The organism is Pradoshia sp. Z4_20, from assembly GCF_058216035.1.
Window position 1 is genome coordinate 115,344 of sequence record NZ_JBZAJD010000007.1, and the last position, 57,671, is coordinate 173,014.

Sequence of the window (57,671 nt, forward strand, 5' to 3'; positions counted from 1 at the left end):
AAGCCTTGTTTACGTTGATATTTTAAGTAATCTTGAACGCATCGGCGATCACGCTAAAAACATTGCCGAAACTATTATCGGTGAACAAGAATAAACAGAAAATAGACTCTCCTCGGAGAGTCTATTTTCTTCCCTTCATTCATTATTTCAATATTATAAAATGCCCTAAACACACTCTCTCCCCATTAACTATTTTAGATTTACACATATTTATCATCCTCAAAAATCCTCCTGTTTTCATTATTTATAAATCAAAATTACAACGGTAACTATTGATGAATGAAATATTTCACTATCAATATAGTGTAAATAGTATTCTTTTTGCTATGAAAGCGCTTTTTTCGAGCAAAAAGTTTTGTGAATTTATACACAAGGAGTATGCTTAAAGTAGAGGATTTATGGTTATATAAATATAACTAATTTAATTTTTCGCTATAACAAACAGAAATGGGGTATTTGCTATGTCAGACACAATGAAACAGCAATCAGAGACACAATCCTCTCCGGTTGCTTCACAAGAAGAATTGTTAAAACAATTATCAAAACCAGAGGTTCAGGAATCATTAGTTACACTATTAAATCAATTACCACAATTAACTGAAGTTGTAACAGCACTGAACAAATCATATGAATTCGCTCAATCCGTCGCTACTGATAAAGTATTAGTAAACGATTTTGCCAATACAGCGAAGGAATTTGCAGAGCCTGTTACGAAAACAGCCAAACATATAGCTGTCAATGCAATGGAAGCAAAGGAAAGAGCTGAACAAAGCAAAGAAGTGATCAGTGTGTTCGGTTTGATGAAAATGCTAAAAGATCCTCAAATCCAAAAGGTTCTTCGCTTTGCCAGCGCTTATCTTCAAGTAAGCAACGAACGTTCCAAATAAAAGCTTATTCATTTATACAAAAAGCACTTATTAAATGATTTTAATAAAATACTAGATTAAAAATATTACAAACAAGGGTGGAACATATCATGGCACAAGAAATTGTTATTTTAGGAGCAGGGTATGGCGGTCTTCTTTCAGCATTATCAGCACGTCAGCATTTAACATCTGAAGAAGCTACTATTACAGTTGTTAACCAATATCCGACACATCAAATCATTACTGAACTGCATCGTTTGGCAGCAGGCAATATTAGCGAAGGCAGAATTGCTATGCCATTAGATCGTTTGTTTAAAGGAAAAGATATTAATCTAATCATCTCTAAAGTTGAATCTATATCAGCAGATGAAAGAAAGGTAACCCTTTCAAGCGGAAAAATCTTAACCTATGATAAATTAGTCGTTGGATTAGGCAGCCAAACTGCTTATTTTGGCATTCCTGGACTTGAAGAAAATAGTATGGTCTTAAAATCAGCAGAGGATGCTAATAAAATTAACAAGCATATCGAAGATCGAATTAAAGAATATGCACAAACTAAAAATCCAGCCGATGCAACCATTGTAATCGGTGGCGGCGGACTAACCGGTGTTGAATTAGTTGGAGAAATTGCAGATACAACCCCTAAAGTAGCTAAAAAATATATGGTTGATCCTTCTGAGCTTAAATTTATCTTAGTTGAAGCAGGTCCAAAAATTTTACCTATGCTTCCTGATCATTTAATTGAACGTTCAATGACAAGCTTAGAGAATCGTGGAGTTCAATTCTTGACTGGACTTCCTGTCACAGGTGTAAACGGAAATGTGATTGAATTAAAAGATGGCCAACAAATTATCGCCAACACATTTGTATGGACTGGCGGTGTACAAGGCCTTCCTGTTATCGGCGAATCTGGTTTAGCAGTAGATCGTAACCGTGCTACTGTTAATGAATATCTACAATCTACTTCACATCCTGATGTTTATATTGCTGGTGACAGTGCAGTTGTCTTCCCTGCTCCTGGTGCGAGACCATACCCGCCAACTGCACAAATGGCTTGGCAAATGGGTGAATTGATTGGTTATAATATTGCGGCATCCATTAAGGGTACTCTTCCTGAAGTATTTGCTCCAGTAAACTCAGGAACATTAGCAAGTCTTGGACGTAAAGATGGCGTAGCCATTATTGGCGGGAACTCAACACCATTAAAAGGCTTACCGGCTACAATAATGAAAGAAGCAAGTAATATCCGTTATCTTTCACACATTAAAGGTTTATTCAGCATAGCCTATTAATAAATGTTAAATCCTGTCCGCTAAACCAGCGGACAGGATTTTTTATTGGCTTTATACACCTCTCTCTTGTCCTATTAACCTTTTCCATGGATAAGTAGCTGGCGGACCAATCAACTACTTGCGGCCAAAGATTATTTCTACAGATTGCCCTCTATCTCTAAAACCTAATGTCAGATAATATTAGAAGTTTCTGATATTTCCCCTTGGTAGGATGACAAAAAGGGTATATGCTTTATATAGACACGTCATCTTAGAAGGGAGCCATATTAGTCATGAACATATTGATTGCTTATGCTTCAAAAAGCGGAACTACAGAAACATGCGTACATATCCTTGAACAAGACTTTAATGGGCATGCAAAATTAGTTGATCTTACGCACACTGATCCTTCGCTGGATGCCTATGATACTGTTTTGATTGGCGGTCCCATCCGTTATGGGAAACTTCATTCGTCGGTTAAAAAATTCGTAAAAAACCATCTTAAAGATTTTAAACAGAAAGAGGTCGGTCTATTTATTTGCTGCGCTGATGTCGGAAATGCTGAAAAATACTTTCAAACCAACTTTCCAGATGAGTTACTTGAGCAAGCAACAGCAATTGACTGCTTCGGTGGAGAAATTCGTTCTCACGCATTGGGAATTTTCGAGAAATTCATTGCCAAAATAGCATTAAAATCGTACCCGGCAGACCAACAGCCTTCTATTCTTAAAGATAATATTCATATATTTGCAGATCGAGTGGAAGCTACCTGACTATAATAAAAAGCCTTGAACCTGTTTAGAACACACGTTCAAGGCTTTTACTTTGTTTATTTCAGTACACCATATTTAATAAAATGAAATTGACGCTCCATGTCTTTTCTTTTTTGGCTTACAGTCGAAAGATCATTTAACGCCAGGATAATTTGATTGAATGTGATAGTTCTCAATATCTCAATAACTTGAAACAATTCCTCTTTTATTTCAACCTTTAGTAAATGAGTGTCAGTAACTAGATTCAGAAACTTCTCTTGTTTCTCTTCCATTTCACGTACATCCGTAAAGCTCATTAAATGTTCAGCTAGCTTACTATCCGTCCGCGTAAATACATTGACCAAAAACTTGGAATGAGCAGGATCCATCGCTTTCTTAGTTATATAATCAAATAGCAGAAAGTGAATTGAAAAGAGGTTTACCCCGGCGTTAATCTTGCTGTTAATCTGATCCAAGAGGTCACTTTTATATTCATTTAATAAATACAGAAACAGATCTTCTTTATTTTCAAAGTAACGATAGAAGCTTCCCCGAGGAATTTGCGCTTCTTTAATAATTCGATTAATTGATGCATCATAGAAGGAATATTGGCTAAATTCCTCCTTAGCAGCCTGAATAATCCTGATTCTCTTTTCCGCTGGTAAATTCACAAATGTTTGACTCGGCATATACTTTCCTACTCTCTGCGTAAAGAGTCAACTGGATCCAATTTAGCCGCTTTATTGGCGGGCATAAGTCCAGAAAGCATGCTAATAATGATGCTAGCAGCAACACCGAAAACAAGATATGCTGGGGTTATTTGTACAATTTCAAAATCAATTAATTTAGTTGAAAGGCTATTAGCTACAAAGGTTAATAAAGAGGCTGCCAGAACACCGATAATTCCACTCGATAATCCAATCAGGAATGCTTCAGATACAAAAATTCTTCTAATATCCATGCGTCTTGCACCAATCGCTTTTAGGACCCCGATTTCCTTCGTACGCTCAACAACACTAATATGGAGAACAACCAAAATCATGATTGCTGAAACAAAAAGTGAAATGCCTGAAATCCCGGTTAATACATATGTCAAAACATCCAGCATTTCGTTCATCATAGCTGTCATTGTTTCTTGCGATGAACCATTGTAGCCCATATCCTTGATTTTTGCTTTTATATCTTCCGTAAACTCTTCATTATCTGCAACTAAATAGATACTTGTAGGATCCAATGTCTGACCGTTATCCTCTGCAAGCTGTACCAGATCCTCATAATTGGCATAGATTAAATCCATCGCTGCAAATTGACTGCCTAATGAAATAATTCCACTAACCGTATAGGTTTTTTCATATAACTGTTCATTAAGCATTAGCGTTACGTTAACATCTTTACCGATCATATCTACGCCTAATTTTTCAGCGGTACCCTCCGCAAGGAGAATTTCTTGTTTTCCAGGTAAAGTGCCTTCCTTAATACTCGTATCTGTTATGTTAGATGAAATGGTTGTAATCATCATCAAATCAACCTTTTTGTCTCCATATTTAACCGCATTGGAGCCAAATGAGATGAGATTAAATCCCTTTTCCACTGAAGAAACATGCTCGATTTCGGATAATTTCTCGATATCCTTTTCCTCAAATGGTGTCTGTTCTCCCATCATCGATAGCATCATTGCCTGATTTTCATCCACTGATGGCGGAAGTTCCTCTTCCTCAGAAGGCATATTAACTTCTACGACAAGCGGATTCACCATACTGTTCATAGAGTCATTCATATAGGTCTTCACACCATTTCCTAATGAAAGGAAAAAGATGACACTCATGATTCCTATGCTTGCTCCTAATGAAACCCAAACATTTCTACCAAGCTTCTCTTTCATATTCAGAAATGCAAGTTTCACGGCCGCCACAAAGCTAAGGTTTTCACCACCCTTCTTTTCCACTTGATTGGATTGAGGTTCCATTTGTTCTAGAGGTTCTCCTCTGTCATCACGGATAATTTTCCCATCTGCAATTTGGATTACCCTTGAGGAATGGTTCGCTACTCGCTCAGAGTGAGTAACCATAATAACCAGCTTACCTTGCTTAGCAATATCTTTTATGATCGCCAATACTTGTTCCGTTGTTTCAGAATCAAGTGCTCCGGTTGGTTCATCGGCAATGATGATTTCAGGATCATTAATTAATGCACGCGCAATCGCAACCCTTTGCTTTTGACCGCCGGATAATTGATTTGGCTTTTTATAAATATGATTTTTCAAACCAACCTGAGTTAGAATCTCCTCCGCTCTTTTAATGCGTTCCTCTTTCCCTACATTCGATAAAGTCATCGCAATCGTGACATTATCGAGGACAGACAAATGCGGAATCAGATTAAAGCTTTGAAAAATAAAGCCTATTTTATTTTTTCGATATTCATCCATTTCTTTTTCATTAAACTCACCAATATTCTTCCCTTCAAACTGAACGGAACCGGTAAAATCAGAATCCAACCCGCCAATCAGATTCATTAGAGTGGATTTACCACTTCCTGATTCACCAATGATGGAGACCAATTCTCCCTTCTCAAAGGAAACATTAACATCTTTAAGAGCAGGGAAGTATTGACCATCTGCAATCGGGTATTGTTTGTTCACATGATGCAACTCAAGTACTTTCATATACGTTTGATGACACCCTTTACTTATTAGTCTCTTGATGTAATTAGTCTGGTCAGTTTCATGACAGTTTATCAAGTAAGACTACTATAAGTGACAACCTGTCACCTGTCAATTAATTATATTAAAATAATATTTATTAACTGAATATATTTTATTTAAAGTGATTATGTGAAATTTTGTTATTTAAATATATATTTTCTTATTCAAAAGAAAAGCAGCTTGTCCCTCTAAATCAGAGAAACAAGCTGCCTAATTGTAATCAATTATTTAATATTTATTAGAATGCTGAAGTCCAACCACCATCAACTACTAAAACTGTACCATTTACAAAGCTGGAATCCTCAGAAGCAAGGAATAAGGCAGCTGCTGCAATTTCTTCCGGCTGTCCCACTTTAGGAATCGCAGCTTGTGCTAATCTAGAACGTCCCATTCCAAATTCATTAACTTTTCCCATCGATGCAGAAATATTGGTCTCAACCGCACCTGGTGCGATTGCATTACAGCGAATGCCTTCTTTTGCATACATAAAGGCTGTGTTCTTAGTAAGACCAACCACCGCATGCTTGGAAGCACCATAGGCTGCACCTGCATGAGCACCGTTTAATCCACCAGTAGAAGCAATATTTATAATTATGCCTTGGCCTTTTTCCTGGAATAATGGAACGACCTTACGCATGGAACGCATAACACCTTTTGTATTTACATCAAAAATTAAATCCCATCTTTCATCTTGTATATCCGCAACAGGTTCGAAACCATCCATAATGCCTGCATTGTTAACAAGTATATCTAATGTACCAAATTCACTAACAGCTGTATCAATCATTCCCTCGATATCTTCAAGCTTTGCAACGTTTACTTGCAATGCTTTCGCTGTACCACCATTGTTTGTAATCCCTTCGACTACATTTTCGGCACCCTCAAGGTTAAGATCTGTTACAAGGACTTTAGCTCCTTCTTTTGCATAAAGCTCTGCAATCGCTTTCCCCATTCCGGATGCTGCACCTGTTACAACCGCTACTTTTCCCTCTAATTTCATTTTGAACTACCTCCTCATTAAAGTATAGGCTCTGTTTATCCATACGGATTTTAAAATTTATACTTGGATTTGTCTGTGACACTTCGTATTAATCCAGCATAAAAGCGAGACATACCCAATGTCCTCAGATCCATTTCAAGTAAAACCTGCTTAGCCAACATAACGGACTTTAACATAGCCTAATTTTGCCTAGACATAAAAGAAAGTAAGTTTACCCGAAAAAAATGATATTCTTGCTTCAGGAATATTTTAACTTATATTTAAATTTAAATAAAACTAAAACACCTAACCTACTAGATCAAAAGTTGGACACAATGTGACAATTAGTAGTTAAAGAGAAAAAAGAGTGAAAGTATATTAAGACTTTGTCGAATTAAACTTCCATCCCCCACTTTTTCTGTTCAGCTTCCTTCATCTGTTTTTCTGTTTGCTCTGGATAAACTGTACGGAATTTATGGTGTTCTGCCGGGATAATTTCTATCATTTTTTCAATCATATCCTCTGGATCCATTTGATTTTTCAATCCCTCTTCCATTGCTTTCATATCTTCTTTACGGGTAAAGTGTTCTTCCTCATTAAACCATTTCCATTTTTCTTCTACAGCCCGATCGTTGAAACCCGTATCAAATGAACCCGGGTTAATAGTCGCCACCTGTATGCCAAACTCTTTTAATTCATCCTTTAATGTCAAAGCCATTGCTTCAATGGCATGCTTGGTCGCTGCGTATGGACCTGCATAAGGAGTTGTCATAATGCCTGCCATTGAACTTAAGAAAACAATTTTGCCCATACCTTTGTTAACCAGCTTTCTTGCAGCGATTTGAGCTGTCTCAAGCGTGGCAAAAACGTTCACTTCAAAGATAGCGCGGAACCGTTCCATTGGTATTTCAGCGAGCGGTCCACCTTCATTAATCGCGGCATTCGCCACAAAAATATCAAAATCATATTTATCAATTTCTCTTAAATCAATAGGATTGGTAATATCGAGCTTAAAAACTTCCATATTTATTCCCAAGTCTCTCGTTTCCCGCATAAGCGCTGTTTTCTGAGATGTCGTCTCAGTCGTCGCTATGACATGATGACCTTTTTTCGCCAGACCAATAGCCGATCCTTTGCCGAGTCCGCTCCCTGCTCCAGTAATAAAAATTGTTTTTTCCATTTTATATTTCCTCCTTTCCCCTTCTATCACTTCTTTTTTCTTCTTCCCGATGGCAATTAGCATAAACATTCATCCATTGGCTGAAAATTATTACTTGAGATCTGCTATATTGGTAAACCATGTATTAATTTTAAAAATATTTCATTAAATATCCGTAAAATTCATAGAACAATAGAACGAAATTGGGCAGGACCACATGATTAAAAAATTTAAATCTAGTAAAATAAGAAGAGCTCGTTTACGACTACATTTAGAAGTAAATAGAATAAGGAAGTACATAAATTATTAAGGAGAAGTGAATACATGATCAAAAAGGGGATTGCAATCATAATCGCACTGTTCGTGATTCTTTCAGGTCTTCCCGTGGAAAATAACGTTCAAGCTGCATCATCCAAATATGTAACGGCCAGTACACTAAATGTACGAAGTGGTCCAGGAACTACATACAAAGTTGTTACAACTGTTAAAAAGAATACCTCAGTCAAAGTAGCTCAAACGAAAGGCTCATGGGAAAAAGTAACGGTTGGAAGCAAGACTGGCTGGGTTTCCAGCAAATATTTAACATCTAAAAAACCTGTTGCAGAAGTAACTTCTAAAACGATGTATGTCACAGCAAGTACATTAAATATTCGCAGTGGAGCCGGAACTAAGTACAAAGTAGTTACAACTGTTAAAAAGAACAGCTCAGTTAAAGTAACTCAAACGAAAGGCTCTTGGAGCAAAGTAATCATTGGCAGCAAAACCGGTTGGGCTTCCAGTAACTATTTAACTTCCAAAAAGCCCGCAGCTCCGAAAAATTTAGCTGAAGGCTTAAAGACAGTCGAAAGCAACAAGCAACTCATTCTCGTTACTTCAAGTGGATATAATACATCGAAAGCTGAAATCCGCACATTCGAGAGGAACTCTAAAGGAAAATGGGTACCTGTATTAATAACCAAAGGTTATATTGGGAAGTATGGATTTGCAAAGGAAAAGGACATGAAAGAAAGTGGCAAGAGGTCTCCGATTGGGAAGTATACAATCGGTACAGCTTTTGGCCGAAAAGCAAATCCCGGAACAAAGCTGAATTATCGTAAAATCACAGCGGATGACGTATGGGTTGATGATCCGAAATCGAAACTATACAACACTTGGCAGTCCAAAAAGAAAACCAAGGGTCAATGGAAAAGTGCAGAAAATATGAATATATCAGCCTACACATATGGGTTTGTAATCAACTACAATACGAAGCGAACACCTTATAAGGGAAGCGCAATCTTCTTCCACATTGGCAACAGCTATACTTTAGGCTGCACCGCAACATCTGAAGCAAACGTGAAAAAGATTTTGAAATGGTTAGACCCTAAAAAGAAACCAGTCATTATTCAGACTCCAATTAATGAACTTAATACGTACTAATAAAACAACCCTGCATCGGTAAGTCTAGTGCAGGGTTGTTTCTACTGTTCATAAAATAAAGATAGGGCAACCCGCTTAGTATAGTGAGTTGCCCTTATTTATAATTAAGCTATGCTTAGTTACAGATCATTTCTTTTGTACAAAGTCCCAGTGTTTCTGTAGTTGATTGATTAATTTCTTTGAAAAGATCAGGATTTTCCATTAAAGATAGACCATAAGATGGAATCATTTCTTTTATTTTAGGTTCCCACTCCTTCATATTTTGAGGGAAACATTTATCCAATACTTTAAGCATAACGTGAACAGCAGTAGAGGCTCCAGGAGAGGCTCCGAGCAATGCAGCAACCGAACCATCTTCAGCACTGACCACTTCTGTACCAAATTGAAGTGTTCCCTTTCCTTTTTCTGTATCTTTGATTACTTGCACACGTTGGCCTGCCACAACTGTATGCCAATCTTCGCTGTTGGCGTTTGGAATAAATTCACGTAATTCCTCCATACGCTTCTCATTCGATAGCATGACTTGCTGAACCAAATATTTAGTCAATGCCATTTCTTTAACTCCCGCCGCCAGCATCGTAATAACATTATTCGGTTTTACGGACCCAAATAAATCAAAGTTGGAACCAGTTTTTAAGAACTTGGGCGAAAAACCGGCAAATGGCCCAAATAATAACGTTTTCTTATTATCGATATATCGTGTATCTAAATGAGGAACAGACATTGGTGGTGCACCAACCTTAGCCTTTCCGTATACTTTTGCATGATGCTTTTCAGCGATTTCCGGATTGTTACAAACCATAAACAGTCCGCTTACAGGGAAACCTCCGATATGCTTGGACTCCGGAATGCCTGTTTTTTGAAGTAAAGGGAGACTTCCGCCTCCTCCACCGATAAAGACGAAATGTGCCGTATGGTACTCAAGTTTACCATCTTCTAAATCATGCACCTTCACCTGCCATAGACCATCAGTGGTACGTTTAATATCTTCTACACTATGACTATAATTGACTTCTACACCGCTACTATGTAAATGTTCAAACAGCATACGTGTTAACGCACCGAAGTTAACATCGGTTCCTGAATCAATTTTTGTGGCTGCAATCGGTTCATCCGTTGAGCGTCCCTCCATTATAAGAGGAATCCATTCTTCTAGTTTCTCTGGATTCTCTGTAAATTCCATTCCTTCAAACAAAGGATTTTTAGAAAGCGCTTTAAAACGCTTTTTCAAAAAAGTTATATTATCCTCTCCCTGCACTAAACTTATATGAGGAATTGGCATGATAAAATCCTGTGGATTTTGAATCAAATTGCTGTTAACCAAATATGACCAAAACTGCTTCGATTGCTGAAACTGCTCATTAATATTGATAGCCTTGCTAATATCTAAAGATCCATCAGCTTTTTCAGATGTATAGTTAAGCTCACACAGTGCAGAATGACCCGTCCCTGCATTATTCCATTCATTTGAGCTTTCTTCCCCTGCACTTGCAAGCTTTTCAAATACTTTGATGTTCCATTCAGGTGCTAACTCTTTAAGTATTGACCCCAATGTCGCGCTCATAATCCCGGCACCAATTAAGATAACGTCTGTTTTCTTCTGCATGTTGCTCATTATAACCATCCTCATCCCCTAATTTGTAAAAAAGAGCAAGCTCTCCTGTTTAAAAAAAGCAAAAAGAAAGGCTCTGCTTAGGAAACCCTTTCATCTCATTTTTTACCATATCTCATACCATTATAATGATTCTTCGACTAAAATATCTACTATTTACAGATAATTATAAACTATTTGTCGATTTTATTGAAGATGGAAGCTTTTATTCAAAAGAAGGCAGACAAAACACCTTATACCCTTATTCAGATTGGTTAAGGGTTTTGCCTCTTATAATGAAATTAGCTTCTTGCTTCCTACCTAGGAAATCTATTTTCTTGAAGTTTTAACAATCTACCCCTTAATTCCGGATCATGTGCATATAAGTACAGGCCGTGTATGCCCCTCTTCATCAGTATGTTAAGTGAATTCAAAATAATTCTTTCCATAATTTCTTCACTGTTTTTATACTCATTCCTTCCCCTGAAGGCCTCTGTATCTTTATAGTTTTCAGGAATGATTTTTAACATTTCAGTTTCTTTATCATAGCCGATTGATGGGCCTAGAATAACTCCAACATAATTTAAGTCAAAGCCTTGAATTGTATAAATCGATCCAACTTCCTTTATGGTATTTGCCTCTTCTGCCCATGTATGATTTCCATAATCATTATTCCATGGAAGTTTAAAACCATCCTCTTCCACGTAATAGGTTTGTCCATCTTTCTTATGTATATAATCGAAGGTGGACACAATTCTCGCCAAACCAAATTTGTTATTCTGCTCTTGGATTACGTTATACATTTCTGCTGCCGATCCGAAAATCCGAAAATCATATGCATCTTCAATCGGCATCGGAGTAATTTTCTTCTCTACAAAATTATTAATCCAATTGACCATATTATCAGAGGCACGCATTCGAAATTGATTCGTCAAAACATAATTTCCTGTATTACAGCCCTTTGTGATTGAATAAAGCTTTTCTTCGTCCCAGTAGCTTTTCATTTTTAAGACTTGCTTGTCATCATAGACAATAATGGCTACCTTGCTGTGTCTAATAATCTCTTCTAATTGATTTTCTTCGTTGAAATTATTGTAGCTATCAAGTTTTGTTAACAATAAATGAGCTTCATCTACTAAAACGATATCAACCTTTTTCCCTAATTTCTTTCGCTTGTTGATAAATGTTGTCGGCTTTTCAAAATTCTTTTTAGAAAGGACTTTAACATTTCCAGCTATTTTTCTATAGGTCTTTAACATCTCAGAATGATTGACTAATAAATAGTTTTCAGTTTTGAATAATTCGTTATCTTTTTCCTTGGAGAGCTCTTGAATTTTATTGAAAACCGAACTTAAGACAACACTCTTTCCGACGCCCGCTTCCCCTTTAATAAGAAAAACAAACGGTTTTTCATCCTGAATATGTTCCTTGCATACCTTTATGATTTCCTGCTGCAGCTCTAACTGTTCAGTCGTCATTTCCTTAAAGGGTCTTTATTCTCAATTGCTTGTGCGGAATGATCAACAATTTTTCTTTTTAAAAGTTCAGTCCAAATTTCATCAAAAACTTGTTCATCATAGTACTGTTTTTCATAATAGTTATGCATTACATTCTTTGCAGTTTGACTCTTGTTCTGCAGCTTATAACGTTCATCCGCCAAGAAATAATTGATTAGCTTCGTTTCAATATTATATGTAGCCGAGCGATTAAATTTATTATGGATAATCAAGGACATCTTACTTAATGATTTTCGTTCATGGTTATTCAGATGGTCCCTCATCCGATTTTGACTGCCACTGTTTCGCCTATATAGACGGTAGTTTCGTTGTTCAGAAAATACACGACAGGATAATCAACATAATAGCCGCTCAGGCGATTTATTGATGCCTTGTTAAAAGGCAGTGTCTCAATTTCTACTGTACTTGTAGTCATCCCGCACCTCCACATCACACATGATTGTAAGCTGAATATGATTATTTCTTTGCCGGAGCAGGGTATTTTATGGCGTTCTTCTTCAGTTTCTTGAGTGCTTCCTCTTCCAGATCGATATCCAATTTATCCGCTAACTGCAAGAGATAGATAAATACATCGGCCATTTCTTCTTTTATATTGTCGATTGAATCAGCCACTGCCTCTTCGCTATCTCTCCACTGGAAATTTCCCAATAGTTCATTCGCTTCCAATGAAACCGAAATCGCTGAATCTTTCTCATTATGATATTGTCCCCAATTCCGCTCATCCCTGAACTCTAAAACCTTTTGCATCACTTTTTCCATTATAAAACCACCTAGTTTTTATTCTATATACTCTACTTTATCATTTTTATCAGAAAATATTAAAAGGACCTACCTATTATTGATCTGCAAAAAGTTGAATGAGCTCAGAGGATTGATTGGTAATTTGGCTTTACAATATATCCGGATCGTCATCTTATTTACCTTTTATTTACTCAAACGAGTAGAGCGCTGAAAACTAATATTATTGCTACTTATTTATAAAATACAACTATCAAAAAAACCCTAACTCTTAAATGAGAAGGGCTGTTCATTTCAATAATAATCTGTATAAAGAAAGTAATCTCTAACGGTCACCTAAAAACTGATTGATTTACTTATTTTCCATAAATAATTTTCTCCAGACCGTAGTGACTCATATTTTCAATCAGATTGGCAATCTCTGAGGGAGACTCCTTGTAATCATTTTGAATCCATTCATTCAGGATACCTATTGTCCCAGCAGTTATGAACGTTGATAAATACCCAACCTGTTCCTGCGGTACATTTTTCCCGTATCGATTCCACTTCTCTATACATTTCATATGGGCAATATCTAACACATCATCAAGAAAGTCTTTCCCATTCTTCAAAGAAAAGAGAATTCTGCTCAGTTCCTTATTTCTTAGAATTACCTCTAGAATTTCACTTGTAAATCCCGAAATCGTGTAGTCGTCCTTTGAAATAGAGATCGCTGCCTTCAGTTCAGCTACGTACTGACTCTTTAGCTTCTCCATCAAATCATATACATCCTCATAGTACCGATAAAAGGTAGCCCGATTGATTTCAGACTGTGTACATAGCTCGGTTACGGTAATTTTATTGATAGGCTTCTTTTCTAACAATTCGATAAATGTGTCTTTAATTACTTTTTTGGTATATCTTATTCTGCGATCTTCCATCCATTCTGACTCCTATTCTTAAACAAATCGTCCCATTCTGTTTAATAACTTTCAATCTGATTAAAATTGATGATTGATGCTTCCGGGGCATCATTATACAATGATAACAAATTTTATACAACACAGTGTTTAATAACTAACGGAGGTTTTCATGAAGAATATATCAATTATTACCGATGGAAGTTGCGATATCCCTATAGAGGTAATCGAAAAATATGGAATAAAATTAATCCCTCTTCATTTTCAGTTTGAGGATCAAGTAGAGTACGGTTCCGAACGTAAGATGGAACTTGGGGAGTTTTATAAAAGATTAGCAAACGGCGAGGTTGCCAAGACAAGTGCCAGCTCTCCTTCCGCCGCAATTCAAGTATTAAAAGAAGAATTGGAAAAAGGGAACGATATTATTTGTGCAACTCTTTCCAGTGCATTAAGCTGCACGTTTAATAATATTAGATTAGCAAGTCTGGAATTACTAGATTCATATCCGGATAGCCGCATCACCGTAATCGATTCCTTAACTGGTTCGATGGCTATGGGAATGTTAGTGGTCAAAGCTTGCATGATGAGAGATGAGAAGTATTCCTACGATCAAATTGTCGAATACCTGGAAGAAAACAAACAATCCTTTCACGTGGAATTTTACGTGAATGACTTACAATATCTAGCCAGAGGCGGCAGACTTAATCCGGCTATTGCGAAGATTGGAGGACTAATCGGAATCAAGCCAATCCTTTCTGTTACAGATAATGGAGTCATTGAATCTGTCTGCAAAGCTCGCAAAACATCCGGTGCAACCAAGCAAATCAAAGAAAGATTCCTAGCTTCAAATGTTGAGAGAGAAATGATTTGTATTTTACACTCTAATAATCTTGATCATGCATTATCTTTAAAAGCTGATCTTGAATTAGAACAATCCTTCGCGCAAATATTCATCACCGAAATCGGTCCATCCATTGGCAGCCATACAGGCCCAGGTTGTTTAGGACTTGCTTATATAAAACAATAAATGAGAATAGAAGGGATATCTCCGATTGGGCGACAGGAGATTATCACCTAACTAAACTCAATGAGCCAATTAGAGTATCAAACATTGATATTATTGCCTCAATAAGAGACAAAAAGAGATTGGGACAAAAGGTCTCCAGCATCTATAAAAGCCGAACTATTATATAATGCAGTGTTAACATCAATTATTAATAATAGTTCGGCTTTTTCTATTTAGATTAATAAAAATCAAATACATCATTCGGTTTTAGACATAGTAAATTTAGTTATGTCCCAGCCTCTTTTTAATGTAGAAATTTCCTACTCTGGATCGCTAATAGTTTATATATGCACATAAAAAATCCCTTAAACTCATCGTCTAAGGGAGCAAATAAATATAAACTAACCTTCCTTCAAGTCATCTGGATGAATTAATAGATTCCCACCGCATCAAAACCAGATTGTACGGCCGCCTCTTCCTCGCTGCCTTCACCATACAAATCAATAGCAGACTGCACAATTGCGTTCCGAGCATCGCTAAAATTGGAATTAGAGGTTAAATAAACCGTCAAAGCTCGATAGTAGATTTCCCCCAATTTCTCTCTTCCAAGTTCTTGACCAATCAGGTATGCAGCATGGTTTGTAATAGAGGAATTAACATGTACACCACCGCCATCTACGGAAGTCGGCATATGATAGAACTCATCCATATGGTCTGGATAGACACCACCATTTGTACTATATTCTCTTCTTTGCTCGCTGCTGACAATTACACTGTTAGGATTACTTAAACTGCGCAATACCGTCACCCCTTCAGCTTTAGCAGCTGGTGCCATAATATCCTCTCCCATTTCCCAGTCACCATCATCAACTAGTACACCAAACACGTCAGCAAAAGACTCGTTTAGTGCTCCTGATTGATTCCGGTAAACCAGATTAGCTGAGTGAGAAATTACACCATGGGTCATTTCATGAGCAGCCACATCAAGACCTGCTGCCAGAGAAATCATAAACTCTCCATCTCCATCACCGTAGGTCATCCAACGTCCGTTCCAGGAAGCATTATTATAATTGGTGCCATAGTGGACTTTAGATATAATCGCCATTCCCTCTCCATCTAGAGAATTACGGCCATGCTCGTTTAGAAAATACTCGTATACTTTTTCGGAATTATAGTGCGCATCGACAGCTGCACGATCGTAATCTTTGATAAATGAAGCTGAATTCCCTACATATAGCGTATCATTACTGGAAGTGTTATCGTTTTTGGCATCGTACGTTTCAATTCCACCAAGGTTAGCATGAGCATAATCCGCTAAAGAAAACTTAGTACCAGAATTTGCTTCCTTTACACGGGTAATGTGTAATTCCCTGCGTTCTCCATGTACACCGATTCCTGTACCCTTTTGCGTTTTTCTTTCAGCGGCATGCATGAGAGCGTTATACTGATCAATTATCTCACCCGTTTGCGCATCTACAAAAACAAACCAGTTTCCAGGTTCCACACCCATAAAGTTAACATTTACTTTATAGGCTGTATGGTTTTCTTCTTTAAAAGGATAGACAACCAGTTCAGCAGTAGGTTCATATGTGAGCTCTTCAGGGGCTTTAACAGAGGATAAGGCTGCTTTTACTGCGCTATCAACACTTAAGGAAACAGCTGTATTCACTTTTGATTCACTAAGTGTCTGATTCATCCTGCCATTAACGGATTCAACCTCATTATCCTTATTAAAATGAACGATAATGTCTGAACCTTCAACATTTACTCCATTTACCGTCTGATTAAAACGAATATGGGTCATGCCCAGTTCATCCTTTTGTACATCTTTCACCTTCAAGTTTTTCTCCGGATTACTGATTCCAGTCTTCCCTTGCCTATTTTTCAAATAATCCAAAGCATTGGAAGAGGTACTAGAAGAGTATTTTTCAGCAAACCGCTCCTTCACGAATAAAGGAACGCTAGCCCTCTCATTCCACTCCTTACTAACTGCTTTCGAATTAACTGGCTGCGCAAAGACACTTCCAGCCGGAATCGAGCCTACTAATATAGCGGATGTTAGAAGCACTGGTACTATCAATTTTTTCTTCAATATATTCCCTCCACTAAACTCTATTTTATTCATTATATAGCGGATGGAGAATAATATCATGAATAATTTGAATTATTAAAATATTTAAATCGATAGATAGTTAATCCTACAATACTAGAAACAGCAATAGATTATTTCAAAGGAAAAACCCTTAGACATGCGGAAATCGCGCAGTTCTAAGGGTTTATATAGGAATAGGCTTAATTCATAAATTGAACGTACATACAGACTTGAAATCCGTTCTACTATAGAGAAGTAGAAACAATTTTCTCATACGAATGCTTCTTACTTTTCGTCCATCCCATTAAGCTCTTCAAATTTATCGATCAATGCACGCGCCTCATCTGAGGACTTCGTATTCATCAACTCATTTCTTAATTCACCAGCCCCATGGAATCCACGGACATAGATTTTAAAGAAACGATGAAGATGTGTATACTTGCGAGCTACTACTTCTAAATATTTATCATGGAGATCTAAATGCAGCCTCAAGAGATCCAGCAATTCCTTACTGCTATGTTCCTTTGGTTCAAGCTCAAAGGCAAATGGATTTTTGAAAATACCACGCCCAATCATAATTCCATCTACACCGTATTGTTCAGCCAGTTTCAATCCCATTTCACGGTCAAGGATATCTCCATTGATCGTTAAAAGTGTATCGGGTGCAACCTGATCACGAAGTTTCTTAATCTCTGGAATAAGCTCCCAATGAGCATCTACTTTACTCATTTCATCTCTTGTACGCAAATGAATAGAAAGATTAGCAATGTCTTGCTTCAATATATGTGTCAGCCAATCACGCCATTCGTCTATATCCGCGAAACCAAGCCGTGTCTTCACACTTACCGGCAATCCCCCTGCTTTTGCCGCTTGTATTAAATCGGCTGCAACTTCGGGACGGCAGATCAGACCACTTCCCTTCCCATTGTCAGCTACATTGGGTACGGGACATCCCATATTGATATCTATACCTTTAAACCCTAACTCCGCCATACCAATACTCATTTTCCGGAAGTTTTCAGGCCTGTCCCCCCAAATATGGGCTACCAACGGTTGTTCATCCTCTGTATAGGCTAAACGTCCACGTACACTCTCTTTTCCCTGAGGGTGACAATAGCTTTCTGAATTTGTAAACTCTGTAAAAAACACATCAGGTCTCCCAGCTTCACTCACGACATGGCGAAAAACAACATCCGTCACATCTTCCATTGGTGCCAGTACAAAAAAAGGTCGTGGTAGATCACGCCAAAAATTTTCTTTCATATCCAAATTCCAATCCTCTCATTAAATGGGATTTCATATATAACACAATCCCAAAACTAAACAGAAATAATCTTCTTTTACACTTATAGCATGCTTGGGCACTTTTTATCAAACTATAGAAATTTTGAACATATTATTCCTTATTATGAACAAAAAGTACAAAGAAAACCAGGAAAATTAGGTCCAATATGGTCACTGGTAAAGTACATTATCCATGTTCATATTTATTACTTACTTATTCCTCATTTATTTTACTAAGATATTGAATTGCCAATCTGAATAATTCCCAGTAAGGAAACCAATATATTAAATGGAATGAAAAAGAGCAAGAAATAAATAAACGATATTTCACTTGATTGTCTTCCTCATCAGTCTCAGCCTATAGATGTTATAATTATTTTTATATAATATATCACTAACTATAAAGAGGAAAAGAAATGAAGGAGGGAAACCCAATGACGGAAAAAAGGATAGATTCATCTAAGCATCAAAAGATGCCTGAAGTCGAAAAGGCACTATATACGCCAAATACGTGGTTCGGAAATGCCATCCTGCATCGAGCAATTCTCTTTGCAACGAAAGCACATCAAGGACAGACTCGTAAAGGAACCGATATTCCGTATATTTCTCATCCATTCGAGGTTGCCCAGATTCTAACCTCTGCCGGCTGTAATACTGCGCTGATTATTGCAGGCCTGCTACATGACGTTCTGGAAGATACAGACGAGACTTCTGATGCAATTGAAAACGAGTTTGGGCCTTTAGTTTTATCCCTTATTCAGTCAAACAGCGAGGACAAGTCACGCAGCTGGGAAGAGCGAAAGCAGCATACCATCGACTACATGACAGAGTCAGCTAGCTTTGAAGAGCTCTTACTTGCCTGCGCGGACAAACTATCCAATCTCCGCAGTATTAAAGCAGACTATATTGAATGCGGAGACGAACTCTGGACCAGGTTCAACCGTGGAAAAGAGCAGCAGAGCTGGTATTACAGTAGGCTAATTGATGCATTTGCACCCCTGCATGAATATGATATGTATTGGGAAATTTCCAATCTGTATACGGATATTTTCGTAACCTATTATCGTGAATTTAACGAAGGTGCAGAAATTATTTATCAGACCAATGGTCAGGAGACTTACTTCTACCATGAGGACAATTGCCAATGGATACCCATTATGCTCGATGAGTGGGAAAAAATTCAACCGACACTGACTGCCATTTCGAAAAGAGAAGCTCTTGAGATGGAAAATAGACTTCGTGAAGACTATCCGTCTCCGATGTGCTTGTTACGTCATCAACGCGATCCGAATATGATAGTCTTATACGCCAAAAAGCTACTGCGTGAAGGTCATAGTCCTAGACTATTCGCTGATCTGTGGAATAATATGGGCGGCGGAATTCCAGCCCATACTTTGCGCGCAATAGAATGTGCATTTCTGGCTCTCTACGAGCAAAAAGATCAATAAGATATGTGAGGCTGGTTAGCATCACATACAACTGTGTTTTCCTAAAAAAGTGGACAGCCCTCAATACCATGCATAGTGTGCCGTATTGGGGGCTGTCTCTATCATTTAATTTTATTTTATTTTAAATTCTTAATGCCAGTTTCTAATATTTCCATTTGCAGCAGTGTCTGTTCATCTGTAATAGTTTTATCTTTACCATTCATAATGGCTTCATATAAATCATCATACACTAACCCATAATCACCATTGATGGATTTCACTTTTTCTTCATGGATGGTACCTTCTTCATCAACATATGTCAGTACACCATAATGTTCTAGCGTATCTACTCCAAAATCCTTGTTATCCGGCATGTAAAATAATTTTAGGTGTTCTTCCTGGCGGTCCTTCGTTGCTTTCACAAAGCATCCCTTTTTACCGTAAACTACAAAGCTAGGCCTTTCTTTAATTCTAAAATAACTGGATTTTACAGTAACCTTCAATTCAGCATAATATAGATCTAAATCAAAATAATCATTCATTTTGCCTTGCCCCAATAATTGCCTAACATCATAGTGGATGTGATCCGGCTTGCCGAAATAGCTGATAACCTGATCCAATGTATGGCATGCATGTCCATATAAAAATGACATAGCAGGATCGAAAGTAGTAGTGGATTCTGGTACTTCGGGGCGGAAATAGTCAAAATGCATTTCTACTTCCAGCAGTTCTCCTAGCTTCCCTTCTTCGATAACCTTTTGAACAGTTAAAAAATCACTATCAAAGCGTCTGTTTTGGTAAGCTTGAACAATTAGTCCCTTCTCACGCGCGATTGCAAATATTTCTTTTGCCTGCTCGGAGGTTTCCATAAAAGGCTTCTCAACTAAACAATGTTTATTATGTTCTAATACCAATTTGGCGTATTCATAATGACTGTCATGTTTTGTACAAACTACAATGAGTTGTATATCTTTATCATTTAACAGTTGATCTAAGTCAGATGTATAAGTGACCCCTGGAATCCGATCCCAGCTTTCATGTTTAGGATTCCTTTGATAAATTGTCTTTACCTTTATATTCTTTCTTTGCAGGACGAACGGTAAATGGTATCTGTTCGTGCTTTTCCCATTTCCAATATAGCCAATTGTAAGCATGGCAGCCTCCTAAAATATAAATTTATACTTAATATCTTCTATTAAGCAATAGTTTAATTCAAAATGGTTTCCATTGATATGTATATAGTAGTAATGATCAAGTTTCTGGCGGTATATAAAGAGCACCCCCTGAAAATGATTCGCTCAATTTCAGGAGGTGCTTCCCTATTTGTTTAACAGTCTTATAATCTATCTTTGTATAAGTCTGAACAAGCTTTATAAATTTATTTTTACATGATGCCTAATACATGGAAGACAACACCAACGACGAACAATCCAAGGATCATTACGATTGGTGATACTTTCTTCCTAAGCAGCCACATACAAAGAAGTGTTAATAGCAATCCAGATAAGCCTGGGATTAAACTATCTAAATTTTGTTGTAGAGTTGTTACTTTAACATCACTTAATGATAGACCAGCAGCTTGTTGTTCCAACGCTGTTTTAATTCCCTCTGCTCCTGCAGGTAACTTATCCCAATCAATATAGGCACCTTCATCAAGCTGAACGGAAGATACAGTTGGCGTAAACTTAACAGAAACCCAACGGTTAACTAATGCACCAAGGATAAACATCCCGAGTATCGATGCACCTTTAGTAATATCTCGAAGTAACCCGCCAGATAAGTCATCTGTAATTTTAGATCCTGCTTTGTAACCAAATTCCTGTGTATACCAAGTGAATCCCATACGAATAAGATTCCATAAAACGAAGTAAAGAATCGGTCCAAGTATATTACCAGTCATGGCAAGAGAAGCTGCTAACGCACCAAGGATTGGCTTAACCGTGAACCAGAAAACTGGATCTCCGATACCCGCTAAAGGTCCCATCATACCAACTTTAACACCTTGAATAGCTACGTCATCAACCGGTGCACCATTTGCACGTTCTTCCTCAAGCGCTAAAGTTACCCCGAGTATAGGTGAAGCTACATATGGATGAGTGTTAAAGAACTCTAAGTGACGTTTTAGTGCAGCAGAGCGGTCTTCTTTTGTTTTATATAATCTTTTAATAGCTGGAATCATTGCATACGCCCAACCACCGTTTTGCATTCGTTCATAGTTCCAAGAACCTTGAATGAAGGTTGAACGCCACCAAACAGAAATACGATCTTTTTTCGATAATCTCAATTCTTTTTCCACTTTCTGTCCTCCTCCTTCTTAGTAATTATCAATAATAGCGCCTATTGGATCACCTGTATTACCATTTCCGCCATTACCTGAACCGCCTTGTTTAGAAAGAGCTAAATAGATGAGTGCTAGAGCCACACCGATAGCACCTAAACCAATAAGTGTAATTTCTGTAACAGTTGCTAATACGAATCCAATTGCAAAGAATGGCCATACTTCTTTTGTAGCCATCATATTAATAACCATTGCATAACCAACAGCTACAACCATTCCACCACCGATAGCTAATCCATTTGTCAGCCACATTGGCATAGATTCAAGCAAGCTACGAACCGGACCTGCACCAATGGCTAAAATTAATCCAGCTGGGATTGCAATACGTAATCCTTGCATACAGATTGCAGCAATGTGCCAAAATTCTACTACTCTGATATTTCCTTCTGCAGCTGCAGCATCCATAAAGTGAACAAATGCAGTCGCAATCGTACGACAGATAATTGTTAATAAAAGGCCAGCAACTGCAAGCGGAACAGCAATCGCGATTGCAGAAGATACTCCATCTTGACCTTGTCCACTTAAAACTAAAATAATAGCAGATGCAACTGATGCTAACGCAGCATCCGGTGCTACGGCTGCTCCAATATTTGCCCATCCTAAAGCAATCATTTGAAGCGTACCGCCTAAGATAAGACAAGGTACAAGTTCTCCTGTAACTAAGCCGATTAACGTACATGCAATAATTGGCTGATGGAAATGGAATTCATCCAAAATTCCTTCTACACCGGCTAAGAATGCTACGAAAAGGACTAATATTATTTGAATAATAGTCAAATCCATAATGATTTATCCTCCCTTTTTTTCGTGATAATCATGATTATTTTTGTTTGTTTAACTCTTCTTGAGCCTTCTTGATAATCTCGTCCATGTTGCCTTTTGAATCGTTCGGAACTTTACGTACATCAAATTTCAAACCACGCTCTTTTAAACTAGCAAAAGCCTCAATATCCTCTTGATTGAATGCCAATACCTTATTCGGTTGAACTTTACCAGGTGAGTGTGCCATAGAACCAACATTGATTGTCTCTAATGGAACGCCACCTTCAACCGCCCTAAGTGCATCCTGCGGGTTTTCGAAAAGAAGCAATGCGCGCTGACCGCCAAAGTGTTGATCATCTTTTGCAAGTTCAATCATTTTATGTACAGGAACAACATGTGCCCTTACACCTGGTGGAGCAGCTTGTTGGATTAATTTCTTACGAAGATCGTCCTTAGCTACTGTATCAGATACAACAATGATACGAGTAGGATTTGTTGCTTTAGTCCAACCAGTCGCTACTTGTCCGTGAAGCAAACGAGAGTCGATGCGAGCTAACACGTACTCAAATTTACCAGGCGCACCTGCAGTTGACGGTTTATCAGCAGGTTTAACCTCTGTAACGGGTTCTAACTCTTCTGGTTTAACTTTAACTCCTTCTTTAGCAGTGCCCAAAATATGAGCGGCAATTTCATGTGCTTTGTTCATTGAAAAACGAGATGCAAAAGCTTCAATCAACATTGGCAAGTTCATACCAGCAACGATTGCCCATTTGTCTTGGTGATCTTCAAGCAAGCTATTGGCTTGGTTGAAAGGAGTACCACCCCAAAGATCGACTAAGAATAAGACTTCATCTTGGTTATCGAAAGAGGCAATTGCTTCTTTCATTTTTGCCTTTACATCATCAGGTCCTTCGCTCGGCATCAATGTAACAGCTTTTACATTTTCTTGTACTCCGAAGATCATTTCTCCAGATTGCAAGAGACCATTCGCAAATTCACCATGACTAGCAATGATAATCCCTACCATCTTTTTACCTCCTATTATTATTGTTACAAGCAAACTAATACGGTAAAACACGTCTATTTCTATATTTCTATAGATGTGTTTTCCAACCATCTGAAAACGACTATATTCGACAAAAAAAGACATAAAAAAAAGTGATTAAATGAAGTTATAGGTACAAAGACTCCCCTTTTTCTCTTCATCAATCAATACTTTTTACTTACATCTAATCGAAGTAGTATCGCGTAAAAAATAAAGGAGATGGTTATTTAGACTAGCTTTTCGAAAATTTCAATAAACTTTCTTAGTGATTATAGCACGCTATATAATCCGCTTTCAAGCAGGATTAAAATTTTCTATGTCCAAAGCCTCTTTGCCAAGGACATTTACATACCGTGCAATTTTTGTTTTTTTCGACAAAAAAAAGACAAGTACTAACTTATCTTTTTTTAAAACTATTACTTTTTAAATATACTACTCATACCGCGTTTGACCACATCAAAGAAACTTAATGATTGCACCATATGAGCGGGATCAACATGTTCACGAATGACTCGCAAAACTTTTTTTGAATCCTTCGAGGAGAATGTAAATGTCCCATTTCGTTTAGTTTGAATAGCATAACGCGGAATCCATTTCCCTTTAAACATGATAGAAGCAATCACATAATCAACTTCCTCCCAAGGAATTTGAATAAATTTACGAGCATCACGTTCATTAAAGAATTCAAATCCTTTGTCACCAATCATAATTTTTCCGTATTCAGGAAGCCCGTTATGTGAGGTCGCATCAATAACTAACTCGACTTTTGTATTGATTGATTGAACCATTTGATATACTACTCCATTTCTCTCTTTTAATATTCATTATTATACGCATTTTCTCACTTTAAGTGAATAGAGTTAATAAACATAGAAAAACCAGCATCATAGATAAAACTAAACAAGTAGAAACTTGCCAGTGGATATTACTACTAACTGAGCTTATCTAGAATAATGAAAGATATTAATCAACTTAATGAGGATCCTTTCAATCCTAAAGACAATAACTGCTCAACTCCTTCACTCACTTGCCGAGAAAATGCCTGCATTTCCGGAGTCTATACATATTGATAAATCCAATACTGGAAAAATCAAAAGGCAGCGTCCCATTAGCTAAGGACGGAGTGCCTTTTAATATAAGTTACGAAATATTTTTCGCTTATGTAAACTCTTAGGTAAACCTAATTCTGATAATTGAAATCCTGGTTTGTGAGGTATTTAAAGATTTTAAGATTTGTCCCCTCTAATTGTTCCTTATGCATATCTATCGCATTGATACGATTATTTTCATACGTTTTATAGTAATAAACACCTTTTTCTTGATCCATACAAGAAGAATAGGTTGTACCATCCTCTAACCCATCATCTGTAAGGACCCCTCCTTTAACCATTTTTACATAATCCAGCATATGAAAAAATTGTGTAATAGAATGTATATCTCCTTCAATTTTAGGCATATGTGTACGAATATAAGCTATCCTTACAAATCTGGAAACGGAAGCAAAGTCTCCGGGTATCCCTAATGTTCCAGCTCCAATGCCTAGTGCTTTTAATGTTTGCTTGCCCCATTTTGTTTCTTTTGGTGAAATTGGTGTCAGATGTAAATACTCATTCAAGTTAGTTAAATGCCAATCAAAGGTAGGATTGTTGGTCAAAACTCCTATCAGATTGTCATGTACAGTCAATCGGTCTTTTGTCTTTTCTACCACAATAGCCTTTCCTGTCTTATCTGTAATCATCCAGTGAAGCATTGAAACAGGTGTATTTTCATTGATTGGGCAATCCACAAGTTCTAAATGCTCAATTCCACGTTTAACTTCTTCTACTGTTTCGTGATTTGATAAAACCCATTGTATAAAGTCGTAGGGTGCAATATTATTTTTCCCTTCAATCGGTTCTTTCTCAAAGTACGCGTACCCTTCAAAATTTAATCCTGCGCAGGCTAGGCCAACTTCGTTCATAGCATCCGCCAGAAGAGGATGGTTATCAATTACCGTCCCCATTCCAATGATAGCGCGTTTATTGGTTACCATATTACCTGAGACTCTATCTTGATATTGATAATTTCTTGGGATAATCATAACTGCTTGATTGAAGTAATAGGCTAAGTCCATATTCCTTCCAAAAAACCACTTACCCTCTTGAGATTGAATACTTAATCCTGTACAAATATCGGTCACCTCATTTTTATATTACAAAAGATCAGATATGCAAAAATAACCATCTATCATCCACTATATTTTTCTGCATTTTTTAATTTTTATACAAGCTATGTTCACATCGTAATCATTATTGAATCAGTTTTGTTTAAAGACTCTAGATTAGGCTCTCATTAGTATCAGTCAACAATAGACCAATTTCTTCTTCTGATGGTTCTTATAGCATATCTTTTATTTATCTATTAGACGTTTTAATAATACGTTAACATTTCGTAAACAATCACATGCTATAATGTCAAAAATACAACGAGGAGAATACATATGTTTCAAATATTAGTAGTAGAAGATAATGAAAATTTAAATCAGACAGTCTGTACTTATTTGAACCTAAACGGCTATCAAGCTAAAGGTGTTCAAAATGTCAATGATGCCTATGATGCGATGACTGACCATATATTTGATTTAATTATTTCTGACATAATGATGCCGGGGATTGATGGATTTGAATTTGCTAAGTCTGTTAGGGAATTGAACAATGATATCCCTATGTTATTTATGACAGCAAAGGAAGATCTCGAATCAAAAAGAAAAGGATTCCATGCCGGTGTGGATGATTACATGGTTAAACCTGTAGATTTGGATGAATTACTCCTTCGACTGGAAGCATTGCTCCGCAGGGCAAAAATTGCATCCAATAAAAAAATCGATATTGGCCAGCTGAGGCTTGATATCGAAGAGCATACAGCTTATTTGAACGAGGAAGAAATCAATCTGACAGTAAGAGAATTCAAGTTATTGTATAAGCTGTTGTCATACCCAAAGAAAACATTTACAAGAACTCAATTGATGGATGAGTTCTGGGATGCCGAATCCCAGTCCGGACCACGTGTAGTGGATGTTTATATTACAAAATTGAGAGATAAGTTTTCTGCGTGCAAGGATTTTGAAATTGTCACCGTGCATGGATTAGGATATAAAACGGTGCTCAAATGAAAATTACAACAGATGAACGAAATAGGAAAAAGTTTTTATTTAATTTTGGGAGATTCCTAATATTTTTTATACTGATGGCATTTGTAGTTACCTGCAATCTGGTACTGTTTTTACATTGGGTTGATTTGACGACGGAAGAAATGAAAGCTGCTGTTCCCATTACCTTCTTAAACGTTATCATTCTCACATTTATTTTCAGTATGATTGATGAAATTCGCCGTACCTTGATGGTAAGAAAACCAATAGCACGGATTCAGGCAGGTCTGGATGAAATAATGTCCGGCAATTTCAAGACACAGATTCCCTATATTAGAAATGAAAAAAGTAGCAATGAATTCGATGCAATTATCAAAGGGATTAATGAGCTGGCTGTAGAGTTGTCTGGAGTAGAAACTCTCCGAACAGATTTCATTTCAAATGTCTCTCATGAAATTAAGACTCCCCTTGCGGCTATCCAAAATTATGGAACACTGCTTCAGGGACATTCCCTTTCAGAAAAACAGAAGGTAGAATATGCAAAGGCCATTACCGAGCAGACAAGAAGATTATCTGGTCTGATTACAAATATATTGAAATTAAATCGCCTGGAAAATCAACAAATCTTTCCTGAGAGAAAATACTATAATTTAACAGAACAGATTCGCGAATGTTTACTTCTATATGAACAGTCATGGGCAAGTAAGAACATTAATATTGAAACCGATCTAGAGGAAGATATTTTCATACACGAAGATGCCGAACTGTTAAGTCTAGTATGGAACAATCTGTTTTCAAATGCGATAAAGTTTACAGATAATGGCGGAGCTGTTGATGTTAAGGTGAAAAAAGAAGGACTTACCGCATTTGTAGAAGTCAGCGACAGCGGTTGTGGCATTAGCCCGGAAACAGGGAAGCATATTTTCGAAAAATTTTATCAGGGGGATACTTCCCATGCTGTGCAGGGAAACGGTTTGGGACTAGCTTTGGTAAAGAAAGTGATTGATATAGTTGGTGGCGATATTCATGTACAAAGTACATTAGGAGAAGGAAGTACGTTTACTGTCTACTTAAGGGAGAGCGTCATCAAATAAAATTATAGAAATATTGTCTTATGCGTAAATATAAATCAGAAATGGAGGACAATGATGGAAAATAGTAAATTTGAGTATATATATTCTGCAAAAAGGCAGGCAGAAATAGAAGCTATTAAAAAGAGATATATGAAAAAGGAAGATGATCCATTCGAACAGTTACGAAATTTGGATAAAAGTGCAGAAAGACCAGGAACAATCTTGGCCATTATGTCAGGCCTTATAGGAACATTATTGTTTGGAATAGGTATGAGCTGCTGTCTAGTATGGGGTGAACAGCTTTTAATACCAGGAATAATCATAGGTTTTTTAGGACTTGTGCTAATAAGCGTTGCCTATCCCATATATGTGAAAATAACAAAAAGAAAACGAGAGAAACTAGCACCAAAGATACTGTCTTTAAGCGAGGAATTATTAAAATAGATTTCATAAGGGAAGTAGAACATCCTATAAACGGTAATCGTTTATAGGATTCTTTTATGTATAGATAATATTTTTTCATTTTAACATTTAGTAAACATTTCTTTTGCAATTCACAAACATCAAATAGGTAAGATAAAACTATCAAATGAAGTATACAAAGGAGATATTACAAGATGGAAAACAAAAAGACTTTTATTACATTATTGATTGATGCTGCAGAAGGGTATGTGCTTACACTAGGTTTGTCGAATCCACCTTATAAAGTTATCCAATAATCACTGCATTCTCAAATATAAAAAGGTAGCGCCCTTATTACGCAGGGATACTGCCTCATTTCAATAAGCTTTGCGACACTTTTTCACTGAATTAGTTATACATACAGGTGCTCCATCCAATGGATATTTTTAAACAAATTTACTGGGGAGGATTCATACGCACTAGCACAAACAAAGAAGGGCCTCTCAAAAATCATTGATGACTTTAGAGAGGCCCCTCTGATTAATTTATACACTTACATCTACAAACGTAAATGTATCAACATCAAACAATCCTTGATTCGTAAGCTTTAACGAAGGAATAACTGGCAAGGCCAAAAAGGATAATGTTAGTAAAGGTGAGAATTCATCCGTAATTCCAAGTGATGACAGTGCAATCAGCAACTGGCTGTATTGCTTATTTAATTCTTCAGGTGAGATAGTTGTCATTAATCCTGCCACAGGCAATGATAATGAAGCGATTGTCTCTCCATTGCAAGCAATTGAAATACCTCCGCCAATTTTCTCAAGCTCCCTGATTGCGACATCCATATCTTCATCATTCTTTCCGATGCAGATAATATTATGCGAATCATGAGCAATCGTTGTAGCAATAGCTCCTTTTTGCAGACGGAAGCCCTTTACAATACCGACTCCTACACTTCCTGTACCTTTATGTCTTTCGACTACAGCCATTTTCACGAAATCCTCTTCTTCACTTGGCACAAACAGGCCATTGACAACCGGTACCTTGTATTGCGCTTTTTTCGTCACAATCGAATTAGGAATAATTTCAATTACCCTCGCTATATCAGTAGTCAATGACAGACGCAAAAGCTCTTTTGAGTAGCTTCCCAATATAACGGTATTTTCAAAAGACGCTTCTTTCTCTTGTTCGTTATCTTCTTCGTAACGGATTCCGTTTACCCAAACAGAATGTATATCAAAGCCTTCAATGGCATTCAATAAAATAAAATCAGCATCATAGCCAGGCGCAATTGCCCCTTTTCCTTTTAGATTATAGCATTGAGATGCATTAAGAGATGCCATTCTCATAATAGAATATACATCGATTCCAGCCTTTAAGCATTCACGTACATGATAATCAATGCTTCCCTCTTCCAATAGATCATCTATATGCTTATCATCTGTACAAAACATTAAACGATGTGAAAGCTCTTTACTATAGCCGGCTAACAAATCATGAAGATTGCGGGCAGCAGAGCCTTCGCGAAGCATCACATACATACCTCGTCTGACGCGTTCAATCATTTCCTCTGGTTTTACGCATTCGTGATCCGTTGTAATACCCGCTGTCAAATAGGCATTAATATCTTTTCCGCTTAAACCGGCACCATGTCCGTCAATCGGAACATTGTTGATCATTGCCCCTGACAGCTTTGCCATTATATCTTCCTGACCAGATAATACTGCAGGGAAATCCATCACTTCCGCCAAGCCAAGCACAAGCTTATGATTATAAAACGGCGCAAGATCCTCAGCCGTCAGAGTCCCTCCATTGTCCTCAAAGGAAGTTGCCGGGACACAGGACGGCAGTTGATAGCGATAATTCAATAGACAGTTTTCACTGTCCTGCAACATCCATTCTATTCCTTTTAATCCTTGGACATTAGCTATTTCATGAGGATCTGTGATAATAGTTGTAATCCCTCGCGGTAAAACAGCTTTTTGAAATTGAGAAGGAGAAAGCATACTAGATTCGATGTGGACGTGTGAATCAATTAAACCCGGAACCATTGTATATGGAGTGCCATCGATTTCCTTTTTACCATTATAGTGGCCGATACCTACGAACTTACCATTATGAATGGCAACATCTGCACGCTCCATTTCATCCGTAAACACATTTACTAATTGAACATTTTTAATAACTAACTCAGGTAAACTGATATTTCTTGCCGCTAGTATTTGGGATTTGATTTGTTTTTGGGTTTTCATCTTATTCCTCCTCATTTTTTGCTCGGCGGGAAAAATAAGAAAGTAGAAGGATGTATAAATAAAATATAGCAGTTTACTATACATTCTGTACGTATCTATTCCCGTAGACGAACTAATTAAAGTGGTTAGTTTGTAGAAACTCTTGGACCATATTTCCAAGATTATACGAGTTTATTTTTATAATTTAGTTGTTTTTATTTCGTAAACCTTTTTTGCATTCTAACAACGCATGCAGTGATAGTCAATGAAAATATTTTTACTAAATTTATTTTTGTGAAAAGAAGCATTTACCTTATTATTTTAATCTTAAACTTCCTGGTATGGGATCAATAGCTTTTATCACCAGGAATAATCGTAGGTTTATGAGGAATTTGTTAAGCATAGCCTACCTATCCCATATATAAGAACTTTATTTGTTATGTGGAAGGAATACATGCTGGATGCGCCGAATAAAGTCAGAGTATTATAGTTTGGTTGTATTCTCAATATAAATGTATAGAGCATTTTATTGAGAATATATTCGTCCTTATATAGCCAACAGTCCAAAATGATGGTTATTTTATGCGTATGAGTGGCTTTTTGTTAAATAGATTATAGGATTATTATTGTCAGATTTTTACTTTAAATTATCCCAAACAGAGAGGAGATTGGTTGTATGCAAGTTGTAACTAAAGTGTTTTTAGAACAACTCGACATGCACTGCCATGAGAATGAATGGTTTGCTTCCATGAATCAGGCACTTCATGGAGTCACTGCAGCTGAGGCGGCATGGAGAAGTTCGGAAAACAGCAATTCGATTTGGCAAATTGTCAATCACTTGATATTTTGGAATGAAGATGTAATCCACCGAATTAAGGGAACTGAGAATCCGCATAAGCCAGAAAACAATGAAGAAACCTTTGGAAATCCAGGGGATCCAGAAGACGAAATCAGATGGGCCCAGACAGTGCAGCGCCTTAATGAAGTCATGAGTAAATTAAAAACGGTCATTGCGGCGGACCTTGAGGATGAAAAGCTAAAAACTTTGTATGCAGCTAACAGGTACTCTATTGAGCGTTTACTCAGCAATATCATGATGCACGATTCGTATCATATCGGCCAAATTGTTCTATTGCGAAAGTTGCAATCCTCTTGGGATAGCATTTGGTAGGTAACCTGACAATCAGATAAGACAATTCACATTAAATCCAGCTTTGTAAATTCATTGTAAGAAACCTAAAAAGGCAGCGCCCCAATGAGGGCTGCTGCCTTTTTCATTATAAGCTTTGCTACACTATCCACATGTGGACTGTATGTCCACACTCTAGGTATATTTCCACCTTATGTCGACGCACGATAAGAGTGTGCATTATCTTAGACCGTAATTTATCGATACTCACACGTTGCGTCAACCAAATTTAACATGTTAGCCCATGGAAACTGCTTAGTAAATTTATTTATCTCTTTCCTTTGTCATAAATCTCACCTAACGCTTTCGGAGCACGGTTTGATTTAGAAAAGAAGATTAATAACAATAATGTTAATACATACGGCAATATCATAAATAAATCAGTATAACTGCTTGGCAATGCCATTGATTGAGCAATAAAAGCTCCACCAGATTTCGCAAAACCAAACAAAAGACACGCAGCTAGCGTCGGGACAATCTTCCAATTACCGAAAATTAATGCGGCAATGGCTAAGAACCCATATCCCATATAAATGCTGGAAGAAAAGTTAGCTGAAATGGAATAGGCAAAACACATGCCGCCCAGACCAGATAATAGACCTGATATTAAGACTGCTGTAAACCTGAGTTTCGCAACATCTACACCTGCTGCATCAACGGAATGAGGATTTTCCCCACACGCTCTTAAGCGCATGCCGAACTTTGTTTTATATAAAAGATACCAAGCAAAAATGGCAATCGCGATGATAATTACTTCAAACGGATACACATTCGTAAAGATTGCACCTATTACTGGTATATCGGCTAAACCAGCAATAGTAAACCGCTCCATGACACCTAACTGGAACTTGTCCGAAGCAGTTCCGAAGACAAGCGCATTGATCTGTGTCGTTAAGAATGTTGTTAAAGCCAACGCCAGTATATTAATGACGACACCACTGATAACTTGGTTTGCCTTAAACTTAATGCATAGTACAGCGTGAATAACTGCGAAAACCATTCCGCCGATCATGGCAAATAGTAACGCTACGTAAAACAAATCTTGAATATCTGTACCAAAGGCATTTGCGATTAATACAGCTGACAGCGCCCCGATGAATGCCCCAAAACCTTGAAATCCTTCAAGTGCTAAGTTGGTAATACCACTCTTTTCACTGTATATACCGCCAATTGCTATAATAAAAAGAGGCAAAGCAAAGGATAGACCATCAATAAGTACTGTATCCATTATGATTTACTCTCCTTTCGTTCCGCTGCTTTTTCATTCATGCGGCTAATTTTATACTTCAGATATACACCACATGCACTAAACAATAGGATCAACCCGATGATCACAGAAGAAATTTCTTGTCTGATTCCTGCCTGTGAACTCATATATGTGCTTCCCTGATCAATGATTGATATGAGTGAGGAAGAAAAAATAACACCAATTGGATGAGAGTTTCCTAATAGGGCTACAGCAATGGAATCAAAGCCGATGTCTGATAATACCTTTGGTTGTATAGAAGCGTAATAACCTAAATAATATGTGACACCTGCAAGTCCAGCCAAACTACCCGATATAACCATTGCCAGGACTGTATTTCTTCCCACATTAATTCCCGCATATTTTGCAGCATTACGATTGGAGCCTACCGCTTTAATATCAAATCCAACAACCGTTTTGTCCATGAGAATCTTTATTAGAATAGCGGTAATGATGGCCAAAACAAAGCCTAACGGAATATCCATTTTCAGATTTCCTATTTCAACATTCGCCAATGTTAATCTTGCTGCTTCAGAAATATATTTAGATTGCCTTGAGACTGGATCAATATAATACATTTGAATAAAAAAGCTGATAACATATTGAGCAATATAATTCAACATAATCGTAGATACGACTTCATTGATGTTAAATTTATATTTGAGCCACCCAACTAATCCTCCCATTAGTCCCCCGGTGACTATACCAATCAGCAAAACAAGCGGCTTTGCGATCACCGCATCCAAGCCACTGTAGCCGACAATAATCGTCGCAAAAAAACCAGAGACGAGCATTTGACCGGCAACCCCAATATTAAATAGACCCGCTCTAAATGCGACAGCAACTGCCAAGCTTGCAAATAAAAGCGGCGTCATCGCATTCAGCAAACTCATGAAATCAGTCAGCATGCTTTTATAGCCAGCATAAAATGGCTTCGGTAAAATTCCTGCCCCTTGAAATAAGTTGTAAAACGCCTGCAAAGGATTTTTACCCATTAAAAGTATGACAATAGCTGCCGCAATAAAACTCATGATTATGGCGACTAGTGGAATGGAGATCGATTGCCACTTCTCATTATTTATCAGCCGAATAAGACTACTACGTAACTTATTACTTTTTCTATCTTTACTCATGCTTTGCCCCCATCATATATTCACCGACTTCATTGGTCGTTAATGACTCTCTGCTAGCAATCTTTTGAAGTTGGCCATTATAGATAACTCCTATCGTATCTGCTACATTCATAATTTCATCTAGCTCCAATGATATAAGGAGAATCGCTTTTCCACGATCACGTTCCTGAATGATCATCTTATGGATATTTTCGATTGCGCCAATATCTACTCCCCGTGTTGGTTGAACAAAAATCATAAGAGGTGATTGCAATTCGATTTCTCGGGCAATAATGGCTTTTTGCTGATTACCACCGCTCATCGAACGAACTTGCGTTTTGACGCCTTGTCCGCTTCTAATATCATATTTATCAATCAACTCACTGCCAGATCGCTCGAATTCCTCTTTATTTAGCATCCACTTACTAGAAAAAGGCTCCTTATAGTACTGCTTTAATGCTAGATTAGTAGCTAAATCGAAATCCAAAAACAGTCCAAAGCTTTGTCTATCTTCAGGTATATACGATATACCAGCTTCTGTTCTGCTTCTTATCGTTTCATTCGTAATATCCTTGCCATTAAGATGTATATTTCCGCTGCTGACCTTTGTTAGTCCAGCTATTGCATCCGCTATTTCAACCTGTCCATTATCTGCAACTCCTGCAATGGCAAAGATTTCACCGCTGCGAATGGTAAAGGAAACATCTTTCACTACTTCAAACCCATCTTCATTCTTAACGGTTAGGTTTTCTACCTTCAATACTTCGTCTTTAAATTGAGCTGGCTCTTTCTCTGCTTCAAAGTTTACCTCTCGCCCTACCATTAATTGGGCCATATGATTAACGGAGGTTGTCTTTACATCCAAAACATCAATTAATCTGCCTTTATTCAATACGGCGCATCGATCGGCGACCTTCTTAATTTCTTCCAGCTTATGTGTAATTAATATGATCGTTTTCCCACCGTCTCGCAGTCCTTTGATTATATCCAGCAAGAATTCAATTTCCTGCGGTGTTAAGACTGCAGTCGGTTCATCAAAAATAAGGATGTCTGCTTCCCGATAAAGCACCTTTAAAATTTCCACACGCTGTTGCATGGAAACATTTAAATCAGCTATTTTTTTCGTAGGATCCACTTCTAATCCAAAGCTCTTGGATAGCTCTTCAATTTTTCGATTGGCATTTCGAATATCCACATATGGAAAGAGACCTGCAAATTTTCTGATTGGCTCGATTCCCAAAATAATATTCTCTGTAATCGTATAATCTGATACCAGTTTAAAATGCTGATGGACCATCCCTATATTGAGCTTCGCCGCATGGTTAGGTGAGCTGATATTCACTTTCTCACCCCGGATATAGATTTCGCCTTCATCCGGTTCATACATGCCACCCAGCATACTCATCAACGTTGATTTACCAGCACCATTTTCTCCAAGTAAAGCAAAGATTTCTCCCTTTTTTATGCCAATGGATACATCATCATTCGCTACTATTCCAGGAAATCGTTTGGTTATATGTTTCATCTCTACAATATAATCAGACATCTTTCTGCTCCTTTATCACATTAAATGGAAAGGAAAAAATTAGAAGTTCACCCTCCCCCTGATCCAGTAAATCAGGAAGGGATAAACTTCTAACGATTATTCCATCATGCTTTTCTAATGAATATTACAACCCTGGGAATTTTTCTGGCGTATAACCATTAAAGTTAGATGCCGGCACGATTTTGCCTTCTTTCACTAACTCGTACGCTTCATTCATTTTCGTAAGGGTATCTTCTGATAATTGGTGACGTCCTTCTTCTTTTATAAATCCAGTAGAATTTGAATCTGCATGAAGAACTACGTTTCCGCTTTTAAAGCTTCCGTCAACAATTGCATTCAATTGCTTTTCAACGTTCATGCCCATAAATTTAGCTGCAGATGTTAATACAATGTTCTCAGAACCATTTACACCATCATCAAATTGGTCAACGTCACAACCAATTACTTTAACATCGCCTTTCGCTTCCTTAACAGCAGTGAACACACCGTTACCCGTTCCACCTGCTGCAACAAAGATTTGGTCTACACCTTTTTTAATCAATGCATTACCAATTACTTTTCCTGTTGCTTCATCTCCAAAAGATCCTGCATAGTTACCGCCAACATCCACTCCGTTGACATCAGTTCCTGCATATCCAGATAACTCAACAACCTCAACATTTTTTTCATACTTTTTATTAACAAACTCTACGCCAGATTCAAAACCAAATTGATAGTTTACATTTGATGGATAAGCAATTCCATTTACGACTGCAACTTTATTTGATTTTGTTTCAAGTGCTGCTGCCATTCCGGCAAAAAAGCCACCTTCTTGTTCGGCAAAAGTCATAGAGTAAATATTATCGAACGTTTTTTGGTCACCTACAGGTGTAGGCTCAGAATCAATTAAAATAAATTTCTTATCAGGATTTTCTAAAGCAACACTGGAAACTCCAGCAAATTGGAAGCCAGGTGTTACAATCACGTCATAATCTGCCACGATATCAGCAACGGCTTGTACTCCCGCAGCAGGATCACCCGTTTCTTCTTTAATAGCTTTTACAGTAGCTGTTGGATGTTTTTCGATGAATTTTAAAATACCATTGTAGTTATTTTCGTTAAAGTTGCCATCGTCAACACCAGTTAGGCTTGTTACAATCGCAATTTTTAACCCATCTTTATTACTTCCGGATTCTTTATCTTCACTTTTCCCGCATGCTGCCATAGCAAAAGTCAGTAGGGCAATACATACTAACATAACCATTTTCTTTGCATTTCGCTTCAAGATATTATCCTCCTATATCATCTTTACTATTAATTTTTTCTTCTGGCTATAGAACATATCCAATTCCAACTGAAAAAATCTATTTACACTATTCATAATGCCCCAGCAGAAATATTTAAGTCATAGCCTTTATATTATATTAAAATAACATTAATCAGTACAAACCAATCATATCAACAAGAGGTAAGTTCGTCAATAAAAAATCCGTACGATTTTTAAAAAATAACGATTAATATTCGCTATTAATACAACAAACACGAATATTACAGAAGAATACATGCATAAGATTGACAAAAAAACGAAATATCCCTAATAAGAGGGGGGCAATGTGATTTGTATTTTATGGATAGGGATGAAGGGGTTTGATTCATACTTCATATGGACTTGAATAGCATTTGACCTTCCTTTGATCAGGGATAGGCCAGGCATAGCCCGAGTATGTCCAGGCCATAAACCCTTTTCCTCCGAATTTCCCCGGACTTGTCACGCATTTCACCGAGGATACTAGATTCAATGTGGACATGTGAATCAATTAGACCTGGAACCAATGTGTATGAAGTCCCATCAATTTCTTTTTGGCCATTTATAAAAAATCATTAGTATAGGCCGGTTGCTTATTATGTATCGATTTATTCAAAATAGGATATGTAGTTCCCCTACAAGAATGGAATGCAAACCCCTAAGATGCCTAACACCCCGCTAACTATATAAAGCTAGCAGGGTGCTGTATTTTAAAGAGCATCTTCCAATTCTTCTTCAGTATAACCAAACATATAATCTTCATCTTTCCCGTGAGAAGCCCATATCTCCGCTGCTTCGTAAACACTTAATGACTCATCTAATTCTTCAATATCGTCTATATCTTCAATATCATTGATACCATCATACTCGCCTAATTCTTTAGATTTATCAGATTCATTATTAAGTACACCGAATGGAACAAATCGTCCACTTCTTGGAAATTTTAAATTAGCCATTGCTTACCCTCCTTTATATTTATAAAGCAGTCTACTCAAGAAATCCCAAGCCAATTGTACTTAACCGTCATAATTTCTGAAATCATCCTTAGATTCATAGATTGTATCCGAAGAAATGCTATTCTTATGACCACACTCTGTACATTTCCAAACATAGTGATGGTCATCAAAACCCGGCTGCTCGCTCAGGCAAGCATTGCAGCGATCGCAAAACCACACGATACCCGGAAATCTCTCCTGCATAATGTCCACCTCCTTGTTCTGAATTTGCCCCAAGTAATTAATATGCTCCTAATGCCATATGGTGTAATAGCATGGCGCATGGAGCACCTATGAATTAAGCAACACAGTATAAATCATACTAATATATTATATAATTATAGTAATATTTCTCTGAATATTTTATCAAATAATTTCAATTCAATTCGTTCTATCCTATAGTTCATTAATATATTTTCATTAGCAAAAATACTTCTCTACAATGGCATACATCTTCCTTTCCCTGAACAACTGGCAGTATTGTGGCGATTTGGCGCAAAACCGGGCAACCTTGTAAAGTCGAAAGACACATTGAAGTCCACCCCTAAAGTTAGAGTTAAAAAAACTAACTTTAGGGGTGTTTTATTTTGACTAAATACAGCGAATCATTTAAATACAAAGTTGTACAGAAGTACCTTCATGGACAAGTATTCCAAAGTATGTCCCATATGGGCAACTGCCTGGACAATTCACCGACGGAAAACTTTTTTGGCGTACTGAAACAAGAGATGTATTATGGAGAACCTTTATGTACCTATGAAGAATTAAAGAATAAGATTAACAAATACATTAACTATTACAATACAAAACGCATCAAGCAAGAATTGGTTGGTATGATTCCGGTTGAATACCGTCTTCATACCAGCCAACCAGTTGCTTCATTATAACTCTAACTTTTTGAGGTCACCTCACGTCTTTAATACGATAAGACCAGCTATTCGAGCTTTAGCAGTATGGTGATGTACCATTGCGTTTAAACACAATGTAGCAGGACAATTTATTTACCAGAACCTTGCATCTATGACTGTACTATTAATGCACACCTTACTATCCTGCCAATACCGGAGAAGACCCGATTATTAAAGAATTTCCCACTAACTTAACTACATATGTAGATACCGCATTCGATGGATTGTTGAACAAATTTATGTGAATGATTCATACGCATTTAGCTACAAACAAGTGGAAACAGACCTCTCAAGCATGATTGAAGACTTTCGAGAGGCCTCTTCGTTTAATTTACACACTTACATCCACAAACGTAAATGTATCAACATCTAACAATCCTTGATTTGTAAGCTTTAACGAAGGAATAACTGGCAAGAACAAAAAGGATAATGTCAGCAATGAATCAAAAAAACTCCCCTAGATTCAGATTGTTGCTGAATCTAAGGGAGTTTTTATGAAATCATTTATTAAGCTCTAATAAGCTGTTTTTTTTTCTAATCCCCAAGTCCAATTTATAACTTCCGGAATATCTACTCCATGCTCACGAATGTAGCTATGATGGAAGCTGATTGTTTCATCCATTTGTTTTGCGAAATCTGCTGCTCCCATACCATATACTGCATTAGCTGCATCTTTTGCAACATGGAAACGATCCATTTCAGAATAAACACGCATATCAAATGGTGTTGTAATGTCACCATTTTCACGATAACCATGAATATATAGTTTATGATTATGACGATCAAAGAAAATATCACGAATCATTCCTTCATAACCATGGTAACAGAATATAACAGGCTTATCTTTCGTGAAATACTGATCAAATTCTTCATCCGTTAGACCTCTTGGATCAATATCAGGATGGCGTAATCTTAAAATATCTACAATATTGATAAAACGAATTTTAAGTTCAGGGAATGCTTTATTTAGTATTGTAACAGCAGCTAAGGCTTCTAAATTAGGCTCTGTTCCTGCCGCTGCAATAATAACATCTGGATCTTCACCATCAATTTCAGTGGATGCCCAGTCAATTATTTTTAAGCCGTCCTTCACTAAAATTTCCGCTTCTTCGGCAGAATAGAATTGCGGACGTGGATGCTTTGAGCAAACAACCAGATTAATTAGTTCTTCTGAACTCAAAACCTCTGCCATGACAGCCATCATTGTATTAGTGTCCGCTGGCAAATATTCTCGAATGAATTCCGGTTTCTTTTCCGCTAAATGCGTTAACAATCCTGGATCTTGATGTGTATAACCATTATGATCCTGTTGGAAAACAGTTGAAGTGGCAATCAAGTTTAATGATGGATAGTTCTTACGCCATGATTGTTCCTTAGCCTTACGCAACCATTTAAAATGTTGGGTAATCATTGAATCTACTACACGCAAAAATGCCTCATAGCTTACAAAGAACCCATGTCGCCCAGTTAAAACATACCCTTCCAAGAAACCTTCACATTGATGTTCAGACAACTGTGAATCGATTACACGACCAGCCGGAGCGATCCATTCATCATAATCATTATGTTTGGCTTCTAACCATTGACGATTCGTTACTTCAAAAACTTTGTTTAAGCGATTCGATTTGGATTCATCAGGCCCAAATATCCGGAAATTATCTGGATTTGCCAGAACTAGATCTCTTGCAAAATTGCCGAATTCCACCATATCCTGTGCGACTACTGCTCCAGGTTTCGTCGTATCAATCGCATATTGCTTCCAATCCGTAATCTTCATTGGTTTTGGATCAATGCCGCCATTTGTAATTGGATTAGCAGACATTCTGCGATCGCCTTTTGGTGAAATCTCACGAATTTCCTCAACAATTGCACCTTTTTCATCAAATAACTCTTCTGGACGATAGGATTTCAACCAATCAATCAACGCATCAATGTGCTGCATATGATGAGCGTCTACTGGAATTGGCACTTGATGGGCACGAAATCCGCCTTCAATTGGTTCTCCATCCCACTCTTTAGGGCCTGTCCATCCCTTTGGTGTACGAACGATGAGAACTGGCCAGTTAGGGAGTTGGGCTACCTCAGCCTTTTCTTGGCGAGCTTCGGTTTGTATAGCTTTAATCTGCTCAATAGCTTTATCTAATTGCTCAGCCATTAATGGGTGGACTACTTCCGGGTCTGTTCCAGAAACAAAAATAGGATCCCAGCCTAAACCTTTAAAGTATTGCGCTAACTCTTCATCTGATTTACGCTCTAAGATAGTCGGATTTGAAATTTTCCCGCCATTTAGGTAAAGAATTGGCAAGACAGCTCCATCATTGACTGGATTAATAAATACATTTGAAAACCAGCCTGCTGCTAACGGGCCTGTTTCCGCTTCTCCATCACCAATAACAGTTGCTGCAATTACATCCGGATTATCTAAAATGGCACCTGTCGCATGTGCTAATGAATATCCAAGTTCTCCACCTTCATGAATAGATCCAGGTGTTTCAGGTGCTGCGTGTGATGCTATACCTCCTGGAAAAGAGAAGATTTTACATAACTCTTTTAAACCCGCTTCGTCCTGTGTAATTTCCGGGTATATTTCAGTGTAGCTGCCATCAATATACGAATTCGCTACCATCACTTGACCGCCATGTCCGGGGCCTTCTATGTAAAACATATTTAAATCATATTTATTGATAACACGGTTTAAATGTGCATAAATAAAGTTTTGACCAGAAATTGTCCCCCAATGCCCAATTGGGTGGGTTTTTATATCCTTTTCTTGAATTGATTCTCTAAGCAGTGGGTTATCTTTTAAATACATTTGTGCTACTGAAATATAGTTAGCAGCACGCCACCACGCGTCAACTTTTGCTAAATAATCTTTCGAATCAAAGTTTGTCATTTATAAGATCTCCTTCCAATTCCCATCAAACGTTAAACCAGTTCATCTTACTTGTTATACCTCAGACCTTATTTGCCAAAGTAACTATGACAAATCTCTTTTGTTCCTTCATATACTTTGCGATAACGCGCATAAACTTCTTTATATTTTTCTACATTCTCTGCTTTAGGTATGATTTCTTCTTTATAAGAAACAAAACGCGCTGCACAATCATTTAAATCAGAGAACCAGCCACAGCCAACTGCTGCCAGCATTACAGCTCCTAAACCTGGCCCTTGTTCTGTCGTTAAGTTAACAACGGCTGTATCAAAAATATCCGCCTGCATTTGTAACCAGTCATTATTTTTGGCTCCACCGCCCACTGACACAATACGATCGAATTTCTTATCTGCAATTTCCTCCATGATTATTTTTGAGTCCATCAAAGAGAAAGTAATACCTTCTAATACACTTCTTGCAAAATGTTTTAATTGATGATGTGTATCGATTCCAATAAAGCTTCCGCGAATCTGACTATCACTATACGGTGTTCTTTCACCAACAATATATGGAGCAAAAAGAAGCCCATCACTGCCAATAGCCACAGAATTAATATCAGCTAAAAGTTCCCCAAATGATTGATTTGGTGCAAAATTTTGTTTAAACCAGTTTAAACTATTTCCTGCAGCTAAGGTGACACCCATTGAATAGTTTGCATCATCCATAGCATGATGAAACATATGCAATTTTCCTTGATAATTCTTTTTGGCATCTTCTTCATATGAGAGAAAAACACCACTGGTTCCAATAGAGCACATACCAATACCCTCTTGCAAAATACCAGCTCCAACTGCAGCACATGCATTATCTGCTCCACCCGTAATAATCTTGACGTCACGAGAAAAACCATAATATTCTTGCAGCTCGGGCTTCAAGAAACCAACGACTTTAGTTGAAGGTACGACATCTGGTAAAATTGACTTTGGAATATCAAATCTGCTTAAAATATCATGATCCCATTCCTTTGTATCCTGATTTAACATCAAGGTACCAGCGGCATCTGAAAAGTCCATATGATATTGATTAGTTAACCAGAAACGTAAATAGTCTTTAGGTAACTGTATGCGTTTAACTTTTGACCAAATTTCCGGCTCATGCTTTTGAACCCATAGGATCTTAGGCAAAGTAAACCCTTCTAATGCAATGTTTTTAGTATGGGAAAGAATCAGTTCCCCTGCTTTTTCTTTAATTTCCTTACATTGTTCGGTGGTACGAACATCATTCCATAGAATGGCCGGACGTAGTGGCTTATCTTTCTCATCTAACAATACCAAACTGTGCATTTGCCCAGAAAAGCTAATTCCCTCTAACAACTCTTTCATATCAGGAACCTTTTCTAAAAGCTCAAGCATTACATGATTGGCAGCTTCTATCCAATGCTTTGGATTTTGCTCACTAAATCCTATTTGCGGGGTATCCAATGGATATGTTGCCGTCGCTTCTGCAACCAGATTTCCATCTTTGTTTACTAATAATCCCTTTATTGCACTAGTACCTAAATCTAGCCCTAAGACGTATGCCATTTTTTCACCTCTAAACGATCATTCTAATACATGAGAGATAAACAGTCTGTTTATCTCTCATTCTATTTATCTTCCAAATGACGAACTATACTTATTATTCTGCATCGTCAGTAGAGCTAGTTTTTACTTTACTTTTTCCTTCTCCATATTCTTTCAAATCATCAGCTTTAACATATTTAACGTCAATTGGAATTGTAGAATCAATTTCTTCACCATCGATTACTTTTACTAGGTTTTCAATTACTTGATAACCAATTTGATAGGCATCCTGATCAACAATAGCAGTAATACGGCCATCTTCAATACCTTTTAACCAAGTATCAGTATAGTCAAATCCATAATGAAGAATTTTTCCAGCTTTTCCTTGTGATTGAATTGCACTCATAACACCTACATCTGGACCTTCAGAACCAAGTGAGAATACAGTTACTAAATCTTTATTCGCAGAAATATAACCTTCTAATTGCTTCTTAGATTCAGATGGTTGGTCATTATCCTGGATAGTAGCTAAGAATTTGAAATTCTTCGCGTCAGCTCCATAAACTTCTTCAAAGCCTTCTTTTATCCCTTTTTCACGGTCAATCATCGTCGGCTGTGCCACGTCTACACAAACAATTGCAATTGAACCGCTTGTAATCCCTTTTTCCTTCATTTCTGTAGCTGCTTGAACCCCTAATTCTTTACCGGCAGATACGTTATCTGTTCCAACATAAGCTGTACGATCTGCCTCATTTTCTAAATCTGCATCAAAAGTGATTACAGGGATATCTTTATCCATTGCTGCTTTGATTGGAGAAACAAATGCTTTCTTTTCAATAGGCGCAACTGCAATACCTGCAACGTCTTTTGCTGTTGCTTCCTTAATAAATCCAATATGTTTTTCTTTCTTACTTGGCTCAGCGGATGGGGAGGTTTTCGTTACTAATGTGTAACCGTATTCTTTCGCTGCATCCTCTGCTCCTTTTTTCATCGGATTCCAATAGGCACCCGTATCTACGATAGGAACAAAATACAAGGACTTATCCTCAGCTCCACTCGCAGTGTTTTCTTCTTTCCCACATCCAGCTAATAACAATGTTGCAATAGTGAGTCCAGTAACTAGTTTTTTCCCTTTTTTCAACATGATAGACTATCTCCTTTACCTTATCTATTTGAGTAGAAATAAACTCCAATTCTTATTTGTTACCCTTTTGCTCAAAACAAGATCAGCGACTTGCTTTGCGTTTGAAGTAATCTATGATGATTGCCAGGATGATTACAAGACCTGTTACCGTATCCTGCAAGAAAGAATTCACTCCCATAAGAGTTAATCCGTTTTTGAATACCTGCAAAGTCATGATCCCAGCTACAGCTCCGCCAATAGTACCAATACCGCCACTAAATGATGTACCGCCCATTATCGCAGCTGCCATGGCGAATAAATCCAAACCATTGGCATCTTTTGAAGCACCGCCATCTAAATTAGACACAATCAATAGACCGGCAATTGCTGCTAGAATACCCTCAATAATGAAGACCTTGACAATATGAAGGTCCGTATTGATACCAGATAGGCGTGCTGCCTCCTGATTAGAACCAACAGCATATGTATTTTTTCCAAGACGTGTCTTTTTCATGATAAAGACAAATAATACGATTATCACAATGAATATCAATGTGTTACTTTTTACAGTTTCAGTACCAATAGGTGTTTTGGCTAATCCACTTAACCACTCTGCTTCTGAACCAATAAATTGTTCGTTCGTGAAAAATCCAAGCATACCTTTAATTACATAGCATGAACCTAAAGTCAAAATAAATGAAGGTAAGTCGAACTTTTTGATTAACAAAGCATTCATCGTTCCTAATATTGCACCTGTCATCAATGCAAGGAGGATCACAACAGGCGCTGGAAGCCCGCTATTAGCAGCATATAAACCTACCATACCAGAGGCCATTGCTACATAACCAATCGATAAATCAACATAACCACAAATCAGAATCATGGCATATGCAACAGTTAAGATTCCTACAGGTGGTATTTGTTGCAAGAAATTCTCAATATTGTATGAACTAAGAAAATCACTATTTGCGATTGAAAAGTATACCAGTAGAACGATTAAAACTATATACACTGAATAATTCATAAATAGGGATTTTAAGTCTATTCTTTTTCCCGCTTTTTCCATGTTTTTGCTCCTATCATTCATAGTAAGTATGATTTGATGAACGACTCCCTAGGATAAGAAATTTATCATTGACTCCCAGTTGCATATTTCATAATCAATTCTTGTGCTTCATCTTTTCTATTCTTATAATCAGAAACAATTAACTCACCGGTTATCTTTCCTTCATGGAAGACATGAATGCGATCGCAAGTACCCAATAATTCAGGAATTTCCGAAGAAACAATCAAAATGGTTTTCCCTCGAAGAGCAAGCTGATTAATAATTGCATAGATTTCTGATTTTGCACCTACATCAATTCCTTTTGTCGGTTCATCAAAAATATAAATTTGATTATCCGCATTTAACCATTTAGCCAGTACGACTTTTTGTTGATTTCCCCCTGATAAACTAGAAACTGGATTATCGATGTCACTAACTTTTATATTCACCTCTTCAACGGAATCATTGGTAATTTTGACTAATTGCTTCTGATTGAGAAGGAATTGTTTCAAGCTAGTAATTGTGATATTGTCCTTAATTGATAGTCCCAAGAAAAGCCCTTGGTGCTTCCTATCCTCCGTCAATAATCCAATCCCATTCTTAATTGCATCTACTGGAGATTTTATGGTTACTTTACGGTTATCAATAGTGATTTCTCCCGATTTTAGGCGATCAGCTCCAAAAAGCAATCGCATCGTTTCAGTTCTACCACTACCAACCAACCCCGCAAATCCTACTACTTCTCCACGCTTTGCTTCGAAGCTCACATCATTTACTTTCCCGGCCTTACATGTGAAGTTTTTCACATGTAAGCGCACAGGTCCAATATCGGTAGGTTGTTTGGGATATAAATCCTTTATTTCCCTACCAACAAGCATGGATATAATTTGGTCTTCTGATAAACTCTTTACTTCCTCCGTCGCAATGTAATTTCCATCACGCATGATTGTAATCCGTTCACATAATTCAAAGATCTCTCTCATGCGGTGAGAGATATAGATACTCGAAAAGCCTTTCTCTTTTAGGCGACGGATAATAATAAATAATACTTCTACATCTTTATCAGAAAGAGACGTTGTTGGTTCATCAAAAATAATTACTTTAGCATTCAAGCTCAAAGCTTTTGTAATTTCAATCAACTGCTTATTTGCCGTAGAAAGAGAGCTTACAAGATCTGTAGGTTTCACCTTAGCTCCAACCATATTCAGCCAGTACTGTGTATCTTCATATAATTTTTTAAAATCAATTATCCCAAGAAACTTATTGATATACGGCAAACGTCCGATGAAGACATTTTCTGCAACTGATAAATCCTCTGCTAAGTTTAATTCCTGATGTACAAAAGCAATTCCTAATTCGGATGCAAGATCTGGTGTCATTTTGCTTATCTGTTTTCCTTCAAAAGTAATTTCACCAGCATCCTTATCTAATAGTCCCGCTAGAATATTCATCAAGGTAGACTTGCCAGCACCATTTTCACCCATCAATGCATGAATTTCGCCCTTACGGACTTCAAATTGAGTATTCTTTAATACATGAACCTTGCCAAAACTTTTTTCAATACCAGTCATTGAAAATAAAATCTCATCTTTCATGGTATCTTAATCCTCCTTTCTCAGAAAATAAGTAACTAAGAGCTACAATTTATTTATTTTTCTTGATACTTGAAGTAATCAAATTTAGCTTCTAGCTCATAACCAGAATAGTCTACGTTCACCATTCCTACAAATGCACCTGTAAAGAAACCGCCATAGCTTTGATTCACATAATCATCAGATAGGATCTTGGCATCCAATTGGACAGGAATATCTATCCACGTTAATCCGTCAAATGAATAAGCATATGTATAATAGCTCTTCTTCACAACCGTCTTAAAGTAAACATATTGAACTTCTTCTGGAATGGCAATTGCCCTTTCCTTTAAATAGCTAGTGAGTACACCACGATTATTCTCAGTCACTTCAATTACACGACCATTAAGCTCGTTCCAGGTTACTTGAACCATGGACCAATGCTGACTATTGTAGTAATTAGTCAGTCCAGCCATTTGTTGAAAAGTTGTTGGGTGATAGCTTAATTTTGTTTCTGCTTCAAATTCAAATGCCTGCCATCTTCTAGCCACAAGTGAATTTTCATGCAGATTAGTTAAGCTTCCAGAGCCCATCAATACAAGATGACCATCTTTGATTTTTCCAATTTGTTCTGTAAATGGTACACGTAGAGTGTTAAAGTGAATGTTTAACTCTGGTTGATCAAAATCATCCATCACCAAATAGTTAGAAGGATAACTATTTGGCACCACATTTTTAGGCGGTTCCACTTCAACGCATCCTTGTTTTCCACCAACAATCATTGGCCATAAATCTTTCGACCATTCAACTTTTTGAATCGCAGTTTCTCTTCCTAACGTACACCAGCCACGAGGATCATGGCTAGATTCGTAAGAATGGTGCCATGGACGTCCCGTTAAATGGGCGAAATACCATTCTCCATCCGGTGTATCCACTAAAGACCCATGCCCACATTTTTGCAAAGGATGATCAGGATGATTAAAAGCGGTCAGGAACGTATCTGGTTGACTTTCATATTCACCATAAATCGAAGAAGATCTAGCTACAACTTCTTGGTGTGTATAAGTTGTTCCGCCTTCGGCACAGAAAAGATAGTACTTTCCGAATAATTTATACAGATGTGGACCTTCAACCAGTTTTACATCCGTACCCTTCCATATAATCTTTGCGGTTTCTGGAAGTAAGCGTTCATCCTGCACAGAATACTCCGTGCACTTAATACCATTAAATGGATGATGGTATTCTCGATGATCCCATTCCATTTGCAGCAGATATTTCCGCCCGTCATCATCATGAAAAAGGGAAGCATCAAAGCCTACTCCATTTAATTTGATTGGTTTACTCCAAGGGCCATGGATATTTTCTGAGGTGGTCAGATAGTTTGTACAATCCTTAAACGCACCGTTTACCACTTTCACATCAGTATAAACTAACCAAAATTTCCCGTCAGCGTAAGATAGATCCGGCGCCCATATTCCCCCAGAATCCGCATTTCCTTTCATATCCAGCAATTCAGTAGTTGATAATGGATGCGAAACTAATTGCCAATGAATCAAATCCTTTGATTCATGAATCCTTACACCTGGAAACCACTCAAAAGTAGAAGTCGCAATATAATAGGTATCTTCTACGCGAATAATAGAAGGGTCTGCATTAAAGCCTTTTAAAATAGGATTTGTAATTTTCATGATAAACTCCATTCTTAAGTTCTTTATACGCTATTCCATAAAGACGGTACCCTGTTAAATCAATACTATATAATAGGTTTAAAAGATTAAGTAGCTTATACACTGTGACTGGAGATGTAAATCCTTTTTAGTATAGATAGTCATTTAAGCGAGATTTCACGTATTCAATATGACTGGATTCCAATTTGATGTCATCTAATTTTAATGCGTATTCTGTCAGGCTTTCTAAGTCTTCCTTGCCATTAACAATGGAAGCTCCAATTCCTTCATAGAAAGAGGCATAGCGTTTTTCTTTCAAACTATCAAAGAAGCGATCTTCTTTTAATTTAGCCGCTGCTTTTAGTCCTCTAGCAAATGTGTCCATACCGGCAATATGGGCTAAGAACAAATCTTCCATTTCAAAGCTGGAACGACGCACTTTAGAGTCAAAGTTAATACCACCTGGTGCAATTCCTCCATTTTCTAGTACACCATACATGGCCATCGTAACATCATAAACATTTGTTGGGAATTCGTCTGTGTCCCAACCTAGCAGAACATCACCTTGGTTCGCATCGAGAGATCCTAAGGCATTATTTATGCGTGCAACTTCAATCTCATGTTCAAATGTGTGGCCAGCAAGTGTAGCATGGTTTGCTTCAAGGTTCAGCTTAAATTCACCAGTAAGATCATATTTTTGGATAAACTGTAATGCGGTAGCAGCATCAAAATCATATTGGTGTTTAGATGGCTCTTTTGGTTTAGGTTCAATCAAAAATTGTGGTTTATGATTAATCTTTTCTCCATAAGCTACAGCCATCTTGAATAAACGCGCAATATTATCTTGTTCAAGAGCCATGTCTGTATTCAATAGTGTTTCATAGCCTTCACGGCCGCCCCAGAACACATAATTTTCGCCGTTCAACTTTTTGGAAATATCAAGCCCTTTTTTGACTTGTGCCGCTGCATAAGCAAATACATCTGCATTATTAGTAGAAGCTGCTCCATTTACATATCTTGGATGACTAAACATATTTGCGGTATTCCACAGTAATTTGATTCCAGTTCTATCCATTTGTTCTTTTATCAAATCAGTAATTTCATCTAGATTTCTATAGAACTCTTCTAAAGAATTACCTTCCGGCGCAATATCCACATCATGGAAGCAAAAATATTCAACGCCTAGTTTCTCTAAAATTTCAAAGAAAGCGACCACACGGTTTCTAGCTGTATCCATTGCTGTTTCACCAAACCAAGTTCGTTGATTTGTAGGCAAACCAAATGGATCACTACCATCTTGTGTCATTGTATGCCAGTATGCGACCGCAAATCTCAAATGTTCTTTCATTGTTTTGCCGGCCACAACCTCTTCTGGATTGTAATAACGGAAAGCAAACGGGTTATCTGAGTTTTTTCCCTCATACTTGATTTTTCCTACATTCGGAAAATAAGTCATCTGAAATCCTCCTCCCAAACTAAGCAAGTTAGTTTGTTTATATGTTTTACTAACTTGATTGTAGTCGCTTTCATTTTAGTAGTCAAGTAATTTTTGCACTATAATAAATTTATACTAAATTACTACTTTTCCAACAAATGACTAGTAAATTACTACTTTTCCAACAAATGACTAGTAAATTTATGAAAAATCTATTAGTATATTAGTTAGTATGTTTAATAAATAAATTAACAAAGGAGGTGTTTATGATATGGAAAACTCTCATTATATTATACGTACTCAAAATGAATCCCTTTGTCTGGAGACGATTATTAATAATCTAGGTGTGTCACGAGCTGAACTGGCTACCATAACTGGTTTAACTAAAGCTACTGTCTCTAGCATCGTTAAGAAATTACTGGATGACAATTTAGTCACTGAAACAGGCAGTGGTCAAAGCAGTAATTTAGGCGGACGTAAACCCATCAAGCTACAATACAATGGAAAATCCGGTCTCTCTATCTCTATTGATGTTGGATATAATTACATTCGCGCCTTATTAACTTATCTTGATGGTGAAGAAATTTCCTACATTGAGAAGAAACCAATTACCTTAAATGAAGACACCGTCAGATCTTATTTTTCTGAGATATTCTCTTCTTTTGATAAGATAAAGCCTAAATCGCTCTACGATATTATTGGTGTAGTAATCGCTGTTCATGGACCTGTTTTTAATGGAAATATTATTTTTACTCCACATTACAATTTAGATAAGATTCGATTCCGTGAAATAACTGAAAGCCTAATTGATTACCCTATATTTCTAGAAAACGAAGCTAACTTATCAGCGCTAGGTGAGTATACTTTTACATCTGAATCCTCTAGTTTAATCAGTATTAATATTCATGGAGGTATAGGTGCCGGTATCGTCCGAGACGGAATTATACAAACTGGTTCGCATGGGTTCGCTGGAGAGATTGGCCACCAAATTATCTCTGCTGGCGGTAAGAAGTGCAAATGCGGGAATCTCGGGTGTTTAGAAGCCTATGCCTCAAATAAAGCTTCCTTTGAATATTTTGCACAATTAAAAGATATGGATTATGTCAATGCAATTATTTTAAGAGAATACTATAACAATGGGGATACTGATGCCAAAAAAGTCGTCAAGGAGAATACACGCTATTTAAGTTTCGGTATAAATAATATGATTGCCCATTACGACCCTGAGGTTATCGTTTTAAATAGTTCTCTTTACCGCGAAATTCCTGAAATGATGACAATGTTAAAAAATAATCTATATAGCACTTTTTCTAAATGTATAATTGTTCGAAACAGCAAACTTAATGAACGAGCTACTCTTCTAGGAGGCTTAGCCTTAAATCTCCAAAATTTCCTTGGTATTAAACATATGAAATTCAATACAAAGGCTTAGTGGAATTTTCAGATGGACCTAATGGATTTCTTTGCGTTTGCTCTCGTTCAAATGATTTTCCATAGGTAAAAATGCCCAAGTAGTCAACTATGCAGACTTGTTTGGGCATTTTCAATTAGATTCCCAGAACTTGCATGCATCAAGGCTCAAGCGACTTTACCATGTTCATTAGGCCACACAATGGATAACCAGATAAAAGAGCTGAAAATGCTATGAGGGCATAAATAAAACGTTCGCTTCCGATCCCTGTTAGCCATAAATTCCATGTACCGCAATTTTCATAGTAATTGCCCTCGAATTTACTGACAAATCGTAAAGTTAATCTCATTTCACCCCTCTCTTCACTTCAATTTCAAATATTATATATAGCAAGGCCTTTCTTTTCACGTTTTCGCATGCAAAAAAGCCGGTGAAATTTTACTTATCGTAAACACTTCACCGGCTTTCCTTTTTGCTAAAACACAGTTACTCTCCGCTTTATATGTCCATTCATATCCCTTCGTTTCGAATTTACCAATCGAATAGTTTATAGCCACTTTTTCATAAGTTTGGATGGCACATTATTACAATCACAAACGAATGAAGGCAAAATTAAAAGACCTAAACCCGGTTGAATAACGGACTCAGGTCCTCAAAGCAGCATGACTATTTATTTCTAACTTTCTTGGGTCAGATCAAAAAAGGGCTGACTTCCTTATTTTAATATAAGCTTCGCTACACTTTCCACGTGTGTGGAGTGTAATTGACAACACATGGGATGTTGGTGATGTTTTTAAATAACCTAAAAGAATATATAGAAAGCGTAAGTTGGCTTCTAACAGCCAAATTATTTGCAAGTCCCAAATGTCTCTTATGTTGCTTCACCTTTAAATTGCCAATCTTACTTTCTATTGATCTTATTGATATAGCCGATTCAACAATATACTGAGTAAAATCTTTGAACTTTTCATTAGCTATATTAAAAACAGGTGTTAATCCTACTAAGCTTCGATAAAGGTATTATGTGAGTATATAAAAAAGAGGAAGGTCAAAATTGTAACTCTCCTTTTTTATAAGGTAAAATAAATATAGAACATACTGATATATTTTTTTGCGAAAGCAAAGGGTTATGGAAAGAAAAAATTATACAGGGACAGGAGGGGTAGAACATGCAACAGAAAAAGAAAAAAATTCATTTTGCTTGGTGGGTATTGTTTGGGTTAGCCATTATGATGGGTGTTGCACGTGGTGGCATAAATAATGCTGCTAGTTTATTTTTAACACCTGTGTCAGAAGATTTAGGCGTTGGTATGGGACAACTTACCCTATACTTGAGTGTCTCTTCCATTGCGATGATGGTATTCTTGCCGTTTGCCGGAAAGATAATGGGTAAATACGATATTCGTATGGTCTTGATTGTATCCATTCTGTTACAAGGTGGTGCATTTGCGTTATTTGGAATGATGAATTCGGTATGGGGCTGGTATTTATTAGCGATTCCGCTGTCTGTCGGTAGTGTTCTTGTGACACAATTGGCAGGTCCCGTTCTTATAAACCAATGGTTTAAAAAACGAAACGGACTAGCCCTTGGTATTATGATGGCAGCGAGCGGTATGTTTGGGGCGATCATTCAACCGAATGTAGGAACGTTAATTGCCTCACAAGGTTGGAGAACTTCTTACATCATTGTTGGGATTGCGGCGATTGTCATTGTAATACCAGTGGTTTTACTGTTCATTCGTATGTCACCACTACAAAAAGGTCTATTACCTTATGGCTTAGACAAGGTAGAAGCTAACGATTCGAAACAAGATGCACAAACGGTAGAAAACAAAGGTGTCACAGCCGCAGTGGCGAAAAAGTCATTGGCCTTTTATGCTCTATTATTCTTTTTATTCTTAATTACCGCGGTTGCAAGTTTTGCTCAATTTATTGCCCCTTACGCACAAAGCATTGGGTATGATGTCCAGTTTGCCGGAAATGTCATGGGTGTGTTCATGTTTGGTGTTTTAGTTGGATCATTGGTGTTCGGTTTCTTGACCGATAAAATGGGTGCAAAGAAAACCACCTTTTTCTCCATGTTCGTCGGATTGATTTCCGTTTTCTTATTGATCTTCATACCAGACAATCCAATGGTATTTTCAGTGGCAATCGGATTATTTGGATTTGTTTCTTCATCAGTTGGAACGCTAGGACCGTTATTGACTACTTCTATCTTCGGCACGAAAGAATATGGCGCCATTTATGGAACGGCAGCATTAGGATTAGCATTAGCAGGTATTACGGCGCTCCCTGCTTATGGGTTTGTATTTGATGCAACGGGCAGCTATCTATACGTGTTATATGCTGTTGCAGGGATGATTCTGTTAAGTGTCTTGTTAATCATCATTGCGTTCAAAGGTAAAGAAAAATTAGAAAAAGCGGGTCAATGGAATTAAGCGATATAGTTAAGGAGTAAGCGAAATCACATCTGTGGTTTCGCTCTTTTTGATACCCTCCTTTTTCACTTCTCTATTAGCAGTTTGCTTTAAACCCAAAGGGAACGTTTTCTTTAGAGCAAGGAAAACGGAAATATTCCCGAATAGAAATCAGCAAAGGGGAGCTAAGAATGAGAGTAGATATAAATACATAGAAAAATATAGCTTGCTTTTATGGGTCTGTATTGGACTTGAAAGGCGAAAGAATTATGAGGATACGACTACCAAATTTTTTTAAATAGTATTACCGATTGAAATCATTAAGAAAATTTTCTACTGCTATATATTGAAAAAGTACAGTACTTAAATCTAATTACAGGGAAAAGAAAAAAGCAGCGCCAAAGGGCAACTGCCTTATTTCAATACTAATTTTGCTACACTTTCCACGTGTGTGGAGTGTATGTGGCAACACAAGGGATGTTGGTTGGTTTATCAACATCTTTACCTGTTTTCGTAAGGATTGTTGCTTTTGTCTAATATTTATTCGAGATATGAAAACAGGCCCCTTCAGAAAGAAAGTTGGTATACTTGCTCTTAAAAGATTTACCGATATCTTTTATTACCTCATCAACATTAGACCCATCTAGCTCAACCCACCAAATGTCAGTTCGAGTTCTATCAGCTGGGTTATCTAAATGACGAGTGTAGTTGGATTGGTTAAGATTACAATTTAGCTCTTCTCGAAGATGACATTGGTACTCTTTAGGAAGCAATTCACCGTTCGTACCTTTTTTTATTTCCTCTATCCTTGGTATAAAGACATAATATATACCAAGTTCTACGTGAATAGACATAGGGGGCCAACCAGTAACCTCAGAAAAATAGTTACCAACAGCCCCGATTTTCAACACCCAAATGCATTGATCAATCCAACGCCAGTTATTCCTTGTATTCACCTTATTGAAGCCATTTTCTTTTAATATAGGGGACAGTGATTTTCGAATTACTTTATTAATTTCAGGAGAGCCAATCATACTTATCTACACCCCTTATTTCCACTATTTTACATCCATCTCTTTTGAGCTAAACTGCCCGTTACTTCCATAAGAAATTCAACATAAAAAGGCATTAATCCTTCTTGGACCAATGTCTTTGTTAGCGGAGTAAGCTATATTTTTATTAATCCTCGTCATTTAAAAATAACTCTTCTAAGTACCTTTCCTTTCTATCTAAAAAACCCTTTGTTATTTGATAATGTTCTGTGTCTTCATATCTGACACTTTCGATTACATTGGAATCAAAACTAAAGATGTGTGCGTTTGGATACCCCAGAAGAATAGGCGAATGTGTGGCGATGATAAATTGAGCGTTTCCGCTACTCACCAATTGATAAATAACTCTCATAAATGCTAATAGGCGAGCTGGTGATAATGCTGCCTCGGGTTCATCCAATATATAAATACCCTTACCCGAAAAACGGTTTAAAAATAGCGATAAAAAAGATTCTCCGTGAGACTGGTGGTGTAATGATTTACCTCCATATGCTTGATAAATAGTCGGGTCTTCCTTGGCTAGTTGATCCAGATGAGACGCAAAATGATAAAAACTTTCAGCCCTTAAAAAGAAACCTTGATTGATTTTTGGCAACCAAGACAAACGAATGTATTTTCCCAAAGCAGCGTGGGATGAATCTACATCGTATATATTGTTTATTCCTCCGCCTGCTGTATTAAACCCACATTTGTAAGCAATTGCTTCAAGCAAAGTAGATTTTCCTGAACCATTCTCCCCTACAAAAAATGTTACTTCACATTTTAAGTCCAATGTATTCATTCCTCTAATTGCAGGCAAAGTGAATGGGTACGTATTTAAATCAGGTACTTCTTCTCGTAAAAAAGTAATTCTACGTAAAAACAACATTAGTTACACTCCACTTTTTAATTTAATGGGTATTGAGGTATTTCTAAAGCAATCTGTCTCGCTAGTACGATAATAAAAAAACTTTTAAAAATGATTCTGGTAAACTCATAATAATGGCCTACTATTAAGATTATGTTACCACAATAATCCAGTTCCTTCTTCTGCTATCCTGCCCCGTTTCTACAATAAGGAGTTCAACAGAAAAGGGCATTAATCCTTCTTAGATTAATGCACTCGTTATCTGATAAACCACTATACACCAAATACAATAACAGAGCCCCAAAATTACCACTTTTGATAATAGCCTTTACGAATGGCCATTTTATTTAATTGGAAAGGCTGTTTTCGTAAAGATTGTTGCTAAGGACATAAAAAAGTTTTTTACTGTCTCAGTTATTCAACGAAAGCCTCCGTAGCTTAATAACTTGGGATCTAAACTGTCCCGCTGCTCCCGCAGGAATCGCCCATCTTTCACTTCCGTCCTGTCTTTGTATAATCAACATTGAAATATAATAGATCCTTATTTATAAATTTCTAGCAGTGTCTTTCATAGCCAAATGTCTGAGGAGTGAATTTGTTTATTTATTTTTACCGGTTTTTTCATTGCCGTGTTTAAAGTTCCCTGTAATTTTAGCTAATAAAAGCTGTACTTCCATTATATTTTCTGCTGCATTTAATTTTTCTATAAGTTGCGCAGCCTTCCCATCCTTTACAATTTTGATTTGCTTACCTTCGTAATAGATGATCACTGACCCTTTTTTCGTTATTTGGTAATTGAATGGCTCTTCCCTTAATCTGTTGCGTTTATCTATTTCACTCACCATATTACCCCCTGATCGACAAAATAGTTTACAAGCCATTTTGTATAAACAATCAAACTATCCTTTTTTAGTGGTAACTGCCCAACCGAAAATACCACCCACACTAAACCCAAAAACTAACACTGAGGCTATATCGTCAAATGCTAAAAAACCAAATACTGTCATCATCATTATATAAAAAAAATCCAAAACCACCTACCTGTATTCATTTATCTTCACCTCTGAAATAAAATTTAATTTCTTTTAAAGTTTATGCCATTAAATGCGATTATAGAAAACAGTATAAAATTTTGCTTATTCACTAACCTGCCCCGTTTCTACAATAAGGAGTTCAACAGAAAAGGGCATTAATCCTTCTTCTTGGATCAATGCCCCCATTAGTTTAAGTACAAACATTCACAATATTTATTATGTGAATTGGCATAATTCCATCATTTTTCTATATAAAAAGGAAAGGCAACTAAATTATAGCTGCCTTTAAATGAAAAGAGATGGTTTTATTTAAGTCTATTGTTATCCATAATCTTCAAAGAAAAATCCCTCTATTGAGGAGATTGTCCAAGCCCATTCAGTATAAAAAATATAGCTTCCTCAATTTCATTTTCGCTCACGGAATGTTTATTTAACAATGCAAAATTAGAAATAAATAATCCACCTATTACAGTGCTTAGCATTTTTAAAATTATTTCATTCGGTATATCTCTAATTTCGCCCCGTTGTTTAAACGCTTCAATCACTTTTATTAAGTGATTGGATCCAACTTCTAAAACAAAGGGAAGGAATTCGTTTCTAAGTTCCTCTTTATAAAATATTTCCTTAATGAACACCTGAAATATTTCTCTATTTTCCGCAAGAAAAGCACTA

Annotated in this window: 51 protein-coding genes, 1 pseudogene and 1 riboswitch (2 of these 53 cut by a window edge); of the genes and pseudogenes, 14 read left to right on the top strand and 38 right to left on the bottom strand. The window is 37.1% G+C overall.

Annotation, left to right across the window (positions count from 1 at the left end; translation table 11 throughout):
- The 4 genes from AC4BHP_RS15020 to AC4BHP_RS15035 all read left to right on the top strand — a co-directional run.
- Nucleotides 1–94, top strand: partial view of a Na/Pi cotransporter family protein gene (locus AC4BHP_RS15020; protein ID WP_175354313.1) — the end only. The gene continues 1,538 nt to the left of window position 1, outside the view; the window shows 94 of its 1,632 coding nt (coding positions 1,539–1,632); its start codon lies beyond the left edge, outside the window; its stop codon occupies nt 92–94.
- 367 nt (nt 95–461) lie between these two features.
- A complete protein-coding gene (locus AC4BHP_RS15025; protein ID WP_148631109.1) occupies nt 462–887 on the top strand; it encodes a DUF1641 domain-containing protein in 426 nt (141 codons plus the stop codon).
- Between the two features lie 89 nt (nt 888–976).
- The gene (locus tag AC4BHP_RS15030; protein ID WP_490553128.1) at nt 977–2,158 is read left to right on the top strand and encodes an NAD(P)/FAD-dependent oxidoreductase; all 1,182 of its coding nucleotides are present in this window, start codon (nt 977–979) and stop codon (nt 2,156–2,158) included.
- 272 nt (nt 2,159–2,430) lie between these two features.
- Complete coding sequence (locus tag AC4BHP_RS15035; RefSeq protein ID WP_066108330.1) at nt 2,431–2,910, top strand: flavodoxin domain-containing protein; 480 nt, start codon at nt 2,431–2,433, stop codon at nt 2,908–2,910.
- Nucleotides 2,911–2,966: 56 nt separating this feature from the next.
- Here AC4BHP_RS15035 and AC4BHP_RS15040 read toward each other — a convergent pair whose 3' ends face one another.
- From AC4BHP_RS15040 to AC4BHP_RS15055, 4 genes are all read right to left on the bottom strand, one after another.
- Nucleotides 2,967–3,578: a TetR/AcrR family transcriptional regulator gene (locus AC4BHP_RS15040; protein ID WP_066108333.1), complete on the bottom strand. Its 612-nt coding sequence runs from the start codon at nt 3,576–3,578 to the stop codon at nt 2,967–2,969.
- Between the two features lie 8 nt (nt 3,579–3,586).
- Complete coding sequence (locus AC4BHP_RS15045; RefSeq protein WP_490553131.1) at nt 3,587–5,551, bottom strand: ABC transporter ATP-binding protein/permease; 1,965 nt, start codon at nt 5,549–5,551, stop codon at nt 3,587–3,589.
- A gap of 277 nt (nt 5,552–5,828) precedes the next feature.
- Nucleotides 5,829–6,590 carry an SDR family oxidoreductase gene (locus AC4BHP_RS15050; protein ID WP_066108337.1) on the bottom strand — a complete coding sequence of 254 codons (762 nt, stop codon included), beginning with the start codon at nt 6,588–6,590 and terminating at the stop codon, nt 5,829–5,831.
- A gap of 373 nt (nt 6,591–6,963) precedes the next feature.
- Nucleotides 6,964–7,749, bottom strand: coding sequence for an SDR family oxidoreductase (locus tag AC4BHP_RS15055; protein WP_139892739.1), 786 nt, complete (start codon nt 7,747–7,749; stop codon nt 6,964–6,966).
- Between the two features lie 303 nt (nt 7,750–8,052).
- On the opposite strand from AC4BHP_RS15055, the gene AC4BHP_RS15060 reads away from it, so the two are divergent.
- Entirely contained in the window at nt 8,053–9,147 is a 1,095-nt protein-coding gene (locus tag AC4BHP_RS15060; RefSeq protein WP_066108340.1) for an SH3 domain-containing protein, read from the top strand.
- Nucleotides 9,148–9,262: 115 nt separating this feature from the next.
- Here the strand turns inward: AC4BHP_RS15060 and AC4BHP_RS15065 are convergent, their stop codons facing one another.
- The 6 genes from AC4BHP_RS15065 to AC4BHP_RS15090 form a co-directional block, all read right to left on the bottom strand.
- Entirely contained in the window at nt 9,263–10,762 is a 1,500-nt protein-coding gene (locus tag AC4BHP_RS15065; protein WP_490553135.1) for a malate:quinone oxidoreductase, read from the bottom strand.
- Nucleotides 10,763–11,055: 293 nt separating this feature from the next.
- Nucleotides 11,056–12,216 carry a DUF2075 domain-containing protein gene (locus AC4BHP_RS15070; protein WP_490553137.1) on the bottom strand — a complete coding sequence of 387 codons (1,161 nt, stop codon included), beginning with the start codon at nt 12,214–12,216 and terminating at the stop codon, nt 11,056–11,058.
- Entirely contained in the window at nt 12,213–12,518 is a 306-nt protein-coding gene (locus tag AC4BHP_RS15075; protein WP_490553139.1) for a GIY-YIG nuclease family protein, read from the bottom strand. The genes AC4BHP_RS15070 and AC4BHP_RS15075 overlap by 4 nt, the downstream gene beginning before the upstream one ends.
- A complete protein-coding gene (locus AC4BHP_RS15080; RefSeq protein WP_490553141.1) occupies nt 12,515–12,670 on the bottom strand; it encodes a hypothetical protein in 156 nt (51 codons plus the stop codon). The genes AC4BHP_RS15075 and AC4BHP_RS15080 overlap by 4 nt, the downstream gene beginning before the upstream one ends.
- A gap of 41 nt (nt 12,671–12,711) precedes the next feature.
- The gene (locus AC4BHP_RS15085; protein WP_490553143.1) at nt 12,712–13,014 is read right to left on the bottom strand and encodes a nucleotide pyrophosphohydrolase; all 303 of its coding nucleotides are present in this window, start codon (nt 13,012–13,014) and stop codon (nt 12,712–12,714) included.
- Nucleotides 13,015–13,349: 335 nt separating this feature from the next.
- Complete coding sequence (locus AC4BHP_RS15090) at nt 13,350–13,913, bottom strand: TetR/AcrR family transcriptional regulator (protein ID WP_490553144.1); 564 nt, start codon at nt 13,911–13,913, stop codon at nt 13,350–13,352.
- 151 nt (nt 13,914–14,064) lie between these two features.
- Between AC4BHP_RS15090 and AC4BHP_RS15095 the strand changes: the two genes are divergently transcribed.
- Nucleotides 14,065–14,919 carry a DegV family protein gene (locus tag AC4BHP_RS15095; RefSeq protein ID WP_490553146.1) on the top strand — a complete coding sequence of 285 codons (855 nt, stop codon included), beginning with the start codon at nt 14,065–14,067 and terminating at the stop codon, nt 14,917–14,919.
- A 409-nt stretch (nt 14,920–15,328) separates the two neighbouring features.
- Here AC4BHP_RS15095 and AC4BHP_RS15100 read toward each other — a convergent pair whose 3' ends face one another.
- Nucleotides 15,329–16,990 carry a M4 family metallopeptidase gene (locus tag AC4BHP_RS15100; protein WP_490553148.1) on the bottom strand — a complete coding sequence of 554 codons (1,662 nt, stop codon included), beginning with the start codon at nt 16,988–16,990 and terminating at the stop codon, nt 15,329–15,331.
- A gap of 285 nt (nt 16,991–17,275) precedes the next feature.
- Nucleotides 17,276–18,253 (bottom strand): tRNA dihydrouridine synthase, encoded by a 978-nt coding sequence (locus AC4BHP_RS15105; RefSeq protein ID WP_490553202.1) that lies wholly within the window; start codon nt 18,251–18,253, stop codon nt 17,276–17,278.
- Nucleotides 18,254–18,708: 455 nt separating this feature from the next.
- Here AC4BHP_RS15105 and AC4BHP_RS15110 point away from each other — a divergent pair, with 455 nt between their 5' ends.
- The gene (locus AC4BHP_RS15110) at nt 18,709–19,722 is read left to right on the top strand and encodes an HD domain-containing protein (protein ID WP_490553150.1); all 1,014 of its coding nucleotides are present in this window, start codon (nt 18,709–18,711) and stop codon (nt 19,720–19,722) included.
- A gap of 116 nt (nt 19,723–19,838) precedes the next feature.
- On the opposite strand, the gene AC4BHP_RS15115 is transcribed toward AC4BHP_RS15110, so the two are convergent.
- The 6 genes from AC4BHP_RS15115 to bsh form a co-directional block, all read right to left on the bottom strand.
- A complete protein-coding gene (locus AC4BHP_RS15115; RefSeq protein ID WP_066108362.1) occupies nt 19,839–20,855 on the bottom strand; it encodes an oxidoreductase in 1,017 nt (338 codons plus the stop codon).
- A gap of 230 nt (nt 20,856–21,085) precedes the next feature.
- Complete coding sequence (locus AC4BHP_RS15120; protein ID WP_066108365.1) at nt 21,086–21,997, bottom strand: PTS system mannose/fructose/sorbose family transporter subunit IID; 912 nt, start codon at nt 21,995–21,997, stop codon at nt 21,086–21,088.
- 18 nt (nt 21,998–22,015) lie between these two features.
- A complete protein-coding gene (locus tag AC4BHP_RS15125; protein WP_066108368.1) occupies nt 22,016–22,822 on the bottom strand; it encodes a PTS mannose/fructose/sorbose transporter subunit IIC in 807 nt (268 codons plus the stop codon).
- 37 nt (nt 22,823–22,859) lie between these two features.
- Entirely contained in the window at nt 22,860–23,828 is a 969-nt protein-coding gene (locus AC4BHP_RS15130; RefSeq protein WP_066108371.1) for a mannose/fructose/sorbose PTS transporter subunit IIA, read from the bottom strand.
- Nucleotides 23,829–24,262: 434 nt separating this feature from the next.
- Complete coding sequence (locus tag AC4BHP_RS15135; RefSeq protein ID WP_066108374.1) at nt 24,263–24,634, bottom strand: DUF956 family protein; 372 nt, start codon at nt 24,632–24,634, stop codon at nt 24,263–24,265.
- Nucleotides 24,635–25,026: 392 nt separating this feature from the next.
- The gene (gene bsh / locus AC4BHP_RS15140) at nt 25,027–26,025 is read right to left on the bottom strand and encodes a choloylglycine hydrolase (RefSeq protein ID WP_217491085.1); all 999 of its coding nucleotides are present in this window, start codon (nt 26,023–26,025) and stop codon (nt 25,027–25,029) included.
- Between the two features lie 300 nt (nt 26,026–26,325).
- Between bsh and AC4BHP_RS15145 the strand changes: the two genes are divergently transcribed.
- The 3 genes from AC4BHP_RS15145 to AC4BHP_RS15155 are packed head-to-tail and all read left to right on the top strand — an operon-like array spanning nt 26,326 to nt 28,490.
- The gene (locus AC4BHP_RS15145; RefSeq protein WP_490553155.1) at nt 26,326–26,997 is read left to right on the top strand and encodes a response regulator transcription factor; all 672 of its coding nucleotides are present in this window, start codon (nt 26,326–26,328) and stop codon (nt 26,995–26,997) included.
- Nucleotides 26,994–28,067 carry a HAMP domain-containing sensor histidine kinase gene (locus AC4BHP_RS15150; protein WP_490553159.1) on the top strand — a complete coding sequence of 358 codons (1,074 nt, stop codon included), beginning with the start codon at nt 26,994–26,996 and terminating at the stop codon, nt 28,065–28,067. Before AC4BHP_RS15145 ends, AC4BHP_RS15150 begins: the two co-directional genes overlap by 4 nt.
- A 54-nt stretch (nt 28,068–28,121) precedes the next feature.
- Nucleotides 28,122–28,490: a hypothetical protein gene (locus AC4BHP_RS15155; RefSeq protein WP_490553162.1), complete on the top strand. Its 369-nt coding sequence runs from the start codon at nt 28,122–28,124 to the stop codon at nt 28,488–28,490.
- A 503-nt stretch (nt 28,491–28,993) separates the two neighbouring features.
- Here AC4BHP_RS15155 and ade read toward each other — a convergent pair.
- The gene (gene ade, locus AC4BHP_RS15160) at nt 28,994–30,703 is read right to left on the bottom strand and encodes an adenine deaminase (RefSeq protein ID WP_490553163.1); all 1,710 of its coding nucleotides are present in this window, start codon (nt 30,701–30,703) and stop codon (nt 28,994–28,996) included.
- Nucleotides 30,704–30,787: 84 nt separating this feature from the next.
- Nucleotides 30,788–30,892, bottom strand: a riboswitch (purine riboswitch).
- A 466-nt stretch (nt 30,893–31,358) separates the two neighbouring features.
- Between ade and AC4BHP_RS15165 the strand changes: the two genes are divergently transcribed.
- Entirely contained in the window at nt 31,359–31,853 is a 495-nt protein-coding gene (locus tag AC4BHP_RS15165; protein WP_139892746.1) for a DinB family protein, read from the top strand.
- A gap of 286 nt (nt 31,854–32,139) precedes the next feature.
- On the opposite strand, the gene AC4BHP_RS15170 is transcribed toward AC4BHP_RS15165, so the two are convergent.
- The 6 genes from AC4BHP_RS15170 to AC4BHP_RS15195 all read right to left on the bottom strand — a co-directional run bounded on the left by AC4BHP_RS15170 (nt 32,140) and on the right by AC4BHP_RS15195 (nt 38,259).
- On the bottom strand, nt 32,140–33,099 hold the full coding sequence (locus AC4BHP_RS15170) for an ABC transporter permease (protein WP_139892747.1): 960 nt from the start codon (nt 33,097–33,099) through the stop codon (nt 32,140–32,142).
- Nucleotides 33,099–34,250, bottom strand: coding sequence for an ABC transporter permease (locus tag AC4BHP_RS15175; RefSeq protein WP_139892748.1), 1,152 nt, complete (start codon nt 34,248–34,250; stop codon nt 33,099–33,101). Before AC4BHP_RS15175 ends, AC4BHP_RS15170 begins: the two co-directional genes overlap by 1 nt.
- A complete protein-coding gene (locus AC4BHP_RS15180) occupies nt 34,243–35,775 on the bottom strand; it encodes an ABC transporter ATP-binding protein (protein WP_066108391.1) in 1,533 nt (510 codons plus the stop codon). The genes AC4BHP_RS15175 and AC4BHP_RS15180 overlap by 8 nt, the downstream gene beginning before the upstream one ends.
- A gap of 124 nt (nt 35,776–35,899) precedes the next feature.
- The gene (locus AC4BHP_RS15185) at nt 35,900–37,039 is read right to left on the bottom strand and encodes a BMP family lipoprotein (RefSeq protein WP_490553166.1); all 1,140 of its coding nucleotides are present in this window, start codon (nt 37,037–37,039) and stop codon (nt 35,900–35,902) included.
- Between the two features lie 731 nt (nt 37,040–37,770).
- On the bottom strand, nt 37,771–38,016 hold the full coding sequence (locus tag AC4BHP_RS15190; protein WP_066108394.1) for a hypothetical protein: 246 nt from the start codon (nt 38,014–38,016) through the stop codon (nt 37,771–37,773).
- Nucleotides 38,017–38,076: 60 nt separating this feature from the next.
- Nucleotides 38,077–38,259 (bottom strand): Sec23/Sec24 zinc finger-containing protein, encoded by a 183-nt coding sequence (locus tag AC4BHP_RS15195; protein ID WP_066108395.1) that lies wholly within the window; start codon nt 38,257–38,259, stop codon nt 38,077–38,079.
- Nucleotides 38,260–38,642: 383 nt separating this feature from the next.
- Between AC4BHP_RS15195 and AC4BHP_RS15200 the strand changes: the two genes are divergently transcribed.
- A complete protein-coding gene (locus tag AC4BHP_RS15200) occupies nt 38,643–38,942 on the top strand; it encodes an IS3 family transposase (RefSeq protein ID WP_066108397.1) in 300 nt (99 codons plus the stop codon).
- 352 nt (nt 38,943–39,294) lie between these two features.
- Here AC4BHP_RS15200 and AC4BHP_RS15205 read toward each other — a convergent pair.
- The 8 genes and pseudogenes from AC4BHP_RS15205 to xylA all read right to left on the bottom strand — a co-directional run.
- Nucleotides 39,295–39,411, bottom strand: a pseudogene (locus AC4BHP_RS15205) (adenine deaminase C-terminal domain-containing protein); the annotation flags it as partial.
- Nucleotides 39,412–39,477: 66 nt separating this feature from the next.
- Nucleotides 39,478–41,856: a phosphoketolase family protein gene (locus AC4BHP_RS15210; protein ID WP_066108398.1), complete on the bottom strand. Its 2,379-nt coding sequence runs from the start codon at nt 41,854–41,856 to the stop codon at nt 39,478–39,480.
- A 68-nt stretch (nt 41,857–41,924) separates the two neighbouring features.
- The gene (xylB, locus tag AC4BHP_RS15215; protein ID WP_066108401.1) at nt 41,925–43,418 is read right to left on the bottom strand and encodes a xylulokinase; all 1,494 of its coding nucleotides are present in this window, start codon (nt 43,416–43,418) and stop codon (nt 41,925–41,927) included.
- 94 nt (nt 43,419–43,512) lie between these two features.
- Nucleotides 43,513–44,541, bottom strand: coding sequence for a sugar ABC transporter substrate-binding protein (locus tag AC4BHP_RS15220; protein WP_066108405.1), 1,029 nt, complete (start codon nt 44,539–44,541; stop codon nt 43,513–43,515).
- 82 nt (nt 44,542–44,623) lie between these two features.
- On the bottom strand, nt 44,624–45,586 hold the full coding sequence (locus AC4BHP_RS15225) for an ABC transporter permease (protein ID WP_077248174.1): 963 nt from the start codon (nt 45,584–45,586) through the stop codon (nt 44,624–44,626).
- A 65-nt stretch (nt 45,587–45,651) separates the two neighbouring features.
- The gene (locus AC4BHP_RS15230; RefSeq protein WP_066108411.1) at nt 45,652–47,160 is read right to left on the bottom strand and encodes a sugar ABC transporter ATP-binding protein; all 1,509 of its coding nucleotides are present in this window, start codon (nt 47,158–47,160) and stop codon (nt 45,652–45,654) included.
- A gap of 53 nt (nt 47,161–47,213) precedes the next feature.
- Entirely contained in the window at nt 47,214–48,824 is a 1,611-nt protein-coding gene (locus tag AC4BHP_RS15235) for a glycoside hydrolase family 43 protein (protein WP_066108416.1), read from the bottom strand.
- 127 nt (nt 48,825–48,951) lie between these two features.
- A complete protein-coding gene (xylA, locus tag AC4BHP_RS15240; protein ID WP_066108417.1) occupies nt 48,952–50,259 on the bottom strand; it encodes a xylose isomerase in 1,308 nt (435 codons plus the stop codon).
- 250 nt (nt 50,260–50,509) lie between these two features.
- Here xylA and AC4BHP_RS15245 point away from each other — a divergent pair, with 250 nt between their 5' ends.
- Nucleotides 50,510–51,670: an ROK family transcriptional regulator gene (locus AC4BHP_RS15245; RefSeq protein WP_066108420.1), complete on the top strand. Its 1,161-nt coding sequence runs from the start codon at nt 50,510–50,512 to the stop codon at nt 51,668–51,670.
- A gap of 139 nt (nt 51,671–51,809) precedes the next feature.
- On the opposite strand, the gene AC4BHP_RS15250 is transcribed toward AC4BHP_RS15245, so the two are convergent.
- Nucleotides 51,810–51,998, bottom strand: coding sequence for a hypothetical protein (locus tag AC4BHP_RS15250; protein WP_066108423.1), 189 nt, complete (start codon nt 51,996–51,998; stop codon nt 51,810–51,812).
- A gap of 820 nt (nt 51,999–52,818) precedes the next feature.
- Here AC4BHP_RS15250 and AC4BHP_RS15255 point away from each other — a divergent pair.
- On the top strand, nt 52,819–54,087 hold the full coding sequence (locus AC4BHP_RS15255; RefSeq protein WP_066108425.1) for an MFS transporter: 1,269 nt from the start codon (nt 52,819–52,821) through the stop codon (nt 54,085–54,087).
- A 512-nt stretch (nt 54,088–54,599) separates the two neighbouring features.
- On the opposite strand, the gene AC4BHP_RS15260 is transcribed toward AC4BHP_RS15255, so the two are convergent.
- From AC4BHP_RS15260 to AC4BHP_RS15275, 4 genes are all read right to left on the bottom strand, one after another.
- On the bottom strand, nt 54,600–55,100 hold the full coding sequence (locus tag AC4BHP_RS15260; RefSeq protein WP_490553177.1) for a DUF4304 domain-containing protein: 501 nt from the start codon (nt 55,098–55,100) through the stop codon (nt 54,600–54,602).
- Nucleotides 55,101–55,245: 145 nt separating this feature from the next.
- Nucleotides 55,246–55,983 carry an AAA family ATPase gene (locus tag AC4BHP_RS15265; protein ID WP_490553204.1) on the bottom strand — a complete coding sequence of 246 codons (738 nt, stop codon included), beginning with the start codon at nt 55,981–55,983 and terminating at the stop codon, nt 55,246–55,248.
- A gap of 581 nt (nt 55,984–56,564) precedes the next feature.
- The gene (locus tag AC4BHP_RS15270; protein ID WP_490553179.1) at nt 56,565–56,810 is read right to left on the bottom strand and encodes a hypothetical protein; all 246 of its coding nucleotides are present in this window, start codon (nt 56,808–56,810) and stop codon (nt 56,565–56,567) included.
- A gap of 539 nt (nt 56,811–57,349) precedes the next feature.
- Nucleotides 57,350–57,671 carry the final stretch of a TetR/AcrR family transcriptional regulator gene (locus AC4BHP_RS15275; RefSeq protein WP_490553181.1) on the bottom strand. Its footprint extends 332 nt past the window's final position, so only the last 322 of its 654 coding nucleotides appear in the window; the start codon falls outside the window, past its right edge; the stop codon is at nt 57,350–57,352.

Excerpts from the sequence above, each read along its gene's own strand:
- AC4BHP_RS15035 (WP_066108330.1), top strand. The coding sequence starts at position 2,431 with ATGAACATATTGATTGCTTATGCTTCAAAAAGCGGAACTACAGAAACA.
- AC4BHP_RS15250 (WP_066108423.1), bottom strand. The coding sequence starts at position 51,998 with ATGAGATTAACTTTACGATTTGTCAGTAAATTCGAGGGCAATTACTAT.
- AC4BHP_RS15270 (WP_490553179.1), bottom strand. The coding sequence starts at position 56,810 with ATGGTGAGTGAAATAGATAAACGCAACAGATTAAGGGAAGAGCCATTC.
- AC4BHP_RS15125 (WP_066108368.1), bottom strand. The coding sequence starts at position 22,822 with ATGGATTTGACTATTATTCAAATAATATTAGTCCTTTTCGTAGCATTC.
- AC4BHP_RS15105 (WP_490553202.1), bottom strand. The coding sequence starts at position 18,253 with ATGAAAGAAAATTTTTGGCGTGATCTACCACGACCTTTTTTTGTACTG.
- AC4BHP_RS15130 (WP_066108371.1), bottom strand. The coding sequence starts at position 23,828 with ATGGTAGGGATTATCATTGCTAGTCATGGTGAATTTGCGAATGGTCTC.
- AC4BHP_RS15045 (WP_490553131.1), bottom strand. The coding sequence starts at position 5,551 with ATGAAAGTACTTGAGTTGCATCATGTGAACAAACAATACCCGATTGCA.
- AC4BHP_RS15155 (WP_490553162.1), top strand. The coding sequence starts at position 28,122 with ATGGAAAATAGTAAATTTGAGTATATATATTCTGCAAAAAGGCAGGCA.
- AC4BHP_RS15245 (WP_066108420.1), top strand. The coding sequence starts at position 50,510 with ATGGAAAACTCTCATTATATTATACGTACTCAAAATGAATCCCTTTGT.
- AC4BHP_RS15195 (WP_066108395.1), bottom strand. The coding sequence starts at position 38,259 with ATGCAGGAGAGATTTCCGGGTATCGTGTGGTTTTGCGATCGCTGCAAT.
- AC4BHP_RS15055 (WP_139892739.1), bottom strand. The coding sequence starts at position 7,749 with ATGGAAAAAACAATTTTTATTACTGGAGCAGGGAGCGGACTCGGCAAA.
- AC4BHP_RS15135 (WP_066108374.1), bottom strand. The coding sequence starts at position 24,634 with ATGGTTCAATCAATCAATACAAAAGTCGAGTTAGTTATTGATGCGACC.
- AC4BHP_RS15145 (WP_490553155.1), top strand. The coding sequence starts at position 26,326 with ATGTTTCAAATATTAGTAGTAGAAGATAATGAAAATTTAAATCAGACA.
- AC4BHP_RS15075 (WP_490553139.1), bottom strand. The coding sequence starts at position 12,518 with ATGAGGGACCATCTGAATAACCATGAACGAAAATCATTAAGTAAGATG.
- AC4BHP_RS15070 (WP_490553137.1), bottom strand. The coding sequence starts at position 12,216 with ATGACGACTGAACAGTTAGAGCTGCAGCAGGAAATCATAAAGGTATGC.
- AC4BHP_RS15115 (WP_066108362.1), bottom strand. The coding sequence starts at position 20,855 with ATGCTTACAATTGGCTATATTGGAAATGGGAAAAGCACGAACAGATAC.
- AC4BHP_RS15030 (WP_490553128.1), top strand. The coding sequence starts at position 977 with ATGGCACAAGAAATTGTTATTTTAGGAGCAGGGTATGGCGGTCTTCTT.
- AC4BHP_RS15080 (WP_490553141.1), bottom strand. The coding sequence starts at position 12,670 with ATGACTACAAGTACAGTAGAAATTGAGACACTGCCTTTTAACAAGGCA.
- AC4BHP_RS15085 (WP_490553143.1), bottom strand. The coding sequence starts at position 13,014 with ATGGAAAAAGTGATGCAAAAGGTTTTAGAGTTCAGGGATGAGCGGAAT.
- AC4BHP_RS15065 (WP_490553135.1), bottom strand. The coding sequence starts at position 10,762 with ATGAGCAACATGCAGAAGAAAACAGACGTTATCTTAATTGGTGCCGGG.
- AC4BHP_RS15040 (WP_066108333.1), bottom strand. The coding sequence starts at position 3,578 with ATGCCGAGTCAAACATTTGTGAATTTACCAGCGGAAAAGAGAATCAGG.
- AC4BHP_RS15230 (WP_066108411.1), bottom strand. The coding sequence starts at position 47,160 with ATGAAAGATGAGATTTTATTTTCAATGACTGGTATTGAAAAAAGTTTT.
- AC4BHP_RS15210 (WP_066108398.1), bottom strand. The coding sequence starts at position 41,856 with ATGACAAACTTTGATTCGAAAGATTATTTAGCAAAAGTTGACGCGTGG.
- AC4BHP_RS15190 (WP_066108394.1), bottom strand. The coding sequence starts at position 38,016 with ATGGCTAATTTAAAATTTCCAAGAAGTGGACGATTTGTTCCATTCGGT.
- AC4BHP_RS15060 (WP_066108340.1), top strand. The coding sequence starts at position 8,053 with ATGATCAAAAAGGGGATTGCAATCATAATCGCACTGTTCGTGATTCTT.
- xylB (WP_066108401.1), bottom strand. The coding sequence starts at position 43,418 with ATGGCATACGTCTTAGGGCTAGATTTAGGTACTAGTGCAATAAAGGGA.
- AC4BHP_RS15260 (WP_490553177.1), bottom strand. The coding sequence starts at position 55,100 with ATGATTGGCTCTCCTGAAATTAATAAAGTAATTCGAAAATCACTGTCC.
- ade (WP_490553163.1), bottom strand. The coding sequence starts at position 30,703 with ATGAAAACCCAAAAACAAATCAAATCCCAAATACTAGCGGCAAGAAAT.
- AC4BHP_RS15255 (WP_066108425.1), top strand. The coding sequence starts at position 52,819 with ATGCAACAGAAAAAGAAAAAAATTCATTTTGCTTGGTGGGTATTGTTT.
- AC4BHP_RS15025 (WP_148631109.1), top strand. The coding sequence starts at position 462 with ATGTCAGACACAATGAAACAGCAATCAGAGACACAATCCTCTCCGGTT.
- AC4BHP_RS15165 (WP_139892746.1), top strand. The coding sequence starts at position 31,359 with ATGCAAGTTGTAACTAAAGTGTTTTTAGAACAACTCGACATGCACTGC.
- AC4BHP_RS15095 (WP_490553146.1), top strand. The coding sequence starts at position 14,065 with ATGAAGAATATATCAATTATTACCGATGGAAGTTGCGATATCCCTATA.
- AC4BHP_RS15180 (WP_066108391.1), bottom strand. The coding sequence starts at position 35,775 with ATGTCTGATTATATTGTAGAGATGAAACATATAACCAAACGATTTCCT.
- AC4BHP_RS15090 (WP_490553144.1), bottom strand. The coding sequence starts at position 13,913 with ATGGAAGATCGCAGAATAAGATATACCAAAAAAGTAATTAAAGACACA.
- AC4BHP_RS15235 (WP_066108416.1), bottom strand. The coding sequence starts at position 48,824 with ATGAAAATTACAAATCCTATTTTAAAAGGCTTTAATGCAGACCCTTCT.
- xylA (WP_066108417.1), bottom strand. The coding sequence starts at position 50,259 with ATGACTTATTTTCCGAATGTAGGAAAAATCAAGTATGAGGGAAAAAAC.
- AC4BHP_RS15170 (WP_139892747.1), bottom strand. The coding sequence starts at position 33,099 with ATGGATACAGTACTTATTGATGGTCTATCCTTTGCTTTGCCTCTTTTT.
- AC4BHP_RS15175 (WP_139892748.1), bottom strand. The coding sequence starts at position 34,250 with ATGAGTAAAGATAGAAAAAGTAATAAGTTACGTAGTAGTCTTATTCGG.
- AC4BHP_RS15050 (WP_066108337.1), bottom strand. The coding sequence starts at position 6,590 with ATGAAATTAGAGGGAAAAGTAGCGGTTGTAACAGGTGCAGCATCCGGA.
- AC4BHP_RS15220 (WP_066108405.1), bottom strand. The coding sequence starts at position 44,541 with ATGTTGAAAAAAGGGAAAAAACTAGTTACTGGACTCACTATTGCAACA.
- AC4BHP_RS15150 (WP_490553159.1), top strand. The coding sequence starts at position 26,994 with ATGAAAATTACAACAGATGAACGAAATAGGAAAAAGTTTTTATTTAAT.
- AC4BHP_RS15225 (WP_077248174.1), bottom strand. The coding sequence starts at position 45,586 with ATGGAAAAAGCGGGAAAAAGAATAGACTTAAAATCCCTATTTATGAAT.
- AC4BHP_RS15110 (WP_490553150.1), top strand. The coding sequence starts at position 18,709 with ATGACGGAAAAAAGGATAGATTCATCTAAGCATCAAAAGATGCCTGAA.